The organism is Pseudomonas aphyarum (assembly GCF_028657055.1).
Classification (GTDB): domain Bacteria; phylum Pseudomonadota; class Gammaproteobacteria; order Pseudomonadales; family Pseudomonadaceae; genus Aquipseudomonas; species Aquipseudomonas aphyarum.
Map to the genome: position 1 here is coordinate 1 of NZ_JAMDGS010000017.1, position 56,292 is coordinate 56,292.

Below are 56,292 nucleotides of genomic sequence, written 5' to 3' on the forward strand. Positions count from 1 at the left end.
GGGAGCGCAGCGACCGTGCGGCGAAGCCGCATGCATCGAGAGGAGGTGCAGCGAAGCAAACCGTAGGCGATGCCCCCGGATGAATCCCGGAACGAAGGAACACCGAGCCTCAGCGAGGCGCCGAACGCAGGGGCCCAGACCTTTGGTTCCTTTGGGGCGTTTGCCAAAGGGACTCGCCGTAAGGGCGAAACCGCCAGCCGCAACACCCGCAAAAACGGATATTCACAAAAAACACCCAAAGCATGGTCGGCCCAAAGGCCGCCAATACACAAAAAAAAGGGCAACCGAAGTTGCCCAAAATGCCTTGCGTGCTCATCAAACCCGGAAGAATCAAGGCTTCTTGCGCTTGTTCGCATCCTTCCAGATAAAAAATCCAAACCCTGCAAAAAACAGAACCATCAGCCCCACAGTCAGGACCCCGGCAAACACCACGTTATCGAAAAACATGACTGGCCTCCTGGCCCCTGCTCTGCTGCGATGGAACTAAGTTAACCAATCAGGCAGGCGCAGGAATTGACCGGGATCAATGCCGGTCACCATGGGGAGGTAAGGAAGGGAAATAACTGACCTGCATCAACGGATGCAGGGGAGATCAACGCTTTTTCGGTTTGTTTTTCGGCTTTTTCTTCGGCTTACCCAAAGGCATGGCCTGCTCGAAAGCCTGGCGAACTTCATTCAGGCGCTTCTCGTTGAGGTCATGAACCCGCTTGGCGCGTTCGGTGTTGAGGTCGATCAGCTTGTCGTCTTGGCTCATGGCGTTCGGTGCATCGCTTGGACTGAATCACAACTGCCGGATCACCGACAGGACTGCGCCAATAATGCGGCCTGACGCGGGCGCTGACCAGCCACTGACCTAAACGCTCTACAACAATTCATGTACCGCCCACCGGATTTGCCCGCACAATCGGCGCCTCGCCCTGAACCCGAAGGATCTGCGCCGTGCCCCTGCATCAGGATCTGCCACCGCTGATGGCCTTGCGCGCCTTTGAGGCCGTGGCCCGCCATTTGAGTTTCATCAAGGCTGCCGATGAGCTGTCGGTGACCCAAAGCGCGATCAGCCATCAGGTGCACAAACTCGAAGAATTCCTCGATCAGCGACTGTTCGTGCGCCGCACCCGGGCGATCGATCTGACACCCGCCGGCGAACAGTATTACTGGCAAATCCAGCCGGCCCTCGCCGCGATTGCCGCCGCCACCCACGACCTGCGCGGCGAGCGCCCCACCACCCTGCGCATCGGTCTGCTCGCCTCTTTCGCCACTTTATGGCTGGCGCCGCGTCTGGCGGATTTCAACGCGAAATACCCGAACATCCATGTCGAGCTGCTGCCCGCCGTGCAACTGGCCGATGTCGACGCCGGCGAGGTGGATCTGGCGATCCGCTACGGCAAGGGCGGCTGGCCGAAAGTTCAGGCCCGCCGGTTCATGGCTGAAACCCTGACGCCAGTGTGCAGCCCGGCCTTCAAGGCCAAAGGCGTGAACAACGGGCCGTTGCTGATGGCCAAGTCGCACCAGCCGTTTGAATGGATCGACTGGCAGCAACACAGCGGCATCGATCTGGCTCATGTGCCCAGCGTCATGCTGCACGACTACAACATCGTCGTCGAAGCGGCCGTCGCCGGTCAGGGCATTGCCATGGGTCGCCAGCGAATGATCGAACGGCGGATCAAGGAAGGCGCGCTGGTGCCGGCCTTCGACACACCGGCGATGCTTGGCGAGATCGGTTATTGGCTGGTCACCCCGCAACGCCCGCCCACATCGGCGGCACAAAATTTCTGCCAATGGCTGGAGGAAACCGCGGACGCATGAGTTTTTTGGATGCTTCGGATTAAATCTATCCGTTTGTCGCCCTTCCCTCGCCACAACATGCTGAAGCCCTCACTCAGGAGGACTTCCCATGACCGATTCCCTCAGCCAACGCGTTCAACAACTCGGCCTGCGCCTGCCCGCACCGAGCCAGCCGATCGCCAATTACGTCAACCATGTGGGCAGCCAGAACCATCTGTTCATCTCCGGTCAGATTCCACTGATCGACGGCAAACCTGCGTTCATCGGGCGACTGGGCGAAGCGATCTCCGACGAAGAAGGGGTCAACGCCGCCGAACTGGCTGCCTTGGGCCTGCTCGCCCAGTTGAGCCATGCACTGGGCGATGACCTGTCGAAACTGGTGCGGATCCTGCGCCTCGGGGTTTTCGTGGCCGCCACACCGGACTTCAAGGCTCAGGGCGTCGTCGCCAACGGGGCCTCGAACCTGCTGGTCAACGCCCTCGGCGACAAGGGCCGGCATGTGCGCACCGCAGTTGGCGTGTCGAGCCTGCCTGCGGGCGTCGCGGTGGAAATCGACGCGATCTTCGAGCTCAAACCGTGAACATCGACGACATCCTGCGTCTGCGCGCAGCCACACCCGGCTGCGCTCAGGTCATCCACTTCAACCACGCCGGCGCCTCGCTGCCCAGCCAGGCCACCCTCGATGCAGTCATCGAACAGTTGCAACGCGAAGCGCTCGGCGGGCCGATGGAGGCGGCGGACAACCGGGTACAGGAACGCGCGCGCAACGCGGCCGCCGCCCTGCTCAACGCCCAGCCCGAAGACATCGCCTTCGCCAGCAGCGGCTCGGCAGCCTGGAGCCAGGCGTTCAACGCGCTGGGGCCGTGGCAGCCCGGCGAACGGATTCTGGTAGGACGCCATGAATGGGCCGGCAATCTGGCGTGCATGGCCGAAGCGGTGAAGGCTGGCGCGCGGCTCGAAGTGATTCCTTGTGACGCCTACGGTGCGGTCGACCCGCACGCCCTGGCGCAGATGATCGACGGCCAGGTACGGCTGATCGCTCTGACCTGGCTGCCGGCCAACGGCGGCCTGATCAACCCTGCCGCGCAGATCGGCAGCGTGGCGCGGCGCCACGGCATCCCCTATTTCATCGACGCCGGTCAGGCGCTGGGCCAGTTGCCTTGCGATGTTCAAGACTTGCAGTGCGATGTGCTCAAGGGTGCCGGGCGCAAGTTCCTGCGCGGGCCGCGCGGCACGGCGCTGATGTACATCCGGCCGCATTTTTTGCAACGGTTGCTCCCCGTGCAACGCGATGTATTGTCGGCGCCGTGGGATGGCAAGCGCTTTACCCTGCGCGACGACGCGCGCCGCTTTGAAACCAGTGAAGTGTCGCTGGCCCTGCTGGCCGGGCTGGCCAATGCGCTGGAAGAATACAACCGCCTCGGTGCGATCCCCGTCCGCCGGCGCATCCAACAAATGAGCAACGGATTGCGCCAACGCCTGAAGGCGATTCCCGGCCTGACGCTGCGGGATCTCGGAGCAGCCAATCAGCAATCCGGGCTGATCGCCTTCACCCTTGAAGGCTGGGACAGCGTGGCGCTGAAGCAGACGTTGGCCGAACGGCGAATCAACATCGGCGCCAATGGCGTGGCCTACACACCGCTGGACATGCAGGCGCGCGGGCTGACGAATATTGCGCGGGTGGCGGTGAGCTACTTGAACACAGAAGAAGAGATCGACGTGTTGCTGGAAAACCTGATGGAGCTGGCCGCCCGGCCTCAGATTTCGATGTCGACCCAAAGCCCCTGACGCGGCTGATCTTCCATCAACGGCGCCACCGGCACGGTGTTGTCGGCATTAAGTTCGGTGCCCGGCACGGCGAGGTGCGCTTCGGGGTCGTCGTCGGCTTCGCGGCGACGGCGATCACGTTCCTGCTGGCGGCGCTGCTCTTCGCGCAGCAGATAGCCGTCCTCTTCCGGGTCGCGCTTTTGCAGGTCGATGGTGCTTTCGTTGGAGCTTTCCTGCACCGGCACCACAGGGGGAATATCCGGTCGCTGGCGGATCGGATCCTGCTGGGAGGTGATCGGCACGGCGCTCAGGGGGAGCATCGGTGGCAGCATATGAAGGGTCTCCTGTCAGCAGGTTATCGGCGGCGCCAGGGGTGCCTTGAGCCATCGGTCGCAAACTTGTGACCGGTTTGGCACTCAAGGGTGCCGCAACATCCCTTAAAACCGATGCATGACCTAATCTTCCCTGCAATTGGCCGATTGCGGTTAAAAGCCGGGCCGAGGCTCCTTATCCTTTGGCCTCGGGCCCTCATTCCGTTAAGATAGCCCGCTTTTTCAAGGTGGGAGTCAGGCAGCATGGCGCAGCAGTATCAACCGGGGCAACGCTGGATCAGTGACAGCGAAGCAGAGCTTGGTTTAGGCACCGTTCTGGCACAGGACGGCCGCTTGTTGACCGTGCTTTACCCGGCCACTGGCGAGACTCGCCAGTACGCGCTACGGAATGCGCCCCTCACCCGCGTGCGGTTCTCGCCGGGCGATTCGATCACGCACTTCGAAGGCTGGAAGATGACTGTCCAGCAAGTCGACGACGTCGACGGCCTGATGGTCTATCACGGCCTCAACGCGCAGAACGAAGCGGTCACCCTGCCGGAAACCCAGCTGTCGAACTTCATTCAGTTCCGTCTGGCCAGCGACCGTCTGTTCGCCGGCCAGATCGACCCGCTGGCCTGGTTCTCCCTGCGCTATCACACCCTGGAACACACCAGCCGCCAGTTGCAGTCCGCGCTGTGGGGTCTGGGCGGCGTGCGCGCACAACCGATCGCCCACCAGTTGCACATTGCCCGTGAAGTCGCCGACCGTATCGCACCGCGCGTATTGCTGGCGGACGAAGTGGGTCTGGGCAAGACCATCGAAGCCGGTCTGGTGATCCATCGCCAGCTGCTGTCGGGGCGCGCCAACCGCGTGCTGATCCTGGTTCCGGAAAACCTCCAGCACCAATGGCTGGTGGAAATGCGCCGCCGTTTCAACCTGCAGGTCGCGCTGTTCGACGAAGAACGCTTCATCGAAAGCGATGCCACCAACCCGTTCGAAGACACCCAGCTGGCCCTGGTGGCGCTGGAGTGGCTGGTCGACGATGAAAAGGCGCAGGACGCACTGTTCGCTGCGGGCTGGGACCTGATGGTGGTCGACGAAGCCCACCACCTGGTGTGGCACGAAGAGAAAGTCAGCCCGGAATACTCGCTGGTTGAACAACTGGCAGAAGTCATTCCCGGCGTGCTGCTGCTCACCGCCACCCCGGAACAACTCGGTCAGGACAGCCACTTCGCCCGTCTGCGCCTGCTCGATCCGAACCGTTTCCATGACCTGGCCGCCTTCCGCGCCGAGAGCGAAAACTATCGCCCGGTGGCCGAAGCCGTTCAGGAGCTGCTGGACAAGGGTCGCCTGTCGCCGGCCGCGCACAAGACCATCCACGGTTTCCTCGGCAACGAAGGTGAAGCCCTGCTCACCGCCGTCAACGATGGCGACACCGAAGCCAGCGCCCGCCTCGTGCGTGAACTGCTCGACCGCCACGGCACCGGCCGCGTGCTGTTCCGTAACACCCGCGCCGCCGTGCAGGGGTTCCCGGAGCGCAAACTGCACCCGTACCCGCTGCCATGCCCGGACGAATACCTCGAGCTGCCGCTGGGCGAACACGCCGAGCTGTACCCGGAAGTCAGCTTCCAGGCCCAGCCGGACGCCAGCGAAGAAGAACGCTGGTGGAAATTCGACCCGCGCGTCGAGTGGCTGATCGACCAGCTGAAAATGCTCAAGCGCACCAAAGTGCTGGTGATCTGCGCCCATGCCGAAACCGCGATGGACCTGGAAGACGCCCTGCGCGTGCGCTCCGGCATCCCGGCCACGGTGTTCCACGAAGGCATGAACATCCTCGAGCGTGACCGCGCCGCCGCCTACTTCGCCGACGAAGAGTTCGGTGCACAAGTGCTGATCTGCTCGGAAATCGGCAGTGAAGGCCGCAACTTCCAGTTCGCCCACCATCTGGTGCTGTTCGATCTGCCGTCGCACCCGGACCTCCTGGAGCAGCGGATCGGTCGTCTCGACCGGATCGGCCAGAAGCACATCATCGAACTGCACGTGCCGTACCTGGAAACCAGCCCGCAAGAGCGCCTGTTCCAGTGGTACCACGAAGCCCTGAACGCGTTCCTCAACACCTGCCCGACCGGCAACGCCTTGCAGCATCAGTTCGGCCCGCGCCTGCTGCCGCTGCTCGAAGAAGCCGATGACGGCGAGTGGCAAGCGCTGATCGACGAGGCGCGCACCGAGCGCGAGCGTCTGGAAGCCGAGCTGCATACCGGTCGCGACCGTCTGCTGGAACTCAACTCCGGCGGCGCCGGCGAAGGTGAAGCGCTGGTCGAGGACATCCTCGAGCAGGACGATCAGTTCGCCCTGCCGATCTACATGGAAACCCTGTTCGACGCCTTCGGCATCGACAGCGAAGACCATTCGGAAAACGCCCTGATCCTCAAACCGAGCGAGAAGATGCTCGACGCCAGCTTCCCGCTGGGCGACGACGAAGGCGTGACCATCACCTACGACCGCAACCAGGCGCTGTCGCGCGAAGACATGCAGTTCATCACCTGGGAACACCCGATGGTGCAGGGCGGCATGGATCTGGTGCTGTCCGGCTCGATGGGCAACACCGCCGTCGCGCTGATCAAGAACAAGGCGCTCAAGCCAGGCACTGTTTTGCTGGAATTGCTCTACGTCAGCGAAGTGGTTGCCCCGCGTTCGCTGCAACTGGGCCGTTACCTGCCGCCGGCCGCCCTGCGCTGCCTGCTCGATGCCAACGGCAACGACCTGTCGTCGCGCGTGGCGTTCGAAACCCTCAACGATCAACTGGAAAGCGTGCCGCGCGCCAGCGCCAACAAGTTCATCCAGGCCCAGCGCGATCAGCTGACGCCACGGATCAACGCCGGTGAAGACAAGGTCACCCCGCGCCACGCCGAGCGCGTGGCCGAGGCCCGCCGCCGTCTGGCAGCCGACACCGACGAAGAACTGGCACGCCTGACCGCATTGCAAGCGGTCAACCCGACCGTGCGCGACAGCGAACTGGACGCCCTGCGCAAGCAGCGTGAACAAGGTCTGGCGATGCTCGACAAGGCAGCGCTGCGACTGGAAGCGATCCGGGTGCTGGTGGCGGGCTAAACCGCCCTGCTCCATCGCCAAAAATGAAAAGGCCCGCAGCGATGCGGGCCTTTTTGTTTGCCTGTCCGATCAAGCGGTAACGGCCTGACTCTGCGGCTCAACCACCGCCACCAGCCCTTCCTTCATCCGCTTCGCATCCCGCACAAAGCAGCGCGACGCGAGGAACAGGAACACCATGGTCAGGAACAGCGCCACCGGAATCAGGTACATCGCATCATGCAGGCCGACGGCCTTGAACGCTTCGGTCATTTGCTCGGCGCCCGCCGAGACCATCGCCGACTTGGCGAAGTGATCCGACAAGCCGCCCACCACCACCGGACCCAGACCGCCACCGAGCAAATACAACCCGGCAAAGAACAGCGCCATCGCCGTGGCCCGCAGGCGTGGCTCGACCACGTCCTGAATCGCCGTGTAAACGCAGGTGTAGAAGTTGTAGGCAAACAGCCAGCCAACGCTGAACACTGCGACAAACACCCCGATCTCGATGCGCCCGGCATGCAGTGCCCACGCCGTGCACAGGGTCGAGATGATCAGACTGAACGCGGCGAACAGCAGTCGCCCGTTGGCCACCCGCTGGTGAATCTTGTCGGCGATCCAGCCACCGAGGGTCAGGCCGATCAACCCGGTCACGCCGACGATCACCCCGGTCGCCACCGCTGCTTCCTGCAACGGCATCAGGAAATAACGCTGGAGCATCGGCACCAGGAACGAGTTGCAGGCGTAGGTCGCGAAGTTGAAGCACAGCCCGGCCATCACCAGCCACAGGAAGGTCGGCACGGCGAGAATCCGGCGGATCGGTTTATCGACTTTCTCCTGCGACACCTGCACGGTTTCCGCCGCGCCACGTTTGGGTTCCTTGATGAAGAACATGAACACCGCCAGCAGCAGCCCCGGTACGGCGGCGATGAAGAACGGCGCGCGCCAGCTGTCGAACGCCTTGACCATCCAGCCGATGGTGAAGAAGGCCAGCAACAGCCCCAACGGCAGACCGAGCATGAAAATACCCATGGCCCGCGCCCGGCGATGAGCCGGGAACAGGTCGCCGATCAGCGAGTTGGCGGCGGGCGCGTAACTGGCTTCACCGATGCCGATGCCCATGCGCACCAGCAGGAAACTCCAGAAACTGCCGACCAGACCGTTGACCGCCGTCAGCGCGCTCCAGGTCGCCAGGCCCCAGCCCATCAGTTTGCTGCGCGAGCCAGTGTCGGCCATGCGCCCAAGCGGCAGGCCGGCAATGGCATAAACGATGGTGAACGCAGTGCCGACAATCCCCAGCTGAAAGTCGCTGAGGTGCCACTCCATGCGGATCGGTTCGATGATGATCGCCGGGATGGTGCGGTCGAAGAAGTTGAACAGGTTGGCGAGGAACAGCAGGAACAGAATGCGCCAGGCATTCGCCGCTTGGGTCGAGTTCTGCATGGGTCCGTCTCTTTATTGTTATTGGGGCTTCACTGCCAACGCATCCGAGCCCGGAACCTGCAATCTAGTCACGCTCGTCGGGGCTGTCTGTGATCATTCGTCAGCCTGATGACGGGCCATGGCCGTGTAACGAAACGTAAGCCCTTGAAATGCTTCGAATCCCCCGAAAACCGGGGGTTTTGCGGAAAAATCCGGCAATGAAAAAATACTTTCCCCCCCCCCTTCCCAACGCCGTGGCAAAGCCTAGAATGGCCGCCGGATCCGTCCGGATCCTGCCGATCAATCCCTTTGATACCCCCGCCCATGTCCGAAGTCAGTCCGTGTCTGAATTGCGGTGCCTGCTGTTCCCATTTTCGTGTTTCTTTTTTCTGGGGTGAATGCGCATCCTCCGGCGGAACCGTGCCCGATGAGCTGGTCACCCAGATCACGCCCAGCCGGGTCGCGATGATCGGTACCGACCGCAAGGCGCCGCGTTGTACCGCGCTGGAGGGCGAAGTCGGAAAATCGGTGGCCTGCACGATCTACGACAAGCGTTCCAGCCCCTGCCGCGAGTTCGAAGCGTCGTGGGAAAACGGCGAACAGAACACCGACTGCGACAAGGCCCGTGCCCGTTTCGGCCTGCCGCCGCTGCAACCGCACTGGAACGAAGTCGCCTGAGTTCAGGCGTTTCACCACTTAGCGCCAAACGCTATGACAGTCATGCCAAAATCATTAGCGCCAATGTGCCACTACCGCTTGCACGCAAAAAACCGCCTCTATACTCCAAACATTCGCCTGCGTTGATGACGCAGTAAGGACGCACTCAGAGACGGGGCATGCTATGGAGTGGCTTGGTTTGCAATTTGTTGCCGAGCAGCCGGAGAGCGGGCAGGTCATCCTCAATTGCACTCACAATCCCCTGTTGGTGCTGGTGGCCTACCTGGTCGCCTGCGCCGCGAGTTTCGCCACCCTCGACATGGCCGAACGGGTCGCCCACGCCGAAGAACCCGGCTCGCAACGACTGTGGCGCTGGATCGGCGCAACCTGCCTGGCCGGCGGAATCTGGGCCATGCACTTCATCAGCATGCTGGCGTTTCAGGCGCCGATCGATATTCAGTACGACCTGCCCGTGACCCTGTTTTCCCTGGTGATCGCGTTACTGGCGTCCTGGCTGGCCATGCACACCCTCAGCCATCCGCAGCCGAGTCTGCTGCAATACCTCAAGACCGCCATCGTTATCGGCCTGGGCATCGCCGGCATGCACTACGTCGGCATGGCCGCCATCGAATCCGCCGCCACGGCTTACTACGAACCCACCCTGTTCGTGTCATCGATCGTGATCGCCATCGGCGCCAGCTTCGCCGCGCTGTGGGTGGCCGGTTACCTACGCGAGGGCAGCGGCCTGCACATCCAGATGCTCAAGTACCTGGCCGCGTTTATTCTCGGCGCCGGCATCCTCAGCATGCACTTCACCGGCATGGCGGCGCTGCAACTGGTGCTGTCCGAGGGGCAATTGCCGACATTGGCGTCGCAAACCGGTCACTTGCAGCTGGGCCTGACCGTCGCCCTGATCACTTTGCTGATTCTCGGCAGCGCCATCAGCGCCGCATTGGCCGACAAGAAGCTGCAGAACAAGGAGCACGATCTGCGTCGGGTCAACGCCCTGCTCAGCCAGCTCGATCAGGCACGCATGTCGCTGCAGCACGTGGCCAACTACGACGCCCTGACCAATCTGATCAACCGGCGCGGTTTCAATCAGATCTTCGCCGAAAAACTCAGCCAGAAATCCAGCGAAGGCGGGATGCTGGCGGTGATGTTTCTCGACATCGACCACTTCAAACGCATCAACGACAGCCTCGGCCATGACGCTGGCGACGAACTGCTCAAGGTCATCGCCCAACAAATCAAAAGCTCGGTGCGCAGCCATGACGACGTGGTGGCACGGTTCGGCGGCGACGAGTTTTGCATCCTCATCGGCCTGCGCGACCGCGAAGAAGCGCGCAACCTTGCCCAGCGCATCATGCTCAAGATGAAGGAGCCGATCGAACTCGCCGGACGGCGCATGGTGATGACCACCAGCATCGGCATCAGCCTGTTTCCCGAGGACGGTTCCACCTGCGATGAACTGCTCAAGCACGCGGATCTGGCGCTGTACCAATCCAAGGGCGCCGGGCGCAACGGCGTGCACTTCTTCGATTCCAACCTGAAGAACCGCGCCAGCCTCGAACTGCAACTGGAGGAAGAGCTGCGCCACGCCCTGCGTCAGGAGAACGGTCTGCTGCTGTATTACCAGCCGATCTTCGAACTCAAGACCGGCAAGGTCACCAAGCTCGAAGCGCTGATCCGCTGGCAGCACCCGGTGCACGGCCTGCTGCCTCCGGATCGCTTTATCGCCATCGCCGAAAACAACGGCCTGATCGCCGAGCTCGACAACTGGGTTCTGCGCAAGGCCTGTGAAGACCTCGGCGAACTGTCGCGCCATGGCTGCGAAGAACTGAAGATTGCCTGGAACTGCTCACCGCTGAATCTGGCCCGGGAAGAACTGGCCAATGAGATCGAGCACGCCTTGCGCAGCGCCGGGGTCGCCCCGGAACGTCTGGAACTGGAAGTCACCGAAAACGCCTTGATGGGCAACATCGCCAACACCCTGGTGCTGCTGCGGCAGATCCGCGCCCTCGGCGTGTCACTGTCAATCGATGACTTCGGCACCGGTTATTCGTCGCTGGCCTATCTCAAGCGCCTGCCGCTCAACACCCTCAAGGTCGACCGCTCTTTCATCCTCGACATTCCCAAGGCCACCGCCGACATGGAGATCGTCCAGGCGATCATCGTCATGGCGCACACCCTGCACTTGCAGGTGGTCACCGAAGGCGTCGAAAGCCTGGAGCAATACGAGTTTCTTGAGCGCTCGGGCTGCGACTTCATTCAGGGTTACCTGCTCAGCCGCCCGGTGCCACTGGCCGAACTGCGCCCGGTGCTGGAGGAAATCAATCAGCGCAAACACGCGCACACGGTCAATCCGCTGAGTCTGGCGCGCGGTACATTTGCACCAGTGTCGCTGGATCCTTCTGCAAAAAGCCTTGTGCCCCATGCAGGCGCATCAGTTGTGCGGCCAATCCGCTGATCGGCGTCGCCGAGCCGGTTTCCCGGGAAAACTTCACGGCGGTATCCAGATCCTTGAGCAGCGTGCGCACGTGCCACTTCACCGGCTCGAAACGGCTTTCGGCCATTTGCGGGGCGAGGATCTGCAACGGTCTGGAATCGGCAAAACCACCGGCCAAGGCCTCGGCGATCAGAGTTGCATCCACTCCGGCCTGTTCGGCCAGCGCCACCACTTCGGCAATTACCAAGGCGTTGCAGGCGACAATCATCTGATTGCAGGCCTTGGTCACCTGACCGGCGCCCACGCCGCCCATGTGCGTGACGCGCTGCCCGAGTTCGAGCAATACCGGTCGCACGCGATCAAGGTCCGCTGCATCACCGCCGACCATGATCGCCAGACTGCCGGCCTCGGCCCCGACCACCCCGCCGGACACCGGCGAATCGAGCCAGGCCATGCCTGTCTTGCCGGCCAGTTCGGCTGCCATCTCACGGGTAGCCGTCGGTTCGAGGCTGGAAAAATCCACCAGCAACTGACCGGGTTTCGCCCCCTCAGCCACGCCGGCCGGGCCGAACACCACCTCGCGCACCACCGCCGTGTCCGCCAGGCACAGCATCACCACGTCAGCCTGTTCACAGAGTTCAGCGGGGCTCGCCACCTGCCGGGCGCCAGCCTCGACCAGCGGCGCGCACTTGGCCGGGTTGCGGTTCCACACGGTCAGTGGATAACCGGCGGCCAGCAAGCGGCGGCACATCGGCAGGCCCATCAGGCCGATTCCGGCAAACCCCAACGAAGGTCGCGTTGACATCATTTAGCCTCCTTTTGATTAAAGATCGCCGAATAATGGCCGATTCATCATCGATCAGGAAAGGATTCCCCCGCGCGGCACTCAGGCAAAGTCCCTGACGCACGGGCAAAACACGCGCAGAAAAAAGACGCGAGATTCCCATTCCGTGAGGCTCGACGACAGCGGTCGTTGATCCAACCAGTCCAGGTATATGGCGCACAATGACTTCTAAAAACAATCCGGCCACTGCGGTATCCGATCTGACTCTGAGCCCTGCGGCGAACAGCCCTGCCCCGATGAAGCCATTGCCACCCTCGCGCCCGCTGGGCACCCAGCAATACCTGTATTTCACCGAAACCAATACTGACCGCATCCTCGACAACCTCGATGGCCTGCGTGATCTGGTGTTCCCGCGCCCGCCGCACCTGGAAGGCGACAACGAACAGCACAACGATCAGGAATTCCCGTCGGTGTGCCTGATCGGCCTCGGTCGCTGCGGCTCCAACATTGCCCTCGACGTGGCGGAGCTGGTGTACAACGCGCGCAAGTTCTACCTCAACGAATTCAACAACGAAGATCGCCCTTCGAGCGATCGTCGCCTGGCCGACAAGGGCTACAGCCCGGCCCAGTGGATCAAGACCAACCTGCGGATCGGCCCGAACAAGGGCAGCAAACCGGTGTTCCTGGTGGAACCGCTGGTGATGCTCGGCGACCTCGACAAGGACATCGCCGGCCGTATCCGTTTCTCGCGCAAGGGCGAAAAAAGCGGCTTCCTGCGCGACTACAGCAAGATGAAGATCATGGACTTGTCGGAAGTCCACGCCGGTGGCGCCGGTAACGCGCCGATCCTCGGCCAGTACCTGGCGAAGATCATCCTGAACAAGGACACCCAGCGTTTCTCCAGCCCTGACTGGAAAATGATCCACTCGTACCTGATCGACAGCTGCGGCATCAAGGCCAACCAGTCGCGCCTGTATTTCTCGATCTTCAGTGCCGGCGGCGGCACCGGTTCGGGCATGGCCTCGGAATTCGGCCTGGCCCAGCAGCACTCGTACATGAACAAGACGTTCGACACCAAGCCGATGGACGAGCACGACGGCAAGAGCGGTCATTCGTTCGTATTCGAACCGATCTTCACCAGCGGCATCTGCGTGCTGCCGAACATTTCCGACCACCGCAGCGAAATGTCCGAGGCGCTGCACATCAACGCCGGTCGTCTGCTGTGCAAATACCTCTCGGAAGAATGGGATTTCTCGTACAACTTCGCCAACGAAGACAGCAGCGAAGCCAGCGTCATGGGCCGTATCCGCCCATGGAACGCGATGATGCTGATCTCCAACGACATCATGCGTTACGCCGAAGAGAGCGATGACGGCAACATCCAGAACATTGATGTCAATGCGATGGAGAAGCACGCCAACCAGTACATCTCGCAGCAGATCTTCAACATTCTGACGGCTCAGGCGGTCACGACCGACTACGACCAGAACTATTTCCGTCGTGCCGGCATCGACATCGGCGAGACCATTCGCCTGGACGCCAACGACCTGTTCATGAGTCTGGCCGGCCCGGTGGCGATTGCGTACGCCGAATCCGTGGTGCCGGAAACCCCGCCGCCGAGCAGCGACAAGTTCAAGGTGTTCGACAAAGAACCGCAGCGCCTGAACATCGACGACCTGTTCTTCCGCTCGATCGACCTGCCGCACTTCAACAAGGTGACCCAGGCCATCGAAGGCATCAGCCTGCTGCCGATCGAGTCCAAGCGTTATCGCGCTTCGCTCGAGCAGTACAAGAATTCCGGTTACGACGCGGCTGCGTTGCATGACCTGCATTTCTTCAAGAACTGCTCATCGGTGGTCTCGATCGTTTCGCTGCCGAAAGACTACAAGCTGTCGTACATGGACCTGAACCGGTTGAAGACCCACCTCAACAGCCTGTTCCCCAACACCACGCTCAAGCGTTACGCGCTGGTGATCGGCGCCTCGGCCAACCTGTCGCTGACCACCCTGATCGCCAAGAGCCCGTGCCTGTCGGACGACTTCCTGACGCTGATCGTGGCGTTCATCAAACGTTGCTTCGCCAAAACGCCGTACCGTTTCGACGAGACCCTGGACAACTCGATCCTCGACTTCATCATCAACGAAGAATTCGACGAAGACCGCATCGACGACCTGCTCAACGAATTCGAGAACCCGGCGAAGATCCTCGATACCAACTGGTACGCGATCAAGCCGATGTACGAGAAGAAGTATCGCGAGCTGATCAACGACAAAGAGAAGTTTGTCTCGATCAACGACATTCGCCTGTCGCGCGATTGCGTGAAGAAGTCGATCAAGTACCTGCGCGAGATCTACCGTCACCGGATCGGCAAGACCAAGGTCATCTCGCTGAATAACCATACTGGCAAGTCTTACTCGGTCTGATCAAAGACCGCGTCGCCCCAATCGCTGGCAAGCCAGCTCCCACAGTTTTCGTGGTGTCCACAATATTTGTATTCACTCGGACCCTGTGGGAGCTGGCTTGCCAGCGATGAGGCCCCGAAATTCCCTGAAGATTTCAGCCTTCCCAACATCCCGAAACAATTAAGCAGCCGTTAGGCTGCTTACTAAACTGTGCCCGTTACGTTTACGTCACCGTTATGCCACCCGCGCTTGTGGCATTTCTCTACGGCAATCGGCCATCACGCTACTCCGCTACACACTTTTTACCGGCCAGCACCCGCACCAACAAGGTGCAACCCGTCAGGCCGCTGCCCTTTCCTGGACCAGGATCCACGGCCGGACCACCACCGCCCACATCTCGGGATCGCGCTCGAAAATATCCAGCGCCCGCGTTTCAGACAGCTTCGCGACCTTGTCTTCGGCCAGCCAGGCAGCGACTTTCTCGCCCTGATCCGACGCCACGGCCTCGGCGACCGCGATCAAATCCAGGCTGGCGTCGACCCACAATAGGGCACCCTGGGCGTAGAAGCGCTCCAGCTCTTTCCAGGTAATAGATGCGGTTTCACCAAGCAGCTTGGCATAGAGGGTGCTAGGTTCTTGATTCATGGGACTGTCCGGAAAAGAAATCAGCGCGAATGATAACGTCGGTGGTCCGGCAGAAAAACCCGGTTGCAAAAGGCCGTACCGAACGAAAAGAGCAGGAACGCCAAGGAATGCTGATGATTGGGGTATAAGCCCTCTGAACGTCCCGCCGCAATTCTGTCTTTTTCTTTCATTTAAGCGACACCCTCAGGTTTTGCCCCCTGGCGCCAGCTTCCCAGGCCAACAACCGGCGCTCTACACTGTACCGGTACAGTTGCCGGGGGCTTTTCCGGAGGGTATCGCCTAGATATCTGTCCCGGTTCTGCTGCTACGGCGTCAGGACTCTAAAAAAATACAACAGTAAGAGTGGAGCACTATGACTAAGGCTACTAAGCAGATTTCCAAACTGTTTGCCGCTATGGTTCTGGCCGGGGTTGCCAGCCATTCGTTCGCAGCTGACACCATCAAGATCGGTATCGCCGGCCCTAAAACCGGTCCAGTAGCCCAGTACGGCGACATGCAGTTCAGTGGCGCGAAAATGGCCATCGAGCAGATCAACGCCAAAGGCGGCGTAGACGGCAAGAAACTCGAAGCCGTTGAATACGATGACGCTTGCGATCCGAAACAAGCGGTAGCCGTAGCGAACAAGGTCGTCAACGACGGCGTCAAGTTCGTGGTCGGTCACCTGTGCTCCAGCTCCACCCAGCCTGCTTCGGACATCTACGAAGACGAAGGCGTGATCATGATCACCCCGGCCGCCACCAGCCCGGACATCACCGCTCGTGGTTACAAAATGATCTTCCGAACCATCGGTCTGGACAGCGCCCAGGGCCCTGCCGCCGGTAACTACATCGCCGATCACGTGAAGCCGAAAATTGTCGGCGTGCTGCACGACAAGCAGCAGTACGGTGAAGGCATCGCCACCGCCGTCAAATCCACCCTCGAGAAGAAAGGCACCAAGGTTGCCGTCTTCGAAGGTATCAACGCCGGCGACAAGGACTTCTCCGCGATCATCGCCAAGCTCAAGCAAGCCAACGTCGACTTCGTCTACTACGGCGGCTACCACCCGGAGCTGGGTCTGATCCTGCGTCAAGCCCAGGAAAAAGGCCTGAAAGCCAAGTTCATGGGTCCGGAAGGCGTGGGTAACGACTCGATCACCCAGATCGCCAAAGACGCTGCCGAAGGTCTGCTGGTAACCCTGCCGAAATCCTTCGACCAGGATCCTGCCAACGTTGCGCTGGCTGATGCATTCAAAGCGAAGAAAGAAGACCCGAGCGGCCCGTTCGTGTTCCCGTCCTACTCGGCTGTTGAAGTGATTGTCGGCGGTATCGCTGCTGCCAAATCCGAAGACCCTGCGAAAGTGGCTGAAGCCATTCACGCCGGTTCCTTCAAGACTCCGACTGGCGACCTGAGCTTCGACGCCAAGGGCGACCTGAAGGACTTCAAATTCGTGGTCTACGAGTGGCACAACGGCAAACCTAAAACCGAAGTGTCGCCTCAGTAAGGCGCTGCCTGACTGACTGCCAATAAAGCCCACGGCGTGCCGTGGGCTTTGTTTTACGAATGTATTGGGCCGCGCTGGCGTGATCCGCCAGTCTCCCCACCTGAAAATCTCAAAACCGTCATCAGCGGTTCGCTGGCAAAACCCGGATTCGAAGTGGATAAAGATCCACGGGACCGGGCGGGAAAATGACTCCACCAGTGAAATGCGTATCAGGTTTTTAGGAGCGCTGTAATGCCTGACATCTATCACTTCTTCCAACAGCTGGTTAACGGCTTGAACGTTGGCAGCATGTATGCCCTGATCGCCATCGGCTACACGATGGTCTACGGCATCATTGGAATGATCAACTTCGCCCACGGCGAGGTGTACATGATCGGTTCCTACGTGGCGTTCATCGCCATCGCCGGGCTGACCATGATGGGACTCGAAAGCGTCCCGCTGTTGATGACCGTGGCGTTCATCGCCAGCATCGTCGTCACCAGTTCCTACGGTTACAGCATCGAACGCATTGCTTACCGCCCGTTGCGCGGCAGCAACCGTCTGATCCCGCTGATTTCCGCGATCGGTATGTCGATCTTCCTGCAGAACACGGTTCTGCTGGCGCAAGACTCCAAGGACAAAGCAATCCCCAACCTGATTCCGGGCAACTTCGCCTTCGGCCCAGGTGGCGCACATGAAGTGCTGATTTCCTACATGCAAATCGTGGTGTTCGTGGTGACCCTGATCGCCATGCTCGGCCTCACGCTGTTCATCTCGCGCTCTCGCCTGGGCCGCGCCTGCCGCGCCTGCGCCGAAGACATCAAGATGGCCAACCTGCTGGGCATCAACACCAACAACATCATCGCCCTGACCTTCGTCATCGGTGCTGCGCTGGCGGCCGTCGCGGCCGTGCTGCTGAGCATGCAATACGGCGTGATCAACCCGAACGCCGGTTTCCTCGTCGGCCTCAAGGCCTTCACCGCCGCGGTACTGGGCGGGATCGGCAGCATCCCCGGCGCCATGCTCGGCGGGCTGGTGCTCGGGGTGGCGGAAGCCTTTGGCGCCGATATCTTCGGCGACCAGTACAAGGACGTCGTGGCTTTCGGCTTGTTGGTTCTGGTGCTGTTGTTCCGTCCGACCGGCATTCTGGGCCGTCCGGAGGTTGAGAAAGTATGACTAGGAATCTTAAACAGGCGCTGTTCAGCGCCTTGCTGGTCTGGGCCGTGGCCTATCCGGTACTGGGTCTGAAACTGACCATCGTCGGCATCAACCTGGAAGTGCACAACACCAGCCCGGCCATTCTGGCGACCATCGCCATCTGCTCGGTGCTGATGTTCCTGCGGGTGCTGTTCAACCAGCAGATCAGCAAGGCGTGGCGTTCGTCGCCGGGCATGCCGCTGATCCCGGCCAAGGCCAGCAACGTCCTGACCCTGCCGACCACCCAACGCTACTTCATCATCGCGCTGATCATCGGTGCGCTGGTGTGGCCGTTCTTCGGCTCCCGTGGCGCGGTGGACATCGCGACGCTGATCCTGATCTACGTGATGCTCGGCCTGGGCCTGAACATCGTGGTCGGTCTGGCCGGTCTGCTCGACCTGGGTTACGTCGGCTTCTACGCCGTCGGCGCCTACAGCTACGCGCTGCTGTCGCACTACTACGGCCTGAGCTTCTGGATCTGCCTGCCGATTGCCGGCCTGATGGCGGCGACGTTCGGCTTCCTGCTCGGCTTCCCGGTGTTGCGTCTGCGCGGCGACTACCTGGCGATCGTGACCCTCGGTTTCGGGGAAATCATCCGCCTGTTCCTGCGTAACCTGACCGATATCACTGGCGGCCCGAACGGCATCAGCAACATCGAGAAACCGACGTTCTTCGGCCTGACCTTCGAACGTAAAGCCGCAGAAGGGATGCAAACCTTCCACGAATATTTCGGCCTGCAATACAACTCGATCAACAAGGTGATCTTCCTCTACCTGGTTGCTCTGTTGCTGGCGCTGGCGGCGCTGTTCGTGATCAACCGCCTGCTGCGCATGCCGATCGGCCGTGCGTGGGAAGCGCTGCGTGAAGACGAAATCGCCTGCCGTGCGCTGGGTCTCAACCCGACCGTGATCAAGCTCTCGGCGTTCACCCTCGGCGCGGCATTTGCCGGTTTCGCCGGCAGCTTCTTCGCCGCCCGTCAGGGTCTGGTGACGCCGGAATCGTTCACCTTCATCGAGTCCGCCATCATCCTCGCCATCGTGGTGCTGGGCGGCATGGGCTCGCAGCTGGGCGTGATTCTCGCGGCCGTGGTGATGATCCTGCTGCCGGAAATGATGCGTGAGTTCAGTGAGTACCGCATGTTGATGTTCGGCGCCCTGATGGTGCTGATGATGATCTGGCGACCTCAAGGTCTGCTGCCCATGCAACGTCCTCACATGGAGCTGCGCAAATGAGCCGCGAGATCCTGAAAGTCGAAAATCTGAGCATGCGCTTCGGCGGCCTGCTGGCGGTCAACGGTGTGGCCCTGACCGTGAAGGAAAAACAGGTGGTTGCACTGATCGGGCCGAACGGCGCGGGCAAGACCACCGTGTTCAACTGCCTGACCGGTTTCTACCAGCCATCGGGCGGCAGCATCCTGCTGGACGGCGAGCCGATTCACGGCCTGCCGGGCCACAAGATCGCCCTCAAAGGCGTGGTGCGCACCTTCCAGAACGTGCGGTTGTTCAAGGACATGACGGCGGTCGAGAACCTGTTGATCGCCCAGCACCGTCACCTGAACACCAACTTCCTGTCCGGCCTGTTCAAGACCCCGGCGTTTCGCAAGAGCGAGCGCGAGGCCATGGAGTTCGCCGAGTACTGGCTGGAAAAGGTCAACCTGAAAGAGTTCGCCAACCGCCCCGCCGGCACCCTGGCCTACGGTCAGCAGCGTCGTCTGGAAATCGCCCGCTGCATGATGACCCGCCCGCGGATCCTCATGCTCGACGAACCGGCCGCCGGCCTGAACCCGAAGGAAACCGAAGACCTCAAGGCGCTGATCAGCGTGCTGCGTGAAGAGCACAACGTGACCGTGCTGCTGATCGAACACGACATGAAACTGGTCATGAGCATTTCCGACCATATCGTCGTGATCAATCAGGGCACGCCTCTGGCCGACGGCACGCCGGAACAGATCCGCGACAATCCTGAAGTGATCAAAGCCTACCTGGGGGAAGCGTAAATGCTGCAGTTCGAAAACGTTTCCACCTTCTACGGCAAGATCCAGGCCCTGCACAGCGTCAACGTCGAAGTCCGCCAGGGCGAGATCGTGACCCTGATCGGCGCCAACGGTGCCGGCAAGTCCACGCTGCTGATGACGCTGTGCGGTTCGCCGCAGGCCCACAGCGGCAGCATCCGCTACATGGGTGAGGAACTGGTCGGCCAGGACTCGTCGCAGATCATGCGCAAGAGCATCGCCGTAGTACCGGAAGGTCGTCGGGTGTTTGCCCGTCTGACCGTCGAAGAAAACCTGTCCATGGGCGGATTCTTCACCGACAAGGGCGACTATCAGGAACAGATGGACAAGGTTCTCGGACTTTTCCCACGCCTGAAAGAACGCTTCAACCAGCGCGGCGGCACCATGTCCGGCGGCGAACAGCAAATGCTCGCCATCGGCCGTGCGCTGATGAGCAAGCCGAAACTGCTGTTGCTCGACGAACCGTCGCTGGGCCTGGCACCGATCATCATCCAGCAGATCTTCGACATCATCGAACAGCTGCGCAAGGACGGTGTGACGGTGTTCCTGGTCGAGCAGAACGCCAACCAGGCGCTGAAAATCGCTGACCGTGCGTACGTTCTGGAGAACGGCCGGGTGGTGATGCAAGGCACCGGCGAAGCGCTGCTGACCGACCCGAAAGTGCGCGAGGCGTACCTCGGCGGTTGATCGATCGCTTCAAAAAAAAACGGCCTTCGGGCCGTTTTTTTGTGCCCGGCAAAAAAACTTTTACCGATCGCTGTAACGCATCGCCGAGTCGTTTCTCTAGTGGGGCAAGCAAGCGCAATCGCTTGTTCAAACCCAAGTTCAAACCGGAGAAACATCATGACTGCTACCACCCGCACCCTGTCCGCCACCGCCCTGGTTCTGGCCCTCGGTTCTGCTCTGAGCATCGCTGCCGTCTCCACCGCCCACGCCGCTGACGACAACATGGAAAAATGCTTCGGCGTGGCCATGAAAGGCAAGAATGATTGCGCCGCAGGCGCGGGCACCACCTGTGCCGGCACCGCGAAAATGGATCATCAGGCCAACGCCTGGAAACTGGTTCCGAAAGGCACCTGCGCCACCACCGAAAGCAAAACCTCGCCGACCGGTTTCGGTCAGCTCGAAGCCTTCAAAGCCAAGTCCTGATCCGGGAGCCGCCCGAGTGTCGATCATGATCACATCCTGCGACCATGCCTTGCACCGCACTCGGGCAGCCCTCACCGGGCTCTCGTCCCGTGCCGGGCTGGGGCTCAAGAGCGAGCACTTCAGCGAAGTGCTCGATTCACGTCCGGACATCGGTTTCTTCGAAGTCCACGCCGAAAACTACATGGTGGCCGGCGGCCCGTTTCATCATTTTCTGGGTTTGATCCGCGAGGCGTATCCGCTGTCGCTGCATGGCGTCGGGCTGTCCATCGGTGCTGAAGGCCCGCTGGATGTTCAGCACCTCAAGCGCCTGATTACGTTGATCGAGCGTTATCAACCCCACTCCTTTTCCGAACACCTGGCCTGGTCGAGCCACGGCCCGGTGTTCCTCAATGACTTGCTGCCCCTGGCGTACGACCCGCCGACGCTGAACCGCGTCTGCGACCACATCGACCAGGTACAGAACACCCTCAAACGTCCGATGCTGCTGGAGAACCCGGCGACCTATCTGGCGTTCCAGCGCTCGACCATCGACGAAGCCGATTTCATCCGTGAGGTCATCCGGCGCACTGGCTGCGGTCTGTTGCTGGACGTGAACAATGTCTACGTCTCGTGCATCAACCATCAGCGCGATCCCCTGGCCTATCTCGACGCACTGCCACTGCACGCGGTGGGCGAGATTCATCTGGCCGGGTTTGCCGAAGATGCCGACAGCCTTGGTGATCGCTTGCTGATCGACGATCACGGCGCGCCGATCGATCAAGCGGTCTGGTCGTTGTACCGGCAGACGCTGGAACGCGTCGGCCCGGTGGCGACGTTGATCGAGCGTGACAATCAGGTGCCGGCCTTCAACGTGCTGTTGGCGGAAGCGCAGCAGGCCGATGAGCTGTTGCTGTGTGCGGGAGGTCGGCCGTGAGCACTCAATCTGCGTTCAGCGCCGCGTTGCTCGATATCGACCTGCCCTGCCCCGACGGTTTGTGCAGTGCCAACGGCGCCGATCCGGTCAGCCGTTTCGCGGTGTACCGCAACAATGTTCAAAGCTCGTTGATCAACGCACTGGCCGACGGTTATCCCGTGGTGATGCAGTTGGTGGGGGACGAATTCTTCCGGGCGATGGCCGGAATTTTCCTGCAAAGCCATCCACCACACAGTCCGTTGATGAGTGACTACGGCGGTGAGCTGGCGGACTTCATCAGCGGCTTCGAACCTGCCGCGAGCGTTCCCTATCTGGCCGATGTCGCGAGCCTGGAACGCTTGCGCACGCAGGCCTATCACGCTGCCGATGCGTTGCCTCTGAGTCAGGAGCGGATCGCTGCTGTATTCGCCGATGCCGATGCGCTCAACGAACTGTGTATCGGCCTGCACCCTTCGCTGCATCTGCTCGATTCTAACTTCGCCGTAGTCGACATCTGGGCGGCGCATCAGCAGGACGCGACGCTGGCCGGGATCGATCTTCATAACGCCCAACACGCGCTAATCCTGCGTAATGGACTGGAAGTCGAGGTGTTCACCGTGGATCGTGGTGCCAGCCAGTTCATTCGCCAGCTCAAGGCCGGCCAGTCACTCACGCAGGCGCTGGAATCCGCCGAGGCCTTCGATCTCAGCCAGACCCTTGCCCTGCTCATCAGTCGCCAAGTCATCACTCATTTGCACCCAAAGGTGTCGTCATGAACAGTCTCATTGCCCGCGCCATCGCGCTGCTGGAAAAAATCCCTCACAGCCTGATCGCTTTCATCGCGCGTTTTTCCATCGCGGCGGTGTTCTGGAAATCCGGGCAGACCAAGGTCGAAGGGCTGGCCGTCGACCTGATCGATGGCACCTTCGAGTTCGGCTGGCCGCGTCTGGCGGACTCGACGATTCCGCTGTTCAAGAGCGAGTACCACGTGCCGCTGCTGTCGCCGGAAATCGCCGCGCATCTGGCGGCGTTTGCGGAGCACTTCTTCCCGATCCTGATCCTGATTGGCTTCGCCACGCGTTTTTCAGCGCTGGCATTGCTGGGCATGACCCTGACCATTCAGCTGTTCGTGTACCCGGATGCCTACCCGACCCACGGCACTTGGATGGCGGTGCTGCTGTATCTGATGGCGACCGGACCGGGCAAAGTGTCGATCGATCACCTGATCGCCCGGCACTACAACCGGTCCAGCGCCTCGCCGCTGAGCTTGAACCAGCCGATCAGGTAATCCGCCAGCACCTGGGTGCGTTTCGGTAACCCGCCCTGATAAGGATGCACCAGGTACATCGGCATGCGCCGGGTCTGAAAATCGCGCAGGAGCCAGCGCAATCGGCCGTCAGCCAATTCCGCCTGCAACAGATAGGACGGCAAACGCGCGATGCCGGCGCCGGCCAGTGCGGCTTTCTTCAACAGGTTGTAGTGATTGCTGGCGAACGGCCCCGACACCCGCACCCGCAGCAGTTCGTGTTGCTGGTGATAGAGCCATTCCTCGCGACCGCTGTAATGACTGTTGAGCAGGCAACGGTGCTCGGCCAGTGCCTGCGGCGTCAGCGGTTCGCCAAAGCGCTCCAGATATTCAGGGCTGGCACAGGTCATTTCCTGCCAGGCCAGCAGTGGCTTGGCCACCAGTCGCTCGTCATTGGCCACTTCGGTGCGGATCGCCAGATCGAAGCCGTCGCGGGACAGGTCGCGGTAGCTGTTGTTCAGCTCCAGTTCGATCTGCACTTCGGGGTATTTCTGCGAGAAGTCCAGCAACAGGCCGTCGAAGAAGGTTTCCCCCAGCGACACCGGAACCGTCATACGCACCGGGCCGGCCATGTCGTCCTTCAATCGCGCCAATGCCTGACGCGCTCTTTCAACCTGGACTACAAGTGCCTGCGCCTGCGGCAACAACGCTGCACCGGCCGCCGTCAGGCTCAGCCGACGTGTGGTGCGCTGAAGCAACACCACTGAAAACCGCGCCTCAAGCTGACTGATGCGCTTGGACAACTGCCCCTTGCTGCAACCCAATTGCTGCGCCGCCAGGGTAAAGCTGCCCGCCTCGATCAACACCGCGAACGCCGCCAGATCATCCATCTCGCTCATGGATTGTTTCCATTTGAAAACCAAAGGTTGCCCATTAGCGCGCTTATCCGCAGAAAAAACCACTCTAGACTGAAACCTCGTTCAATCACTTGAGGCAATCACGATGAAAATTCTGTTGATCGGCGCGGGCGGCACCATCGGTTCGGCCGTGGACAAAGAACTGTCGCAGCGTCATGAAGTCATTCGTATCGGTCGCAGCAGCGGCGATTTCCAGGTGGATATCAGCGACAGCGCATCGATCCGCAAGCTGTTCGAACAGACCGGCAAATTCGACGCCCTGGTCTGCGCCGCTGGCAACGTGACCTTCGCCCCGCTGGGTGAAATGACCGAAGACAGCTTCGCCCTCGGCCTGAAAGACAAGTTGATGGGTCAGGTCAATCTGCTGCTGATCGGCCGCGAATTCGCCAACGACGGCGCATCGTTTACCTTCACCACCGGCGTGCTCAGCCACGATCCGATCCGCAGCGGTGCATCGGCTGCACTGGTCAACGGCGCGCTGGACAGCTTCGTCCGCGCCGCGGCCATCGAGCTGCCACGCGGCCTGCGCGTGAATTCGATCAGCCCGACCGTGCTGGTCGAAGCCATGGGCAGCTACGCCCCGTACTTCCGTGGCTACAAACCGGTTCCTGCGGCGGATGTGGCATTGGCCTACGCCAAAAGTGTCGAAGGCTTGCAGACAGGTCAGACATTTCACGTGGGCTAAACCCTTGTGATGAACGGTCAGCCTGCGTAACGTGGCGGCACTTGTCTGGAGAGCCAAAGATGCGTGTTGCCCGTTCCCTGATCGTTATTGCCCTGCTCCCGTTGTTTGCCGCGTGCCAGTTGTTCGATGGTGCGCGGGAAAGCGCCTCCCACGTCGGCCAGACGCGGATGCAGGGGCAACTGACCGCTGCCGACGGCAAACTGGTGTTCCAGGCCTGCGGCGAGCAGCGCCAGTACGTGGTCAATGACATCGGCGGTACCAGCGTCCTGCAAGAGGCCGCCACGCTGGCCGATCAACAGGGCAAGCTGTTCGCCGACGTGCGTGGGAAGATCGCCGGCGACCGCCTCGACCTGACCCAGCTTTATCGCGTCGAACGCTCCGGCACCGCCTGCGACGACCCCAACTTCAAACAGCTGATCCTGCGCGCCGCCGGCCATGGCCCGGAGTGGAACGTAAAGGTCAGCGGCAAGGGCTTGGTCATCGACCGCGAAGGCCAGCCACCACTCGCTGTGCCCTACGTCGAAGAGCAGCTGGGCGACGGTCGTTTCAACCTCAGCAGCGAAGCCAACAACCAGCGCATCGAGCTGTGGGTGGCGCCGCAGCGCTGCGTCGACAGCAGCACCGGCAGCGTGCAGCACATGAGCGCCGAGCTGCGTATCGACGGCAAGGTACAGCGTGGTTGCGGGTATTTCGGCGGTTCGCGTAACGACTGATCGTTTTACCCTCACGGGATCCGGCCGATGCGGCTTATAATCGCCGCCTTCAAACGCCCTGGCGCAGTTGTGCGCCCCGCGAACCGGATCCTGTCATGTTACGAATCACTGAACTCAAGCTGCCGATCGACCATCCCGACGAAGACCTGCGCGCTGCCATCGTGCAACGCCTGGGCATTGCCAGCGATGACCTGCTCGATTTCACCTTGTTCAAGCGCAGCTACGATGCGCGCAAAAAGTCCTCCGAACTGTGCTTCATCTACACCATTGACCTCGAGGTACGCGACGAGGCCAAGGTGCTGAGCAAGTTCGCCGACGACCGTAACGTCAACGTGGCGCCGGATGTCAGCTACAAATTCGTCGGCCAGGCACCAAGCGACCTGAGCCAGCGCCCGATCGTGGTCGGTTTCGGCCCGTGCGGGATCTTCGCCGGCCTGCTGCTGGCGCAGATGGGCTTCAAGCCGATCATCCTCGAACGCGGCACCGAAGTGCGCCAGCGCACCAAGGACACCTGGGGCCTGTGGCGCAAAAGCGTGCTCAACCCCGAGTCCAACGTGCAGTTCGGCGAAGGCGGCGCGGGCACGTTCTCCGACGGCAAGCTGTACAGCCAGATCAAGGATCCGAAATTCCTCGGCCGCAAGGTTCTGCACGAGTTCGTCAAGGCTGGTGCACCGGAAGAAATCCTCTACGTCAGCAAGCCGCACATCGGTACGTTCCGTCTGACCGGCATGGTCGAGACCATGCGCGAAGAAATCCGCGCTCTGGGCGGCGAAGTGCGCTTCCAGGAGCGCGTCACCGACGTGCTGATCGAAGACGGCCAACTGGTCGGCGTCGAACTGGCCAGTGGCGAAACCCTGCATTCGAAACACGTGGTCCTGGCCCTCGGCCACAGTGCCCGCGACACCTTCCGCATGCTCCACAGCCGTGGCGTGTTCATGGAAGCCAAGCCGTTCTCGGTGGGCTTCCGGATCGAGCACCCGCAATCGCTGATCGACCGCGCGCGGCTGGGCAAGTACGCCGGTCACCCCAAGTTGGGAGCCGCCGACTACAAACTGGTGCACCACGCCAAGAACGGCCGTTCGGTCTACAGCTTCTGCATGTGCCCGGGCGGTACCGTGGTGGCGGCGACTTCCGAGCCGAACCGCGTGGTCACCAACGGCATGAGCCAGTACTCGCGTAACGAGCGCAACGCCAACTCCGGCATCGTCGTCGGCATCACCCCGGAAGTCGACTATCCGGGCGGCCCGCTGGCGGGGATCGAGTTGCAGGAACGTCTGGAATCCCACGCTTTCATCCTCGGCGGCAGCGACTACAAGGCGCCGGCGCAACTGGTCGGCGACTTCATCAACGACATTCCTTCGACCGAGCTGGGCGAAGTCGAGCCGTCGTACAAACCGGGCGTGGCACTGGGCGATCTGGCCCTGGCCCTGCCGGACTTCGCCATCGAAGCGATCCGCGAAGCGTTGCCGGCGTTCGAGAAGCAGATTCGCGGTTATTCGCTGCACGATGCGGTGCTGACCGGGATCGAGACCCGCACCTCGTCGCCGCTGCGCATTACGCGTAACGAGGCGCTGCAGAGCATGAACGTCAAAGGTCTGTTCCCGGCCGGTGAAGGCGCGGGTTATGCGGGCGGGATTCTGTCGGCGGGTGTTGACGGGATTCGGATTGCTGAAGCGGTGGCGCGTGACATTCTCGGTCTGAAAGACTGATCTGCACGACCTGAAACACTGCAAAAAACTGTGGGAGCGAATTCGCTCCCACAGTCGTTTTCGGCGTCAGATATTGGCGCGCAGAACCGAGGCCGGCAGCGCCTCCCCCCGTTCGGCACTCGCCGCTACGGCCGCTATCAATCCATCCAGTTCATAGCCCTGCGCCTTGAGCCACGCCTGATCGTAGTAGGTGTCCGCATAGCGCTCGCCGCCATCGCACAGTATCGCCACGATCGAGCCCGACTCCCCCGCCGCTTTCATCTGCTGCGCCGCCATCAGCGCGCCGATCAGGTTGGTGCCGCTCGAACCGCCCACATGCCGGCCCAGACGTTGCGCCAGGTAATGCATGGCCGCCAGCGACAACGCATCCGGCACCTTGACCATCGCATCGATCACCTTGGGCAGGAACGACGCTTCTACCCGTGGCCGGCCGATGCCTTCGATCCGCGAACCGTGGTCCAGGCGCAGGCTGGCGTCGCCGGTCTGGTAGAAGTCGAAGAACACCGAACGCTCGGCATCGGCACACAGCACGCGGGTGCAGTGCTGGCGATAGCGCACGTAACGACCGAGGGTCGCGGTGGTGCCGCCGGTGCCGGGGCTGGAAATCAGCCAGGCCGGGCATGGATGCTGCTCGTAACGCATCTGCTGGAAGATCGACTCGGCGATGTTGTTGTTCGCCCGCCAGTCGGTGGCGCGCTCGGCGTAGGTGAACTGGTCGATGAAATGACCGTCGTGCTCGCGGGCCAGGCGTTCGGATTCGGCGTAGATCTGGGTCGGATCGTCCACCAGATGACTCTGGCCTCCGTAAAACGCGATCTGCGCAATCTTTTCCTTGGAAGTGGTCGCTGGCATCACCGCAATGAACGGCAGGCCGAGCATCCGCGCAAAATACGCTTCGGAAATCGCCGTCGAACCACTGGACGCCTCGATCACCGGCGCGCCGGGTTTGAGCCAGCCGTTACACAACGCGTAGAGAAACAGCGAACGGGCCAGCCGATGCTTGAGGCTGCCGGTCGGATGGCTGGACTCGTCCTTGAAGTACAACTCGATGCCCGGGAACCCTGGCAGCGGCAAGGGGATCAGGTGGGTGTCGGCGCTGCGCTGGAAGTCCGCTTCGATGATCCGGATGGCTTCGCGGGCCCACTGTCGGTTGTCGCTCATGGCTGTCGTTCTCGTTGAATCGGGCAGAAGTGCCTTTACAGGCTCAGCCCCCAAGCTTAGGAAAAATCCCACGGCACCGACAGATACAGCTGAGCTTCAATCCCTTGGGCAACTGCTAGGCTCTGCTGCACGTCGGCCTGGCGCGCTGTAACCGCATATAACAAAAAAGAATATAACTTTTGTTTTAACAACTAACGGTACGGGTTAGGGTGTGCCACCTTTTGACTTTATCGATGGAGAGCGACCTTGCCTCTGCGTAGCACTTTCACGCGTTTCTTTCAGTTGGAAGCTGCCAGCGGTCTGTTACTGATCGCCGCGGCCATCCTGGCTCTAATCATCAACAACTCGCCGCTGTCGTGGTTGTACAGCGGCCTGCTCGACACCCCGGTGGTGGCGCAGATCGGCGCGTTGAAGATCGCCAAACCCCTGCTGCTGTGGATCAACGACGGCCTGATGGCGCTGTTCTTCCTGCTGATCGGCCTGGAAGTGAAGCGCGAAGTCCTCGACGGTCAGCTGTCGAAACCGTCGCAGATCGTCCTGCCCGGCGCGGCGGCCATCGGCGGCATGCTGGTGCCGGCGCTGATCTACTGGTTCCTCAACCGCGACAATCCGGCCGCCCTCGACGGCTGGGCGATTCCGACCGCCACCGACATCGCCTTTGCCCTCGGCGTGCTGGCCTTGCTCGGCAAGCGCGTGCCGGTGTCGCTGAAGCTGTTCCTGATGACCCTGGCGATCATCGATGACCTCGGCGCCATCGTGATCATTGCGATCTTCTATTCCGGCGAACTCTCGACCCTGTCGCTGGGCCTTGCGGCCGCGTGCATCGCGGCGCTGGTGGCGATGAACCGGCTCGGGGTGGTCAAGCTCGGGCCGTACATGATCATTGGTTTGATCCTCTGGGTCTGCGTGCTCAAGAGCGGTGTCCACGCGACGCTGGCCGGTGTGACCCTGGCGTTCTGCATCCCGCTTCGCACCAAAAACGCCGAGCCTTCGCCGCTGCTGACCCTCGAACACGCGCTGCACCCGTGGGTCGCCTACGGCATCCTGCCGCTGTTCGCCTTCGCCAACGCCGGCCTGTCGCTGACCGGCGTAACCGCCGAAAGCTTCACCCACCACGTCCCGATGGGCATCGCCGTCGGCCTGCTGCTGGGCAAGACCATCGGCGTGTTCGGCCTGACCTGGCTCGCCGTCAAAACCGGCATCGCCGCCCTGCCCCAAGGCGCCAACTGGGGCCAAGTGTTGGGCGTGGCGATCCTCTGCGGGATCGGCTTCACCATGAGCCTGTTTGTCGGCTCCCTCGCCTTCGTGCCGGGCGCCAGTGAATACGCCGGGATGGACCGGATGGGCATTCTCACAGGTTCAGTGTTTGCGGCATTGATCGGTTATGCGGTGACGTTGGCGGCGAGCAGAAAGAACACCGCGCTGCCTTCCTGATACTCCGTGGATCGCTGTAGCGAACAATCCTCACGTCTTTAGAGACGCGTCCTGCAGCCACGATTTTCCTGCTTCGTTAATGCCGCAAACCAACAAAAAACCCCGACCAGTCACCTGATCGGGGTTTTCTTTTACCGCTCGTTTGCGCTTAGTGCGAAACGCGGCTGGTTCCGCCAACAGTCGAAATCCGTACCCGCTCACCCACGCGGAACACTTCATTCTCCTGCACTTGCTGCACATAGGCGCGCATGCTGCCGTCGTCTTCGCGCACGGTGATTTCAACGCCCTGGGTGCGGGTCAGGCCTTCTTCAGTGGCCGAACCGATCAGGCCGCCGGCCACGGCACCGATAACGGCTGCAACGATGCTGCCTTTACCGCCGCCGATGGCGCTGCCGCCGACACCGCCCACCGCTGCACCGGCGAGGCCGCCGATCGGGGTCTTGGTGCCTTCGATTTTCACCGGGCGCAGGGATTCGATGGTGCCCATGCGAATCGTCTGCACGCGACGCGCTTCGTCACGGGAGTAGGAGTCACCGGTCAGGCTCGACTGGCAGCCGGTCAGCAACATCGCCATCGTGGAAAAGGAAGCAACCAGCAGAACAGACTTACGCATAGCATCAACTCCAAAGGACAGGTATTCATTAAACTCCGCAGCTTGACGCCTGTCACGGCGTCGCCCGGATAAAGTTGCTTTCATTCAGGCCCGGTACAGGCACCCGCGAACTCACCCAACAGTAGCGCCAAAATCCGTTTCCTGCGCCGCCGACCCAAGGATTTCCATGGATTACTTCATCATTGTCGTTACCACTGCCGCCGGTCTGTACTTCCACTGGTGGCTGTATGTGCGGATCAAACGCTGGATGGATCGCGACCTGGCCCTGTCACTGGCCGGCAAGGATGAAGGCAAACGCGCCTTCATGCTCGAACGGCTGAAGCAGGCTCAGGCGCAGAAGATCAAGCGCCAGGACCTGCCGAAGTGGCTCGAGGCCGCTGCGGCAGGCTATCCCGCTCGGTAGACTGCTCAGGGTGCCAGACGTTCAAGAATCCAGTCGGCGCCCTGCACACGGTAGTTGAGGCGATCGTGCAGTCGGCTGGCGCGGCCCTGCCAGAATTCGATGCGCTCAGGGAGCAAGCGGTAGCCACCCCAGTGTTCCGGGCAATCGGGCTGGGTGTCGGTGAAACGTTGCTCGGTAGCCTTGAGCAAGTCTTCCAGTTCACCCCGGCCGTTGATCACCCGGCTCTGCGGTGAGGCCCAGGCGCCGAGTCGGCTGCCCAGCGGTCGCACCTGATAGTAAGCGTCGGACTCTTCAGGCGAGACCTTCACCACCCGCCCTTCGATCCGTACCTGGCGCTCCAGGGTCGGCCAGAAGAACGTCATGGCAGCGAACGGGTTCGCCGCCAGATGCTGGCCCTTGGCACTTTCGTAGTTGGTGAAGAAGGTGAAGCCCTGCTCGTCCAGCCCCTTGAGCAGCAGAATGCGGCAATGCGGACGGCCGTCCGCATCCACCGTGGCCAGGGTCATCGCGTTGGCTTCCACTGGCGCCTGTTCGGTTTTCACCGCCTCGGCAAACCACTGGTGAAACAACGCAAAGGGCTCGGCCGGGGCTTGCGCCTCGGTCAGGCCGTCCCGGGTGTAATCACGACGCATATCTGCCAGAGACTGGGTCACGGCGCATTCCTTTTCGTTAGCGGATCACTTTTTGGTGGTATCGGTCGCAGCGACTTTCTTGTCGGTTGCGGCGGCTTTGGCAGGCGCGGTCTTTTTCGCCGGAGCCTTGGCCGGGGCCTTCTTCGCTGGAGCCTTGGCAGCAGCTTTCTTGGCCGGGGCCTTTTTGGTGGCCGGTACGGTGGCCTTCTTCGCAGCCGGCGCCGGAGTTACCGGTTTGGCGGCAGGCTTGACGTCCTGAGCGGCGACCATCGTCACTGGCTTAGGTGCAGGCATGTTGTATTTGCTCAGCAGCGCGACCATGGTGTTCTGCGGGGTCACCAGCAGTTCGACACGACGGTTCAGGGCACGGCCTTCAACGCTGTCGTTGGCGGCACGCGGCGCTTCGGAACCCATGCCGCGCAGCATCAGGCGATCACGCTGCAGACCGCTGAGGCGGAAAATCGCCGCCACGGCCTGGGCGCGTTCCTGGCTCAACTTGACGTTGGCCGGAGCGGCACCGGTGGTGTCACTGTGACCGAGCACCAGTACGGCGGTTTTCGGGTCGGCTTCAAGGATTTTCGCAACGCGGGTGAATGGGCCGAGGGTGACAGGCAACAGCATCGCTGGGCGATCCGGGTTGAACGAGCCTTCCACCGGCGCGGTCACGACCAGCACGTTTTCACGGCGTTCGAGTTGCAGGTTGCTGTCCTTGATCGCGGTGCGCAGGCGCGGCTCGTAGTCATCCAGCCAGGCCTGAGTCACTTTCGGATCAGGCATCGGCACGACTTTGGCGATGTCCTGCTCCTTGCCGCCAAACGGCCACCACCATTTGCCACCCTTGTCGGCCTCAGCCTTGGCGACTTCGACCGGCTTGGCTTCGGGTTTGGCTTCAGCTTTCACTTCAGACTTGGCCGCCGAGTCGTCGGAGCCAAACGGCCAGTACCACGGACTGCTGCTCTCAGCCTTGGCCACGGGCGCGGTAGCGACCGGTTTCAACGGCGCAGGTGCCGGAACCGGCTCCTTGGCTGCGACTTTGTCGGAAGAACCGAACGGCCACCAGCTGCCGCCATCGGCGTCGTTCTTCGGAGTCTGTGCACAACCGGTGATTGCGAAACACAGGGCCAGGGCGAGAGTTTGTTTGGACGACATTGGAAACCCACAAAAAGAAGTAGTGAACAATCAGAGGACTTTCGCCCGGATAAACAGACGCTTTGAAACGAAATTCGCCATGAGGTTCCGGCCCTGGAGCCTCGGGCGACGCTTTACAGACAAGTGGCTAGTACCCGCGCCAGCTTCTGCGCGCGCGGATCCATCAAGACGTACGGCCCCAGGGTATTTGTCACAAATCCGAAGGCCACATCGTGCTCCGGATCAGCAAAACCGATGGAACCGCCCGCACCCGGATGGCCGAATGCACGCGGGCCGAGGCCGTAAGTGGCGTTCGGCACGTCGGGTTGATCGAGCATGCAACCGAGACCGAAACGGGTGCGGGTCAGCAAGGTCTTGTCCTCGCCGAGGCTGTGTTCACGTGTCAGTTCTTCGAGCATTTCGCTTTCCAGCAGGCTGCCGTCGAGCAGACCGGCGTAGAACCCGGCCAGGCTGCGTGCATTGCCGTGGCCGTTGGCCGCCGGTTGCTGCATGCGGCGCCATTCCGGCTTGTTGGTGCTGGTGAGCACCGACGGTGGATTGGTGAAGGCCCGGGTGGTCATCGCCGTTGGTTCGCGCATGGTCACCTGCAGCAGGCGTTGGGCGGCGGCGTCGCCAGTGTTGCCCTTGCCCCGTGCGATGTGCGCCACGCGATGGAATTCCTCGTCGGCCAGACCGACATGGAAATCCAGCCCCAACGGTTTGGCGACCCGCGCGACGATCGATTCCCCTGGCCCGCGACCATCAGCGCGCCGCAGCAATTCGCCGATCAGCCAGCCGTAGGTGATCGCGGCATAGCCGTGACCGGTGCCCGGCGTCCACCAAGGTGCTTCGGCCGCGAGGGCGTCGACCATGGTTTGCCAGTCATACAGTGCTTCCGGCGCCAGCAGTTCGCGCAGGGCCGGCAGACCGGCCTGATGGCAAAGCAGTTGGCGCAGGGTCACGGATTCCTTGCCGGCAGCGGCGAATTCCGGCCAGTAACGGGCGACCGGCGCATCGAGCTGCAACTTGCCTTCGGCGACCAGTTGGAGCGCAGTGACGGCGGTAAAGGTCTTGGTGCAGGAGAACAGATTGGCGATGGTGTCGCTGTGCCAGGCCTCGGCGCCGTCCTTGTCGGCGGTGCCGGACCAGAGGTCGAGGACGGTTTCCCCGCCGACCCGGATGCACAACGCGGCGCCGCGTTCCTGGGGATCGTCGAACAGTGCGGCAAAGGCTTCGCGCACCGCTTCGAATTGAAGCTCGTAATGTCCCTGAATCTGCACCCGCAACTCCCCCGCGAAAACGCTCTACAAAGTGGCCCGCATTGTTCCAGCCCGTGAGGGTTTTGGGAACCGCTGCGGGCCGGGCGGTCTTCAGGTTTCGTATCGATCAGTGACCGTTACCGGAATGCCCGCCGGTGTGGCCAGCCCCCTGCCCCGGGCCTTTGCCGGCGTCTGCCTTGCGGCCGCCTTCGGCTTCGTGGCCGGCCTTGTCCGCTGCAGCGGCCGCTTTCTGCGCCTCTTTGTTCAACTGATCGACGGTCGCCAGATTGCTCTTGCGCACAGTGTCGACAAAACCCTGGAACGGCAGATCGGTGACGCCAACCAGACCAAAGTGACCGTTCTCGCCATCAAGCAGGCGCCCGGTCACCGGCTGATCCAGATACTGGAACCAGTGCACGCCGACAATCGACGGCTCGCTAAGCGCCTGTTTGAGGAAGTTGGCGTAGGCCGGGCCGCGGTCTTCTTCCTTGCTCAACGGGGTCACGCCGCCCCAGAACGGGCCACGGTCGGTGGAGCCGAAGTTGAATTCGGTGATCAGCACCGGTTTGTCGAGGCTGCGCAGTGCGGCGAAGTCATAACCGTCCTGCGGTTGCAGGGTGTACATGTTGAAGCTCAGCACGTCGCAATACTGGGCGCAGGACGCCACGGCTTCCGGAGTGCTGGTGGCAAAACGGCCGCCGAGCAGCAACTGGTTCGGCGCGTGCCATTTCAGCGAGTCGGAAATGGTCTTGAAGTAGGTGTCGGCAAAAACCTTCTGAAAATATTTGAAGTCGGCCTCGATTTCCGGATGCTCCGGATTCGGCAGCGGCGCCTCGAAACCCGGGTCTTCCATCAATTCCCACGCCGGCAGATCAATGCCCCAGGCCTTCGACAGCCCCGCCTGATTGCGGTACTTGTCGCGCAACTGCTTGAGGAACGCGCGTTTGGCCGGAACGTCGGTGGTCATTTTCAAGGTGCCGTAGGCCAGCGCGTAACGGGATTTCGGATCATCACCGGGGCCGGCCCAGGCCAGCTCGTTGTCGGCGAAGTAGCCGATCAGCCACGGATCATCGCGATGATCGCGGGCGGCAATCGCCACGGCGCGTTCCGTGGCCATGGCAAAACGCGGATCGAACGGGTCAGGCATGCCGCCCCACCAGTCGGTGCCGGTGCTGATGCTGGTGTAATCGCCGACGATCGATAGCGGCAAGGTATACGGCATGCGCTCGGCGTCACCGAGAGCGGGGGCGCTCCAGTTGCCGACGGTGTTGAAGCCCCAGGCTTGCAGGCGATCAAGGGTGTGGCTGGCCCACTTTTGCTCGTCGACCGTGTTTTTGCACGGCGCCGCAACGCTTTGCCCGCTGGTGGCTGCCGACTCGGCGACCCCGGCTTTCGGCTGTTCGGAGGCGGCTACCGGTGCACTGGCGTTGGTCGCGGCTTCTTCGGCGGCCCCGGCCTTGGCGGCTTCGGCCACTCCGGCCTTGTTGCCGCTGTCCGGGGTGCATGGCTCGCCATACAGGCGCTGAAGGTTGGCGCCGTAGAAGTCGTACCAGCGCCCGAAATTGTAGCCACGGCCCTGATCGACACCGTTGCCGCCACGGTTGTCGCCTTCGCCGAAATGGCTGGCCAGCGGCTCTTCCGGTTTTGGCAGGGATTCGAACATGTATTCGCGGCCAGCCACGTAGGTCTGGTTGACCTCCGGGCTGACGGTGTTCACGCCCAGGGAATAGAACGGATGGCCCTCGGGCGTCACCAGATACCAGCGGCCGTCACGTTTTTCGGTGCGGAAGAAACCACTGGCCTTGAACGCTGGGCCTTTGCTCCAGCCACCGAACTTGTCCAGCGACGACTTTTCGCGCTCGGCCAGCCAGGTGTTCAGTTGTTGCTGTTCTTTGGCGGCGGCGGATTTCAGTTGTTCGTCATTGGCGACTTTCTCCGGCCACTTGCCGCGAGTCGACTGGCCATAGGCATCCACCAGATTGCCATAGGCGGATTTGATCACTTCGCCCTCGTCCTGCACGCCAAAGCGCTCAAGCAGCAGACTTTGCGCGGCTTTCGGCTGATCCATCGACAGGCTGACCGACACCACCTGGCTGCGATCCAGCTCACCGCTGCTGCTCGCCAGCAGGATGCGCTGCCCGTCGATCGTCATCGGCATCACCGGCCCGGCTTTCATGCCCTGGCTGAGTGGCGAGGTCGCAGTCAACGGCACGAGCAAGGTCTGCGCCGGGCCGGCCGGCAGGTCGACGCGGCTGACCAGGGTCTTGCCGTCGTTGCTCTGGATTTGTACGTAGACGGTCACGGCCCAGTTCATCGCGCTCTGGATTCGCAGGCTCATCATCCCGGACTGCGACCAGTCCCACGCACCGGTCTGCGGGGACAGACGCAAGGTCGGGCGGGCCGTCGGGTTGAACGTCACCCGGCGCAGCACTTCGCCTTCGGGGGTCTGCTCGGCGTTGGCTTGTGGCAGGTCAGCGTTTTCGGTCGCCACTTTCACCACATCGGCGGGGCGGACAAAGTTGAACAGGGTCTGCTGGCCGGCAGGTGCCGCCAGCAAGGGGCCAGCGAAAACCAGGGCAAAAAAGGCAGGCAACGAACGACGAATCATGAGAACGGATTTCTCCCTAACGACCCACGAGGGCCAATGGAAAAGCAATAGCAGAGAGATAGACAGCGCGGCGGGCAAAACTGCCCACCGATGTCTCAGGATATTTCACGACGGAAAGGAGGCAACGCATTGAGGATCGCCTTGCCGTAGCGCTGGGTGACCAGCCGCCGATCCAGCAAGGTGATGGTGCCGCGGTCTTCTTCGGTGCGCAGCAGACGACCGCAGGCCTGGACCAGCTTCAGCGAGGCATCGGGCACCGAGATTTCCATGAACGGATTACCGCCCCGGGCTTCGATCCATTCCGACAGTGCGGCTTCGACCGGATCGTCCGGCACCGAGAACGGGATCTTGGCGATCACCACGTGCTCGCAGTAGGCGCCCGGCAAGTCCACGCCTTCAGCAAAACTGGCGAGGCCGAACAGCACGCTGGAATCGCCGCCATCGACCCGCGCCTTGTGCTTGTTCAGGGTTTCCTGTTTCGACAGGTTGCCTTGAATGAACACTTGCTTGCGCCAGTCGCGGTCGAGGCCGTCGAACACGTCCTGCATCTGTTTGCGCGACGAGAACAGCACCAGACTGCCGCGCGAGCCTTCGACCAGTTCCGGCAGATCACGGATGATCGCGGCAGTGTGGGCGGCGGCATCGCGTGGGTCGGCCTTCAGGTCCGGCACTCGCAACACGCCGGCATCGGCGTGATGGAACGGGCTCGGCACCACGGCAGTGACGGCTTTTTTCGGCAGGCCGGCACGCATGCGGAAGCGGTCGAACGTGCCGAGGGCGGTCAAGGTCGCCGAGGTCACCAGACAGCCGTAGGCCACGTTCCACAGGCTGCGGCGCAGGGTTTCGGCGGCGAGGATCGGGCTGGCGTTGACCTCGATGTCGAACAGCGAACCGCTTTCGGCCAGGGTCAGCCAGCGGGCCATCGGCGGGTTGTCTTCCGGGTCTTCGGCGGTGAACGCGGTCCACAGTTCCCAGTTGCCGGAGGCACGGGACAACAGGCTGCCGAACAGTGGATACCATTCTTCGGCCTGATTGCTGGCGATGCCGATGTTGACCTCGCCGTCCATGCCTTCCTTGAGCAAATCGGTCAGGCGGGTGAACAGGTCATTGAGGCGGGCGAAGCCTTTTTTCAGCTCGATGCCCATCTCACGCATGTGTTCCGGAATCACCCCGCCGATGAAGCGATGACGCGGACGCTCGCGGCCTTCGACATCTTCGCCGGGCTTGAAGTCGGCGATCTGTTCGCAAGCGGTGAACATGAACTGCTGCTGGGTCTTGATCTCCCGCGCCAGCTCCGGCACCTGCTCGATCAGCTTGCCGAGGTCGCCCGGCAACGGGTGCTGGGCCAGCAGCTTGGTGAGGTTCTTGGCGGTGGTTTCCAGCCAGTCGGCGGTGGAGCGCAGGCGCGTGTAATGGGCGAAGTGGCCGATGGCCTTGTCCGGCAGGTGGTGTCCTTCGTCGAACACATAAATGGTGTCGCGCGGATCGGGCAAGACTGCCCCGCCGCCCAGTGCCAGGTCGGCCAGCACCATGTCGTGGTTGGTGACGATCACGTCGACCTTGCCCATGCCTTCGCGGGCCTTGTAGAAGGCGCACTGGCCGAAGTTCGGGCAATGACGGTTGGTGCACTGGCTGTGATCGGTGGTCAGGCGCGCCCAGTCGGCGTCTTCCAGCGCGTTGGGCCAGCTGTCGCGGTCGCCGTCCCATTTATTGCCGGCGAGCTTCTCGATCATGCTGGTGAACAGCTTCTGGCTGGCCTCATCGACCTCGATCTTGAAGCCTTCTTCTTCGAACAGCTGCGCGGTGGCGGTCTGCGCATGGCCTTCCTGCAACAGCATGTCGAGCTTGGAAAGGCACATGTAGCGGCCACGGCCCTTGGCCAGGGCGAAGCTGAAGTTCAGCCCGCTGTTGCGCATCAGGTCGGGCAAATCCTTGTAGACGATCTGCTCTTGCAGGGCGACGGTGGCGGTGGCGATCACCAGGCGTTTGCCGGCCAGTTTGGCCGTCGGGATCGCCGCCAGGCTGTAGGCCACGGTCTTGCCGGTACCGGTGCCGGCTTCCACCGCGACAATCGCGGGGTCGCCACTGCGCCGGCCTTCGTCGTCGGTGTCGATATCCCCGAGGACCTTGGCGACTTCAGCGATCATCAGGCGCTGGCCGTAACGCGGTTTGAGGCTCTTGGCCTCTAGAAAACGCGAATAAGCGCCCTGGATCGTGGTTTTGAGTTCAGTGCTGATCATTGAGTGTCGGGCGCAAAAAACGCTGGATAAATTTTCAGTGGTTCGGATCGGCCGCTATCATACCCCGCTAATCAATCCTGCGCAGATCGGAGTACCCCAATGACACCTTTTAGCCTCGTTTACCCCATCCATGTACTGGCCGCGCTGGTGTGGGTCGGCGGTATGTTTTTCGCCTGGATGGTGCTGCGCCCCGCGGCGATGAAGGCACTGGACGGTCCCGGGCGCCTGACGCTCTGGGTGGAAGTGTTTCAAGGTTTTTTTCGTTGGGTGTGGGGGGCGGTGATTCTGCTGCCGGTCACCGGGGTGGGCATGCTGCATCTGCAACACATCGCCTTCGACAACGCGCCGCGTTATGTGCAGGTGATGATGGGGTTGTATGTGGTGATGACCGCGCTGTTCATCCGGATTCAGGCGTTGATGCTGCCGGAACTGCGTACGGCGGTGCAGGCGAAGGACTGGCCGGCGGGTGCGGCAGTGCTGGGGCGGATTCGCAAGGTGGTGGGGTTCAATCTGCTGGTCGGGGTGGTGCTGGTGGCGGTGGCTGCTGCGCGGCCGATGATTTGAGCGTGTTCGCTCCCGCGCACCGCGCGGGAGCGATCAGGTGACAGATTACAACCGCTGTACGGTGACAGAACCCGCCGCACCCGCAGGCCCCGGCTGTCCGTCGGCGCCCGGCTTGCCGCTCTTGCCGCCATCGGCGCGATAGACCAGGCAGCCCTTGGACTTGCCACCCGCCCCCGGCTTGCCGCCAGGACCGGCCGGGCCACCGGCACCGCCGGCGACTTCAACCTTGATCAGCTCGGCTGGAAACTCGCGCGGCACTTCAAGACGCACCAGTGCGCCCGGTGCACCCGGCTGGCCATCGCTGCCGTTGCTGCCATCAAAACCGTGTCCCGCCTGACCCCAGGTGCAACCCGGCTCCTGACCGTTGGCGCCATCAAGACCGACAAAACCCGGCGCACCGGTGCCGCCACGGGCATCGACCACCAGTTTCGGCGCATTCAACGCCTTGAACTGCAAATTCAGATTGCGTCCGGCGCGGGCGGCTTTTTCATACGTTCCAGGCGCGCCACGGGCGGTGATCCGGCTGCCTTCGGCAAGCTCGGCGCGGATGACTTTCAGATTCAGCGCCTGTTCGCCCGGCACGATGGCGATACGCGCTTCGTGGCCGAGCTGCAATTCGCCGACACTCAGCTCGGTCACGTTCGAAGGAATCAGCAAAGTGCCGTAATCGGCGACCACCAGTTTCTCCAGTTGCAGAGTGCTGGCGGTGTTCGGCAGACGCATCAGCGAGTTGGTTTCGACGCTGACCACCTGGGCGCAGGCCAGGGGACTGATGAATGCAGCGAGCAGGCAGAGTTTACGCATGGGAAGCCTCCGGAGCGGCCGGGGCCGGGATGGTTTGCAGGTGGAATACGCCGAACAACAGGATGCGGCCACGATCACGCCAGGGGTGCGGACGGCCCTTGAGGCTGCGGTTGCACAGCAGCACTTCGAGCACGTGGATCGCCAGCAACAGACCGCCGGCCAGATTGACCAGCAAGTGCAGCGGATGAACAAACGGCACCAGCTGATTGGCCAGCACCACGCAGCAGAACAGCAGGGTCAACAATCGCCCCAGCCCACAGAACACCTTCATACGCTCCCCCGTGTTGCGAATTATTCTTTGGGCGCACAGTAACGGCTTCTGCAGGGGATAAGCCAGAGGGGAAAATGAAAAAAACCGGACCGCCGCCGGATGGCTGCCGGTTCGACGACCGACAGCTCTAGCCTGCGGACTACAGACTCATCCTAACGATTGATGTGCAGTTCCACCCGACGGTTCTGCGCACGCCCCTCGTCCGTGTTGTTATCGGCGACCGGTTCACTTTCGCCGCGCCCTTCACTGGTGAGTTTGCTCGGCGCCAGGCCCTGGCTCAGCAAATACTCCGCCACGCTGCTGGCGCGACGTTCAGAGAGCGCCTGATTGTAGGCATCCGAACCTTTGCTGTCGGTGTGGCCGATGACCTTGATGCTCACCACATCGGCATTGCGCAGTTTGTCCATCAACGTATCCAGCTGGCTTTTCGCGGCCGGTTTCAGATCGGACTTGTCGAAGTCGAACAGCACGTTACCGGCGTCGTTAAGGGTGATGACTTCAGTTTGCGGGGCCGGTTCGGCGGGTTTCTCGGTAGCCGGATATTGCGGCAGCGGACAGCCACGGTGGTCGACCGGGGTGTTGGCCGGGGTATCGGGGCAACGGTCGCGGCGGTCGAACACGCCGTCGTCGTCTTCATCGCCATCCTGGGCATAGCAGATCAATCCGCCGGTGAGGATCCCCAGCGCAGCGCCGCCGCCGGCCCAGCCGCCACTTTCGAGCGCGCCGAGACCGCCGCCGACCAGTCCGCCAATAAGGCTGCAGATCGGCCAGGTACGTTGATTGAGGGGAGCGGTGCCATCGCTGTGGGTGGCGCAACCGGTCAACAGGCTGCCCAGCAGCAGAACCGGCAAGACGGACCTTGTAAGAACACTCATCGTTAAAGCTCCTGTGTCACCGGCCCATACCGGTTACACAGGAGTAAAGACCCGCATCCGCGACTGCACAAGCCGCGGATGCGAGGGGGCTAGCGGTTGATTTTGATTTCGGTACGACGGTTCAGCGCGCGACCGTCCGCAGTTTTGTTGTCTGCCACCGGCTGGCTTTCACCGGCACCGGTCACCGACACGAAGCTGCTTTGCGGTACGCCGCTTTCGACCAGGTACTTGACCACCGAGTGCGCGCGGCGATCCGACAGTTTCTGGTTGTAGGCATCGCTGCCGACGCTGTCGGTGTGGCCGGTCACGGTCAGTTGAGCGGTACTGGTTTCCTGTTTCAGGCGCGTGGCAACTTTATCCAGGACCAGTTTGTCGGCCGGGGTCAGCGTGGCCTTGTCGAACTGGAAGTGAACATCGCGGATGACAATGGTTTCTTCCTTGACCACTACAGCTTCTTCGACCACTGGCGCAGGGGCTGGTGGAGGGCAGCCGTCAGCATCGACCTGTACGCCTTTAGGCGTGCCCGGGCACTTGTCGCGACTGTCCGGCACACCATCGCCGTCTTCATCGCCATCACCGTGAACCCAGCAATAGGCTGCTGCCGTACCGCCGACGAGTAACGCGCCATACCCCGCCCATGCGGAGCTTTCGGTTGCACCGAGACCCGCACCGACGACACCACCGACTGCCGCACAGGTCGGCCAGTCGGTTTTCTGCAAACCTGCGCAACCAGTCAACACACTGGTTAGCAGAACCAAGGGTAATGCTGTCCGAACTATGCTCATCTAGTTTTCTCCTGAGGGATCGGCTTAGAACCGATTCAGGGAGTAAAGACCGGAGTTTTAATCTCCGCCAGCAATAGGCCATTGCTGTTTGTGCGCCTGTTCACGGGACTTCGACGAATTTGCCGAAAACCCGCGAGACAGAGATCTAGGCCTTGGCGTCCGGGCAGGCTAGTCTTGGCGCTCTGATTGAGGAGCTTCGATGAACGTCGCCATTTCTTCCCGCACGCCGCAGCAGGCACTGGCCGCCCTGCTCGACCGCTATGCCCCGGCACGTCTGCTGCTGATCGGCGCCAGTGAGTTCCCGGCGCTGGCTGCCTTTAAGGAAGCGCACCCGGACACCTGCGTCGCGCACGCCGCGCCCGGTGCGTTGCCGGCGGAACTGGCGGCGCGCCGTTTCGACCTGGCGCTGGTGGTCGACTGCCTGGAACATTTGCCCAAGCGCGACGGCCTGAATCTGCTGGGCGGGATCCGCAACCTCAACGCCAGCCGCATCGCCGTATTGGCGGATTTGCCGGCCAGCGGCTGGCAGGAAACCGATTTTTATTCCCTGGCCCTGCAAGCCAGCGAACGCTTCGCCCGGGACGAGCAGGTGCTGACCCTGTTCACCTACGATCTGCTTGACTACAAACAAGTCCCCGACTGGCTCAACTCGCGGTTCTGGGCCAATCCGGAAAACTTCGGGAAATACTGGTGGTAATGCAATGAGTACAGCCATTTGCCCTTGCGGCAGCGGCAACCTGCTGGATGCCTGCTGCGGTCACTATCACGCCGGCCACCCGGCCCCGTGCGCCGAGGCCTTGATGCGCTCGCGCTACAGCGCCTATGTGCTGGGTCTGATCGATTATCTGGTGGCCACGACCCTGCCCGCTCAGCAAGCGGGGCTGGATCGCCAGTCGATCAGCGACTGGAGCGCTTCGAGCACGTGGCTCGGTCTGGACGTGGAAAGTTCGGAAGTGCTCGGCGGCCAGCCGGAGCACGCGTTCGTCACGTTCACCGCGCGCTGGCATGACGGTCAGGGCGAGCACAGCCACCGCGAGCGCTCCTCGTTCGTGCAGAACACCGGGCGCTGGTACTTCATCGACCCGACCGTGCAACTGAAGCTGGGCCGCAACGACGCCTGCCCGTGCGCCAGCGGCCAGAAGTTCAAGAAATGCTGCGCGGGGTATTTCGGCAGCTGAAGCTAGACTGGGCAGCAAAGGGAGTTAAACCATGCTCGGTCATTGGCGCGCATTTCAGGTCTTTTCACTGCTCGTGTTTCTGGGGCTCGGCGGCTGTGCGTCGTGGTTCAGCGACGACTCTCTCGATCCCGCCGTGCACCTGGTGAAAGTCGAAGTGGTGCGCGCCAAGTTGCTGGAACAGAAATTCATCCTGCACTTTCGCATCGACAACCCCAACGACAGCGACCTGACCGTGCGCGGGCTGGAATACCGCATACATCTTGCCGATATGCTGCTGGCCGAAGGCGAGCACGAACACTGGATCACGGTGAACCCCAAAAGCAGCGCGTTTTACAACGTGCCGATCCGTACCAACCTGTGGCCGAAGGTGAAAGACGTGGTGAAAATGCTGAAAAACCCGCACCAGCAGATTCCCTACCGACTGGAGGGCGAGATGGAAACCGGTTTATTCATCGCTCACTACGTGCACCTGGCGCGCAATGGCGTGATAATCCCCGCCGATTTGATTACGGAGTGACCCCGATGACCCAGCAACCTCATGTCCATGGCCCAGACTGCAACCACGATCATGACCATCACCACCATGATCACGACCATGGCCATGTCCACGGCCCGAACTGCGGCCACGCCCACCAGGAACCGGTGCGCAACGCCCTGAAAGACGTTGGCCGCAACGACCCTTGCCCATGCGGCAACGGCAAGAAATTCAAGAAGTGCCACGGCGCTTGATCTTTCAGGCAATTATCTTCTTTGCCTGACACACCGCCATCGCGAGCAAGCTCGCTCCCACAAGGGATCGCGCTCCATCAGGAGCAACTCGGTCGAATGTGGGAGCTGGCTTGCCAGCGATGAGGCCGGCGCATTCCCCGATCAGTATCAGGCTGCCCCGAGAATCTCGGCACTGCTGACCACCGTCGCATACTCCCCGTGCAAGTTCCCCAGCGACATCGCATGCACCTCCTCTGCCGAACGCAACGTGCCGAAATAATCGGCCTTGTCGAAGGTAAAGCACGCATCCTCCGCCACCCACGCGTCAAACCCCAGATTGCCCGCCGTGCGTGCCGTGGATTCCACCGAGTTGTTGGTGGCCACGCCGACAATGATCAACTGCCCGATCCCCGACTCACGCAACTTCGCCTCAAGCCCTGTCGCACAAAACGCATCCGGTACCTGCTTCTGGATCAGCCACTCGCCTTCCTGCGGCAAAAACCTTTCCTGAAAATCCACCCCTGACTGCTCTGGCCAGAACACTGATTCCGGCGAGCGCGAGAGGTGCTGCACGTGGATCACCGGCCGCCCGCTGCGCCGCCAGAAGCCCAGCAAATCAAGAATCCGCTCCTCGGCCGACGGATTATTCCGCCGCCCCAGACGCGGTTCCAGAATGCCTTTTTGCTGGTCGATGATGATCAGTGCAGCGTTGGCCTTGAGCTCCATGGCGATTTTTCTCACGCGGGGTTATTGAATTTTCCGTACTTGAGCATCACCTCCTGTGACTAAGCAAGCTATCGAACGCACACAGGACAACCTGAAGCCGGCGTTTGCTGTCCGCACGTAAGCCATTTTCCTGATTTGGAGCTTTCCATGATCGACCTGTATTACTGGACCACGCCCAACGGCCACAAGATTTCCCTGTTCCTCGAAGAAGCGGGCCTGCGCTACGACGTGCACCCGATCAATATCAGCCAGGGCGAGCAGTTCCAGCCGCACTTTCTGAAAATCGCACCGAACAACCGCATCCCGGCCATCGTCGATCATGAGCCGGCCGATGGCGGCGAGCCGTTGTCGCTGTTCGAATCTGGGGCGATCCTGCTGTACCTCGCGGAAAAGACCGGCAAGTTCCTGCCCAAGGATCTGCGTGGCCGCCAGGTGGCGCTGCAATGGTTGTTCTGGCAAATGGGCGGGCTGGGGCCGATGGCCGGGCAGAACCATCATTTCAGCCAGTTCGCGCCGGAAAAAATCCCCTACGCGATCAAGCGCTACATCGATGAAACCGCGCGTCTGTACGGGGTGCTGGACAAGCAACTGGCCAACAACGAGTTCGTCGCCGGCAGCGAATACAGCATCGCCGACATGGCGATCTACCCGTGGATCGTCTCGCACAAGTGGCAGAGCCAGAACCTGGAAGACTTCCCGAACGTGCAGCGCTGGTTCAACCGCATCAAGGATCGCCCGGCGACCGTGAAGGCCTACGCGCTGGTGCAGAAGATCAATCCGCCGAAGGCTTGAGTCACCCGGCCTGATCGTTCCCGTGCGCGGGAACGATCAACGGGAAGAAATAACCGCTCGCCCCGCTTGCGCGGCCCCCTCCTGCTCACTAACGTAGCGGCTTTATTGCGCCCCCAGCCTCTACACCCCCGCAGGAGCTTTGCCATGGCCTCGCCAGCCCTTTCACATTTTCTTCCCCGGTTCGGCGTTGCCGCAGCAGTGGCCGGTGTTCTGAGCCTGACCGGTTGTCAGACCTGGAACGCCCAGGACACCCTCCCGCCGACCTCGGGTGTGCAGCCGCTCAAGGGCCTGGCGCAGAACGTTTCGGTACGCCGCAATGCCATGGGCATGCCGCTGATCGAAAGCAACAGCTTCCACGACGCACTGTTCGCCCTCGGTTACGTGCACGCCAGCGACCGGATCAATCAGATGGTCACCCTGCGCCTGCTGGCTCAGGGCCGTCTGGCGGAAATGTCCGGTTCGTCGATGCTCGACGCCGACCGCTACATGCGCGCCGTCAACCTGAAGAAAAGCGCCGGCGAGCTGTACAAGGCTTCGTCGCCACGGCTCAAACGCTTCTTCGAGGTCTATGCCCGGGGCGTCAACGCCTACCTGTTCCGCTACGCCGACAAACTGCCGGGGGATCTCGCCTCCAGCGGCTACAAGCCTGAATACTGGAAACCGGAAGATTCGGCGCTGATCTTCTGCCTGCTGAACTTCAGCCAGTCGGCCAACCTGCCGGAAGAAATCGCTTCGCTGGTGCTGGCGCAGACCGTGACCAACGACAAACTGGCGTGGCTGACTCCGTCCGCTCCCGACGAAAACCTGCCGCTGGCCGAAGCCGACAAGCTGCAAGGCATCAAGCTCAACGGGCAGATTCCGGGGCTGACGGAGCTGAGCAACGCCAGCGAACAACTGGCCGCACTCAACCTGCTGGGCACTCAGTCGTCGAACAACTGGGCCATCGCCCCGCAACGCAGCCGTAGCGGCAAAAGCCTGCTGGCCAGCGACAGCCATGGCCCGCTGGCCGCGCCGTCGCTGTGGAGTTTCGTGCAGATCCGCGCGCCGAAATACCAGGCCGCCGGCGTGACCGTGGCCGGTCTGCCGATGGTGCTCGGCGGTTTCAACGGAAAGGTGGCGTGGAGCCTGACCAGTGTGCTCGGCGATAACCAGGACCTGTTCCTGGAAAAAATCCGTCGTCAGGGCAGCAGCCTGACCTACGAGGTCAACGGCAAGTGGCAACCGGTTGCGGTGCGCAACGAAACCTACTTCGTCAAAGGCCAGCGGCCGATTCGCGAAGCGGTGTACGAAACCCGCCATGGCGCGCTGCTCAACAGCACCCAGGCTGCCGCTCAGGGCGCAGGCTTCGGCCTGGCCTTGCAGACGCCGAGCTTCACCGACGACAAATCCCTCGATGCGTTTTTCGATCTGAGCCGCGCCCAGAATGTTGAACGCGCCTCGGACGCCAGCCGGGAAATCCGTGCCATCGCGCTGAATCTGGTGTTTGCCGACGCCAGCAACATTGGCTGGCAAGTCACCGGGCGTTTCCCGAACCGCCGTGAAGGTGAAGGCCTGCTGCCGTCGCCGGGCTGGGAAGGTCGATACGATTGGGACGGTTACGCAGACCCGATGCTGCACCCCTACGATCAGGACCCGGCCCAGGGCTGGCTCGGCACCGCCAACCAGCGGGTCATCCCCCATGGCTACGGCATGCAACTGTCCAATTCCTGGGCAGCGCCGGAGCGTGGCGAGCGCCTGGCCGAACTGGCCGGCAGCGGCAAACATGACGGTCGCAGCGTGATCGCCATGCAGTACGACCAGACCACCACCTTCGCCGCCAAACTGAAGAAAATGTTTGAAGCGCCGGGCATGGCGCAGCCGCTGAAACAGGCGATCGACGCCTTGCCGGAAGCCGAGCGCAGCAAGGCGCGCGAGGCCTATACCCGCTTGATGGCCTTCGACGGCAAGCTCAGCCCGACTTCCGCCGATGCGGCGATCTACGAGCTGTTCCTGCAGGAAAGCATGAAGCAGATCTTCCTCGACGAGCTCGGCCCGCAAGGCAGCCCGGCGTGGAAAGCGTTTATCGCCAACGGCGATCTGTCCTACGCCGCCCAGGCCGATCACTTGCTGGGCCGCGAAGACAGCCCGTTCTGGGACGACGCCCGCACCTCGCAAAAAGAAGACAAACCGGCGATCCTCGCCCGCAGTCTGGCGGCAGCGATCAGCGCCGGCGACAGTCAGCTGGGCGGCGACCGTCGGGCCTGGCAGTGGGGCAAACTGCACCGTTACGAGTGGAAGAATGCCAACGGCCAGACCGTTCGCGGCCTGATCGCGGCGGGCGGTGACCACACCACCCTCAACACGGCGGCGTTTGCCTGGGGCCAGGACTTCAACACCACGCGTGCGCCGTCGATGCGCTTTATCGTCGACTTCGGTCAGAGCGAACCGCTGATGGGGCAGAACGGGACGGGACAATCCGGGAATCCGGTGAGCCCGAACTACCTGAACGGCATCGATCCTTGGCTGAAGGGCCAGTACATCGGCTTGCCGATGCAGCCGCAGAACTTTGACCGGGTGTATGGCAAGACGCGGTTGACGCTGACTCCCGGGAAATAGGCGCTACTCCCCAAAAGATCAAAAGCCCCCTCACCCTAACCCTCTCCCTTAGGGAGAGGGGACTGATCGGGGGATGCTTCAGCCTTACATCGACCTGATAGTGCGTCACCGAATCCATAATCGACTCGATTTCACAGGTCGATGTACCTCGCCAGACACCTCCGTAGGCTCCCTCTCCCCCCGGGAGAGGGCTGGGGTGAGGGCTGGATTTTCCCGCCAGCCAAATTCTTCGCTCCCAGCGCAAAATCAATAGAACTTCTGACTTCGCGCCAACCTCATAGCTAACAAGTCCCTCCATTCCGGTAACGCCATGGACCTTGTTATCGCCCGCCCCGAAGGCCTCTACTGCCCCGCCGGGGATTTCTACATTGACCCGTGGCGGCCCGTCGAGCGCTCGGTGATCACCCATGCCCACGGCGATCATGCCCGTGGCGGCAACCAGCATTACCTGGCCGCCAGCGCCGGCGAAGGAATTCTGCGCGCGCGTCTGGGCCAGGACATCAACCTGCAAACCCTCGACTACGGCCAGCGCCTGACCCATCACGGTGTGACCTTAAGTTTTCATCCCGCCGGCCATGTGCTCGGCTCGGCTCAGGTGCGGCTGGAATACGGCGGCGAAGTCTGGGTCGCGTCCGGCGATTACAAGATCGAACCCGACGGCACCTGCGCGCCGTTCGAACCGGTGCGCTGCCACACCTTCATCACCGAATCGACCTTCGGCCTGCCGATCTACCGCTGGCAGCCGCAGGCGCAGGTGTTCGCCGAGATCAATCAGTGGTGGCAGGGCAACATCGAGGCCGGCAAGGCCAGCGTGCTGTTCTGCTATTCGTTCGGCAAGGCCCAGCGAATTCTCCACGGCATCGACGAAACCCTCGGGCCGATCCTCAGCCACGGTGCGGTCGAGCCGCTGAACCGGGTCTACCGCGAGGCCGGCGTCTACCTGCCGCCAACCCTCTACGCCGGCGATGTGAAGAAGAACGACCCGATGATGCGCCAGGCGCTGGTCATCGCCCCGCCTTCGGCCGGCGGCAGCAGCTGGATGCGCCGGTTCGGCGATTACAGCGACAGCTTCGCCAGCGGCTGGATGCGCTTGCGTGGCACCCGTCGGCGGCGCGGGGTCGATCGCGGTTTCGTACTTTCGGATCACGCCGACTGGCCCGGCCTGTTGTGGGCCATCGAACAGACCGGCGCTGAACGGGTGATGGTTACCCACGGCTCGATTGGCGTGCTGGTGCGCCATCTGCGCGAAAAAGGGCTGGACGCACAAGGTTTCAACACCGAATACGGTGACGATGAAGAAGAGCTTTCCAGCGCCACGCCTGCGATGGCCGAGGTGCAACCATGAAAGACTTCGCCGGGTTGTACGCCGAACTCGACGCCACCACCTCCAGCAACGCCAAACTGGCGGCCATGCAAACCTATTTCGCCCAGGCGCAACCGCAGGATGCCGCGTGGGCGGTGTACTTTTTGTCCGGTGGCCGGCCTCGGCAACTGGTGCCGGTGCGGATTCTGCGGGATCTGGCGGTAGAAGTGTCCGGGCTGGCACCGTGGCTGTTCGAGGAGAGCTATCAAGCGGTCGGCGATCTGGCGGAAACCATCTCGCTGGTGCTGCCGGAACACCCGCACACCTCAGAGGCCGGGCTCGCCGAATGGATCGAAGACAAACTGCTGCCCCTTCGCGGTGAAACCCCGGAATACCTCGCCCATCAGTTACCCGCATTGTGGGCGCAACTGGATCGGCCGAGCCTGATGCTGTGCATCAAACTGATCACCGGCAGTTTCCGGGTCGGCGTGTCCAAACTGCTGGTGACCCGCGCCCTGGCTTCCATGGCCGGGCTCGACAGCAAACGCGTGGCGCAACGATTGGTGGGTTATACCGACCTGTCCAACCGGCCGAACGCCGCCAGTTACCTGAAACTGATCGCCCCTGAATCCAGCGACGAGCACGCCCAGCGCGGCGGCCAGCCCTACCCGTTCTTCCTCGCCCACGCGTTGGCGCAGCCGGTGGAAACCTTCGACGCGCTGCTCGGGCCTGCAAGCAACTGGCAGGTGGAATGGAAGTGGGATGGCATTCGCGCGCAAGTGGTCAAGCGCGACGGGAAACTGTGGATCTGGTCCCGGGGCGAAGAACTGGTCACCGAACGTTTTCCCGAACTCGACACGCTGGTGCACGGATTGCCCGACGGCACGGTGATCGACGGCGAGATCGTGGTGTGGAAAAACCAGCGCCCGGTCACCGAAGACGCGTTCGATCCGCAGTCGACAGAAGCCCCGGCGGTGCAACCGTTCGCGCTGTTGCAGCAACGGATCGGTCGCAAGTCGCTGGACCGGAAAATCCTTGAAGACGCGCCGGTGGTGGTACTCGCCTACGACTTGCTGGAATGGCAGGGCGAAGACTGGCGCAACCAGCCCCAAGCCAAGCGTCGTGAACAACTGGAACACGTCATCGCCCGCTGCAACAACCCGGTGCTGTTGCCTTCGCCGGTTCTGACGGGTGACGACTGGTTCGACCTCGCCCGCCAGCGCGAAGCCTCCAGGCGCCTCGGGGTCGAAGGCATGATGCTCAAGGCCCGGGACGCGATGTACGGCGTCGGTCGGACCAAGGACATGGGCGTGTGGTGGAAATGGAAGGTCGACCCGTTCAGTGTCGACGCGGTGTTGATCTACGCCCAGCGCGGGCATGGTCGCCGCGCCAGCCTTTACAGCGATTACACCTTTGCGGTGTGGGACGGCCCGCCCGGTTCCAGTGCGCGGGCGCTGGTGCCCTTCGCCAAAGCCTATTCCGGACTGACCGACGCGGAAATGCGCGAAGTCGACAGCATCGTGCGCAAGACCACCGTGGAAAAATTCGGCCCGGTCAGCAGCGTGACCCCCAGCCTGGTATTCGAACTGGGCTTCGAAGGCATCGCCCTCTCCCGTCGGCACAAGAGCGGCATCGCCGTGCGCTTCCCGCGCATGCTGCGCTGGCGCCAGGACAAGACCGTGGACGAGGCCGACAGCCTGGCGACCTTGCAAAACCTGTTGGTCTGATCCCCTTCCCCTGACGCCCGGAAATCCCTGCACCGAACCAACCTGGTGCAGCATTTCCGGCGCGCCCGTTTTCGTGCACTGACGGGCCCCGGCATGCACTTCCTACACCTTTTAAAACACTTGTTCGGGACTCTGGTTCGGAAATTGCTACTTTCTATAAGTCGTAAGCGCTCCAGTAACAATCATTCCGCGCCACAAGCGCTCATATTGGTTCTTAGGGATTGAATAATGAAAAAAGCATTGCTGACCCTTTCTGCACTGGCGTTGTGCATGGCCGCCGGCTCCGCGCTGGCCAAGGAATACAAAGAACTGCGGTTTGGCGTTGACCCTTCCTACGCACCGTTCGAGTCGAAAGCGGCAGACGGCAGCCTGGTTGGCTTCGACATCGATCTGGGCAACGCGATCTGCGCCGAGCTGAAGGTCAAGTGCAAATGGGTCGAAAGTGACTTCGACGGTATGATTCCGGGCCTCAAGGCCAATAAATTCGACGGCGTGATCTCGTCGATGACCGTTACCGAAGCCCGCGAAAAAGTCATCGACTTCTCCAGCGAGCTGTTCTCCGGCCCGACTGCATACGTGTCGAAAAAAGGTTCGGGCATCACCGACGACGTCGCCTCGCTGAAAGGCAAAACCGTCGGTTACGAGCAAGGCACCATCCAGGAAGCCTATGCCAAAGCCGTGCTGGACAAGGCCGGCGTGAAAACCCAGGCCTATCAGAATCAGGACCAGGTGTATTCCGACCTGACCTCTGGCCGTCTCGATGCGGGCATTCAGGACATGTTGCAGGCCGAACTGGGCTTTTTGAAGTCGCCACAGGGCGCCGACTATGCCGTCAGCGAACCGGTCGACAACCACTTGCTGCCAGCCAAGACCGCTGTCGGTATTAAGAAAGGTAACACCGAGCTGAAAGCGCTTTTGGATAAAGGTATCAAAGCGTTACACGATGATGGCAAATACGCCGAGATTCAAAAGAAACACTTTGGCGATCTGAATCTGTACAGCGGCAAATAATGCCCCGGCGCCCATCCTCGATGGGCGCCTTTTTCATTCAGTCAGGTTGCTGATTTATGTTCGAAAACCTCTTACAAAATCTGGGGCTCTCCGCCTTCAGCCTCAAGGGTTTTGGCCCTTTGCTGTTGGAAGGCACCTGGATGACCATCAAATTGTCGGCGTTGTCGCTGCTGGTGGCCGTGTTGCTCGGCCTGCTCGGCGCCAGTGCCAAGCTGTCAAAAGTCAAACTGCTGCGCCTGCCCGCCCAGCTCTACACCACGCTGATTCGCGGGGTGCCGGACCTGGTGCTGATGCTGCTGATCTTCTACAGCCTGCAAACCTGGCTGACGACGCTCACCGATTACCTGGAATGGGAATACATCGAGATCGACCCGTTCAGCGCCGGGGTCCTGACCCTGGGCTTCATTTATGGCGCGTACTTCACTGAAACCTTTCGCGGGGCGATTCTCGCCGTGCCGCGCGGTCAGGTAGAAGCCGCCACTGCCTATGGCCTCAAGCGCGGCCAGCGCTTTCGTTTCGTGGTGTTCCCGCAAATGATGCGCTTCGCACTGCCAGGCATCGGCAACAACTGGATGGTGATGCTCAAGGCCACCGCGCTGGTTTCGATCATCGGACTGGCCGATCTGGTCAAGGCCGCGCAGGACGCCGGTAAAAGCACCTATCAACTGTTCTACTTCCTGGTTCTCGCCGCGCTGATTTACCTGCTGATCACCAGTGCCTCGAACATCATCCTGCGCTGGCTCGAACGCCGCTACGCCGCCGGTGCCCGGGAGGCCGTACGATGATCGAACTCCTGCAGGAATACTGGAAAGCCTTCCTTTATACCGACGGCCAGAACATCACTGGCCTTGCGATGACGATGTGGCTGCTCAGCGCCTCGATCTTCTTCGGTTTCCTCGTGTCGATTCCGCTGTCGATCGCCCGGGTCTCGCCGCACTTCTACATTCGCTGGCCGGTGCAGTTCTACACCTACCTGTTCCGTGGCACGCCGCTCTATATCCAGTTGCTGATCTGCTACACCGGGATCTACAGCCTGGCCGCCGTGCGCGCGCAACCGGTGCTCGACAGTTTCTTCCGCGATGCGATGAACTGCACGATCCTGGCCTTCGCCCTCAACACCTGCGCCTACACCACGGAGATTTTCGCCGGGGCGATCCGCAGCATGAACCACGGTGAAGTCGAAGCGGCCAAGGCCTACGGCCTGACCGGCTGGAAGCTGTATGCCTACGTGATCATGCCGTCGGCGCTGCGTCGTTCGTTGCCGTACTACAGCAACGAAGTGATCCTGATGCTGCACTCGACCACCGTGGCTTTCACCGCGACCATCCCCGACATCCTGAAAGTCGCGCGGGACGCCAACTCGGCGACCTTCCTGACCTTCCAGTCGTTCGGCATCGCCGCGCTGATCTACCTGACGATAACCTTTGCGCTGGTCGGCCTGTTCCGCCTTGCCGAACGCCGATGGCTGGCCTTCCTTGGCCCGACCCACTAGGACCCTTTTGAGATGCGCCACCAGATACACGACCTGCGCGCCCCGCTGCCGGGGACCGCACGACAGATCCACAGCTTTCACTTCGGCCCGGACAAGGCCCAGGGCAAGATCTACATCCAGTCCTCGCTGCACGCCGACGAACTGCCCGGCATGCTCGTGGCCTGGCACCTCAAGCAGCGCCTGGCGGAGCTGGAAGCCGCCGGGCGCCTGCGCAGCGAAATCGTGCTGGTGCCGGTGGCCAACCCGGTCGGCCTCGAACAGGTGCTGATGGACGTGCCGCTGGGCCGCTACGAACTGGAGAGCGGGCAGAACTTCAACCGCTGGTTCGTCGACCTCAGCGAAGAAATCGGCAACGAAATCGAAGCGCAGCTGTGCGACGACCCGCAGCGCAACCTTGAGCTGATCCGGTCCAGCCTGCGCAACGCCCTCGCCCGCCACACTGCCACGACTCAGCTGCAATCCCAGCGCCTGACCCTGCAACGGCTGGCCTGCGATGCGGACATGGTGCTCGACCTGCATTGCGATTTCGAATCCGTGGTTCACCTCTACACCACGCCCGAGGCCTGGCCGCAGGTCGAGCCGCTGGCGCGTTATATCGAATCCCAGGCGAGCCTGTTGGCAACCGATTCCGGCGGCCAGTCGTTCGACGAGTGCTTCACCCTGCTGTGGTGGCAATTGAAGGAGCGCTTCGGCGAACACTTCGACATTCCGCTCGGCAGTTTCTCGGTCACCGTCGAGTTGCGTGGCCAGGGGGATGTCACCCATCCGCTGGCCAGTCGCGATTGTCAGGCGCTGATCGATTACCTGATCCATTTCGGCGCGATCGTCGGCGAACCCAAAGCCTTGCCGGCCCTGCCACATCCCGCCACACCGCTGGCCGGCGTGGAACCTGTGGCTACTCCCGTCGGCGGGCTGCTGGTGTACAGCGCCACGCCCGGCCAGTGGCTGGAAGCCGGGCAGAAAATCGCCGAAATCATCGACCCGATCAGCGACCGGGTCACGCCAGTCCATTGCACCGCTTCCGGTCTGCTCTATGCCCGCTCGCTGCGGCGCATGGCCACCGCCGGGATGGTGATCGCCCACGTCGCGGGCGCCGAAGCCTATCGCAGCGGCTATCTACTTTCGCCTTGAGGATGCCTGTCCCATGTACAAATTGACCGTTGAAGGCCTGCACAAAAGCTATGGCGACCATCAGGTGCTCAAAGGCGTCTCGCTCAAGGCCAAGACCGGCGACGTGATCAGCCTGATCGGCGCCAGCGGCTCGGGTAAAAGCACCTTTTTGCGCTGCATCAACTTTCTCGAACAACCCAACGACGGCGCGATGAGCCTCGACGGCCAGGCGATCCGCATGGTCACCGACCGCCACGGCATGCACGTGGCCGACGCCGATGAACTGCAACGCCTGCGCACCCGGCTGGCGATGGTGTTCCAGCACTTCAACCTGTGGAGCCACATGACCGTGCTGGAAAACATCACCATGGCCCCGCGCCGGGTGCTGGGTTGCAGCAAGCAGGAAGCCGACGACCGCGCCCGACGCTATCTGGAAAAGGTCGGTTTGCCGGCGCGGGTGGCGGATCAGTACCCGGCGTTCCTCTCCGGCGGCCAGCAACAGCGGGTGGCGATTGCCCGGGCCTTGGCCATGGAGCCGGAAGTCATGCTGTTCGACGAACCGACTTCAGCGCTCGACCCGGAGCTGGTCGGTGAAGTGCTCAAGGTGATTCAGGGCCTGGCCGAGGAAGGCCGGACCATGATCATGGTCACCCACGAAATGAGCTTTGCGCGCAAGGTCTCGAGCCAGGTGCTGTTCCTGCATCAGGGGCTGGTGGAAGAAGAAGGTGCGCCGGAGGAAGTGCTGGGCAATCCGAAAAGCGAACGCCTGAAGCAATTCCTCAGCGGCAATCTCAAGTAAAACTATTGCCCGGCCGGCGCGGTCACTGAAGGAACACCTTCAGAGCACACGTCGCCGGCATGGGCACTTCCACCGACTTCGCCAAACACTGGTTCAGCGCCCGCGACTGGAAGCCGTTCGCCTTTCAGAAACAAGTGTGGGCGGCAGTCAAACGTGGCGAATCCGGCCTGCTGCACGCCAGCACTGGTGCCGGTAAAACGTATGCTGTGTGGTTTGCCGCGCTCAATCGCTTTGCCCGCTCCGGGCCTGTTGCTGCAACCACTCGCAAACGCCCACCACCCGCCGAACCGCTGACCGTCTTGTGGATCACGCCGATGCGGGCGCTGGCCGCCGACACTGCGCGCGCCCTGCAAGCGCCGCTGGACGATCTGCAGATTCCCTGGAGCGTCGGCCTGCGCACCGGCGACACCGGCAGCAGCGAGCGCGCCCGGCAGAACAGGCGCCTGCCGACTACGCTGATCACCACCCCGGAAAGCCTGACCCTGATGCTCGCCCGCGCCGACGCGCAAACGGCGCTGTCGACGTTGCGCATGGTCGTGGTGGATGAATGGCACGAATTGCTCGGCAACAAACGCGGCGTGCAATTGCAACTGGCCCTCGCCCGGTTGCGCCGCTGGCAGCCGGGGCTGATCGTCTGGGGCGTTTCCGCGACGCTCGGCAATCAGTCCCACGCCGAACAGGTCCTGATCCCACAGGGCGGTGGCGTCAGTATTCAGGGGCAAAGCGAAAAGTCGCTCAAGGTCGACACCCTGCTCCCTCCGGCGATCGAACGCTTTCCCTGGGCCGGACA

General features: G+C 61.9%; 55 protein-coding genes (1 of these 55 only partly in view). 36 read left to right on the top strand and 19 right to left on the bottom strand.

Translation table 11 applies throughout. The features are described 5' to 3' along the window. Positions 1-330: 330 nt before the first annotated feature. Both ccoM and M5G18_RS25165 read right to left on the bottom strand, forming a co-directional pair. Positions 331-447, bottom strand: a complete 117-nt coding sequence (ccoM, locus tag M5G18_RS28915) for a cytochrome c oxidase subunit CcoM (RefSeq protein ID WP_007959205.1) — start codon at positions 445-447, stop codon at positions 331-333. A gap of 145 nt (positions 448-592) precedes the next feature. After that, positions 593-754: a hypothetical protein gene (locus M5G18_RS25165; RefSeq protein ID WP_007959203.1), complete on the bottom strand. Its 162-nt coding sequence runs from the start codon at positions 752-754 to the stop codon at positions 593-595. A gap of 185 nt (positions 755-939) precedes the next feature. On the opposite strand from M5G18_RS25165, the gene M5G18_RS25170 reads away from it, so the two are divergent. The 3 genes from M5G18_RS25170 (at position 940) to M5G18_RS25180 (ending at position 3,573) form a co-directional block, all read left to right on the top strand. Beyond that, positions 940-1,806 carry a LysR substrate-binding domain-containing protein gene (locus M5G18_RS25170; protein ID WP_273896476.1) on the top strand — a complete coding sequence of 289 codons (867 nt, stop codon included), beginning with the start codon at positions 940-942 and terminating at the stop codon, positions 1,804-1,806. A gap of 88 nt (positions 1,807-1,894) precedes the next feature. Beyond that, on the top strand, positions 1,895-2,365 hold the full coding sequence (locus tag M5G18_RS25175) for a RidA family protein (RefSeq protein ID WP_273896475.1): 471 nt from the start codon (positions 1,895-1,897) through the stop codon (positions 2,363-2,365). Further along, entirely contained in the window at positions 2,362-3,573 is a 1,212-nt protein-coding gene (locus M5G18_RS25180; RefSeq protein WP_273896474.1) for an aminotransferase class V-fold PLP-dependent enzyme, read from the top strand. Before M5G18_RS25175 ends, M5G18_RS25180 begins: the two co-directional genes overlap by 4 nt. Here M5G18_RS25180 and M5G18_RS25185 read toward each other — a convergent pair. After that, a complete protein-coding gene (locus M5G18_RS25185) occupies positions 3,543-3,884 on the bottom strand; it encodes a hypothetical protein (RefSeq protein WP_007959194.1) in 342 nt (113 codons plus the stop codon). The two genes, M5G18_RS25180 and M5G18_RS25185, sit on opposite strands and share 31 nt — an antisense overlap. Before the next feature lie 243 nt (positions 3,885-4,127). Between M5G18_RS25185 and rapA the strand changes: the two genes are divergently transcribed. Next, positions 4,128-6,974: an RNA polymerase-associated protein RapA gene (gene rapA, locus M5G18_RS25190; RefSeq protein ID WP_102686611.1), complete on the top strand. Its 2,847-nt coding sequence runs from the start codon at positions 4,128-4,130 to the stop codon at positions 6,972-6,974. Between the two features lie 69 nt (positions 6,975-7,043). Here rapA and M5G18_RS25195 read toward each other — a convergent pair whose 3' ends face one another. After that, the gene (locus tag M5G18_RS25195) at positions 7,044-8,393 is read right to left on the bottom strand and encodes a spinster family MFS transporter (RefSeq protein WP_240870896.1); all 1,350 of its coding nucleotides are present in this window, start codon (positions 8,391-8,393) and stop codon (positions 7,044-7,046) included. Between the two features lie 303 nt (positions 8,394-8,696). On the opposite strand from M5G18_RS25195, the gene M5G18_RS25200 reads away from it, so the two are divergent. Next, positions 8,697-9,050, top strand: a complete 354-nt coding sequence (locus tag M5G18_RS25200; protein WP_007959180.1) for a YkgJ family cysteine cluster protein — start codon at positions 8,697-8,699, stop codon at positions 9,048-9,050. A 163-nt stretch (positions 9,051-9,213) separates the two neighbouring features. Beyond that, positions 9,214-11,496 (top strand): putative bifunctional diguanylate cyclase/phosphodiesterase, encoded by a 2,283-nt coding sequence (locus M5G18_RS25205; protein ID WP_273896473.1) that lies wholly within the window; start codon positions 9,214-9,216, stop codon positions 11,494-11,496. On the opposite strand, the gene M5G18_RS25210 is transcribed toward M5G18_RS25205, so the two are convergent. Further along, positions 11,387-12,283, bottom strand: a complete 897-nt coding sequence (locus M5G18_RS25210) for an NAD(P)-dependent oxidoreductase (RefSeq protein ID WP_273896472.1) — start codon at positions 12,281-12,283, stop codon at positions 11,387-11,389. The genes M5G18_RS25205 and M5G18_RS25210 overlap by 110 nt on opposite strands. A gap of 197 nt (positions 12,284-12,480) precedes the next feature. On the opposite strand from M5G18_RS25210, the gene M5G18_RS25215 reads away from it, so the two are divergent. Next, the gene (locus tag M5G18_RS25215) at positions 12,481-14,682 is read left to right on the top strand and encodes a hypothetical protein (protein ID WP_085605382.1); all 2,202 of its coding nucleotides are present in this window, start codon (positions 12,481-12,483) and stop codon (positions 14,680-14,682) included. Between the two features lie 318 nt (positions 14,683-15,000). On the opposite strand, the gene M5G18_RS25220 is transcribed toward M5G18_RS25215, so the two are convergent. Beyond that, positions 15,001-15,306, bottom strand: coding sequence for a DUF2288 domain-containing protein (locus tag M5G18_RS25220; RefSeq protein WP_007959169.1), 306 nt, complete (start codon positions 15,304-15,306; stop codon positions 15,001-15,003). A gap of 352 nt (positions 15,307-15,658) precedes the next feature. On the opposite strand from M5G18_RS25220, the gene M5G18_RS25225 reads away from it, so the two are divergent. From M5G18_RS25225 to M5G18_RS25265, 9 genes are all read left to right on the top strand, one after another. After that, entirely contained in the window at positions 15,659-16,786 is a 1,128-nt protein-coding gene (locus M5G18_RS25225; protein WP_273896471.1) for a branched-chain amino acid ABC transporter substrate-binding protein, read from the top strand. 231 nt (positions 16,787-17,017) lie between these two features. Next, on the top strand, positions 17,018-17,941 hold the full coding sequence (gene livH, locus M5G18_RS25230) for a high-affinity branched-chain amino acid ABC transporter permease LivH (RefSeq protein WP_007959165.1): 924 nt from the start codon (positions 17,018-17,020) through the stop codon (positions 17,939-17,941). Beyond that, positions 17,938-19,194, top strand: coding sequence for a high-affinity branched-chain amino acid ABC transporter permease LivM (locus M5G18_RS25235; protein WP_273896470.1), 1,257 nt, complete (start codon positions 17,938-17,940; stop codon positions 19,192-19,194). The genes livH and M5G18_RS25235 overlap by 4 nt, the downstream gene beginning before the upstream one ends. Further along, positions 19,191-19,958: a high-affinity branched-chain amino acid ABC transporter ATP-binding protein LivG gene (gene livG, locus M5G18_RS25240; protein WP_007959160.1), complete on the top strand. Its 768-nt coding sequence runs from the start codon at positions 19,191-19,193 to the stop codon at positions 19,956-19,958. The genes M5G18_RS25235 and livG overlap by 4 nt, the downstream gene beginning before the upstream one ends. Further along, the gene (locus M5G18_RS25245; protein WP_003222380.1) at positions 19,959-20,660 is read left to right on the top strand and encodes an ABC transporter ATP-binding protein; all 702 of its coding nucleotides are present in this window, start codon (positions 19,959-19,961) and stop codon (positions 20,658-20,660) included. It abuts the gene before it with no gap. Positions 20,661-20,816: 156 nt separating this feature from the next. Then, complete coding sequence (locus M5G18_RS25250; RefSeq protein WP_007959157.1) at positions 20,817-21,122, top strand: BufA1 family periplasmic bufferin-type metallophore; 306 nt, start codon at positions 20,817-20,819, stop codon at positions 21,120-21,122. Between the two features lie 25 nt (positions 21,123-21,147). Then, entirely contained in the window at positions 21,148-22,035 is an 888-nt protein-coding gene (gene bufB, locus M5G18_RS25255; protein WP_273896469.1) for an MNIO family bufferin maturase, read from the top strand. Continuing rightward, entirely contained in the window at positions 22,032-22,790 is a 759-nt protein-coding gene (locus M5G18_RS25260; protein WP_273896468.1) for an HvfC/BufC N-terminal domain-containing protein, read from the top strand. The genes bufB and M5G18_RS25260 overlap by 4 nt, the downstream gene beginning before the upstream one ends. Continuing rightward, positions 22,787-23,302, top strand: coding sequence for a DoxX family protein (locus M5G18_RS25265; RefSeq protein WP_085612367.1), 516 nt, complete (start codon positions 22,787-22,789; stop codon positions 23,300-23,302). The genes M5G18_RS25260 and M5G18_RS25265 overlap by 4 nt, the downstream gene beginning before the upstream one ends. Here M5G18_RS25265 and M5G18_RS25270 read toward each other — a convergent pair. Next, the gene (locus M5G18_RS25270) at positions 23,251-24,159 is read right to left on the bottom strand and encodes a LysR family transcriptional regulator (RefSeq protein ID WP_179692434.1); all 909 of its coding nucleotides are present in this window, start codon (positions 24,157-24,159) and stop codon (positions 23,251-23,253) included. The genes M5G18_RS25265 and M5G18_RS25270 overlap by 52 nt on opposite strands. 103 nt (positions 24,160-24,262) lie before the next feature. Here M5G18_RS25270 and M5G18_RS25275 point away from each other — a divergent pair, with 103 nt between their 5' ends. The 3 genes from M5G18_RS25275 (at position 24,263) to M5G18_RS25285 (ending at position 27,284) form a co-directional block, all read left to right on the top strand. Then, positions 24,263-24,862: a short chain dehydrogenase gene (locus tag M5G18_RS25275; protein WP_007959150.1), complete on the top strand. Its 600-nt coding sequence runs from the start codon at positions 24,263-24,265 to the stop codon at positions 24,860-24,862. Between the two features lie 59 nt (positions 24,863-24,921). Next, positions 24,922-25,575: a COG3650 family protein gene (locus M5G18_RS25280; protein ID WP_273896467.1), complete on the top strand. Its 654-nt coding sequence runs from the start codon at positions 24,922-24,924 to the stop codon at positions 25,573-25,575. Between the two features lie 95 nt (positions 25,576-25,670). Beyond that, positions 25,671-27,284, top strand: a complete 1,614-nt coding sequence (locus tag M5G18_RS25285) for an NAD(P)/FAD-dependent oxidoreductase (RefSeq protein WP_273896466.1) — start codon at positions 25,671-25,673, stop codon at positions 27,282-27,284. 66 nt (positions 27,285-27,350) lie between these two features. On the opposite strand, the gene M5G18_RS25290 is transcribed toward M5G18_RS25285, so the two are convergent. Beyond that, a complete protein-coding gene (locus M5G18_RS25290; protein ID WP_007959145.1) occupies positions 27,351-28,445 on the bottom strand; it encodes a PLP-dependent cysteine synthase family protein in 1,095 nt (364 codons plus the stop codon). 246 nt (positions 28,446-28,691) lie between these two features. On the opposite strand from M5G18_RS25290, the gene nhaA reads away from it, so the two are divergent. Then, positions 28,692-29,879: a Na+/H+ antiporter NhaA gene (nhaA, locus tag M5G18_RS25295; protein ID WP_273896465.1), complete on the top strand. Its 1,188-nt coding sequence runs from the start codon at positions 28,692-28,694 to the stop codon at positions 29,877-29,879. A gap of 148 nt (positions 29,880-30,027) precedes the next feature. Here the strand turns inward: nhaA and M5G18_RS25300 are convergent, their stop codons facing one another. Then, positions 30,028-30,492, bottom strand: coding sequence for an outer membrane lipoprotein (locus M5G18_RS25300; protein ID WP_007918566.1), 465 nt, complete (start codon positions 30,490-30,492; stop codon positions 30,028-30,030). A gap of 166 nt (positions 30,493-30,658) precedes the next feature. Here M5G18_RS25300 and M5G18_RS25305 point away from each other — a divergent pair, with 166 nt between their 5' ends. Continuing rightward, positions 30,659-30,895, top strand: a complete 237-nt coding sequence (locus tag M5G18_RS25305; RefSeq protein ID WP_273896464.1) for a hypothetical protein — start codon at positions 30,659-30,661, stop codon at positions 30,893-30,895. 5 nt (positions 30,896-30,900) lie between these two features. Here the strand turns inward: M5G18_RS25305 and pdxH are convergent, their stop codons facing one another. The 5 genes from pdxH to dinG all read right to left on the bottom strand — a co-directional run bounded on the left by pdxH (position 30,901) and on the right by dinG (position 38,762). Beyond that, the gene (pdxH, locus tag M5G18_RS25310) at positions 30,901-31,548 is read right to left on the bottom strand and encodes a pyridoxamine 5'-phosphate oxidase (protein WP_007959142.1); all 648 of its coding nucleotides are present in this window, start codon (positions 31,546-31,548) and stop codon (positions 30,901-30,903) included. Between the two features lie 24 nt (positions 31,549-31,572). Further along, a complete protein-coding gene (locus M5G18_RS25315) occupies positions 31,573-32,676 on the bottom strand; it encodes an OmpA family protein (RefSeq protein WP_273896463.1) in 1,104 nt (367 codons plus the stop codon). Between the two features lie 113 nt (positions 32,677-32,789). Continuing rightward, positions 32,790-33,935, bottom strand: coding sequence for an EstA family serine hydrolase (locus M5G18_RS25320; RefSeq protein WP_007959136.1), 1,146 nt, complete (start codon positions 33,933-33,935; stop codon positions 32,790-32,792). 106 nt (positions 33,936-34,041) lie between these two features. After that, positions 34,042-36,522, bottom strand: a complete 2,481-nt coding sequence (locus tag M5G18_RS25325) for a beta-galactosidase (RefSeq protein WP_273896462.1) — start codon at positions 36,520-36,522, stop codon at positions 34,042-34,044. A 95-nt stretch (positions 36,523-36,617) separates the two neighbouring features. After that, complete coding sequence (gene dinG / locus M5G18_RS25330; protein ID WP_007952008.1) at positions 36,618-38,762, bottom strand: ATP-dependent DNA helicase DinG; 2,145 nt, start codon at positions 38,760-38,762, stop codon at positions 36,618-36,620. Between the two features lie 99 nt (positions 38,763-38,861). Between dinG and M5G18_RS25335 the strand changes: the two genes are divergently transcribed. Continuing rightward, positions 38,862-39,326: a CopD family protein gene (locus M5G18_RS25335; RefSeq protein WP_007952006.1), complete on the top strand. Its 465-nt coding sequence runs from the start codon at positions 38,862-38,864 to the stop codon at positions 39,324-39,326. A gap of 45 nt (positions 39,327-39,371) precedes the next feature. Here M5G18_RS25335 and M5G18_RS25340 read toward each other — a convergent pair whose 3' ends face one another. The 4 genes from M5G18_RS25340 to M5G18_RS25355 form a co-directional block, all read right to left on the bottom strand. Continuing rightward, a complete protein-coding gene (locus M5G18_RS25340; protein WP_273896461.1) occupies positions 39,372-40,130 on the bottom strand; it encodes a collagen-like protein in 759 nt (252 codons plus the stop codon). Continuing rightward, entirely contained in the window at positions 40,123-40,401 is a 279-nt protein-coding gene (locus M5G18_RS25345) for a DUF1145 domain-containing protein (protein WP_039771353.1), read from the bottom strand. Before M5G18_RS25345 ends, M5G18_RS25340 begins: the two co-directional genes overlap by 8 nt. Positions 40,402-40,553: 152 nt before the next feature. After that, positions 40,554-41,276, bottom strand: a complete 723-nt coding sequence (locus tag M5G18_RS25350) for a PA1041 family peptidoglycan-binding anchor lipoprotein (RefSeq protein ID WP_273896460.1) — start codon at positions 41,274-41,276, stop codon at positions 40,554-40,556. Positions 41,277-41,365: 89 nt separating this feature from the next. Then, the gene (locus M5G18_RS25355) at positions 41,366-42,061 is read right to left on the bottom strand and encodes a PA1041 family peptidoglycan-binding anchor lipoprotein (protein ID WP_007951999.1); all 696 of its coding nucleotides are present in this window, start codon (positions 42,059-42,061) and stop codon (positions 41,366-41,368) included. A 199-nt stretch (positions 42,062-42,260) separates the two neighbouring features. On the opposite strand from M5G18_RS25355, the gene M5G18_RS25360 reads away from it, so the two are divergent. From M5G18_RS25360 to M5G18_RS25375, 4 genes are read left to right on the top strand one after another with little or no spacing between them, the layout of a single operon-like run. Beyond that, positions 42,261-42,758, top strand: a complete 498-nt coding sequence (locus M5G18_RS25360; protein WP_011332778.1) for a DUF6231 family protein — start codon at positions 42,261-42,263, stop codon at positions 42,756-42,758. A gap of 4 nt (positions 42,759-42,762) precedes the next feature. After that, positions 42,763-43,239 carry a YchJ family protein gene (locus M5G18_RS25365; protein ID WP_273896459.1) on the top strand — a complete coding sequence of 159 codons (477 nt, stop codon included), beginning with the start codon at positions 42,763-42,765 and terminating at the stop codon, positions 43,237-43,239. A gap of 31 nt (positions 43,240-43,270) precedes the next feature. Next, entirely contained in the window at positions 43,271-43,756 is a 486-nt protein-coding gene (locus M5G18_RS25370; protein WP_273896458.1) for an LEA/WHy family protein, read from the top strand. A gap of 5 nt (positions 43,757-43,761) precedes the next feature. Continuing rightward, the gene (locus M5G18_RS25375) at positions 43,762-43,968 is read left to right on the top strand and encodes an SEC-C metal-binding domain-containing protein (RefSeq protein WP_007955014.1); all 207 of its coding nucleotides are present in this window, start codon (positions 43,762-43,764) and stop codon (positions 43,966-43,968) included. Between the two features lie 147 nt (positions 43,969-44,115). On the opposite strand, the gene M5G18_RS25380 is transcribed toward M5G18_RS25375, so the two are convergent. Beyond that, positions 44,116-44,673 (bottom strand): cysteine hydrolase family protein, encoded by a 558-nt coding sequence (locus tag M5G18_RS25380; protein ID WP_273896457.1) that lies wholly within the window; start codon positions 44,671-44,673, stop codon positions 44,116-44,118. 147 nt (positions 44,674-44,820) lie between these two features. Here M5G18_RS25380 and M5G18_RS25385 point away from each other — a divergent pair, with 147 nt between their 5' ends. The 10 genes from M5G18_RS25385 to M5G18_RS25430 all read left to right on the top strand — a co-directional run. After that, entirely contained in the window at positions 44,821-45,465 is a 645-nt protein-coding gene (locus M5G18_RS25385; RefSeq protein WP_273896456.1) for a glutathione binding-like protein, read from the top strand. A 144-nt stretch (positions 45,466-45,609) separates the two neighbouring features. Beyond that, a complete protein-coding gene (locus M5G18_RS25390; protein ID WP_273896455.1) occupies positions 45,610-48,060 on the top strand; it encodes a penicillin acylase family protein in 2,451 nt (816 codons plus the stop codon). 310 nt (positions 48,061-48,370) lie between these two features. Then, entirely contained in the window at positions 48,371-49,405 is a 1,035-nt protein-coding gene (locus M5G18_RS25395) for a ligase-associated DNA damage response exonuclease (RefSeq protein WP_273896454.1), read from the top strand. Continuing rightward, a complete protein-coding gene (locus M5G18_RS25400) occupies positions 49,402-51,090 on the top strand; it encodes an ATP-dependent DNA ligase (protein WP_273896453.1) in 1,689 nt (562 codons plus the stop codon). The genes M5G18_RS25395 and M5G18_RS25400 overlap by 4 nt, the downstream gene beginning before the upstream one ends. A 228-nt stretch (positions 51,091-51,318) precedes the next feature. Beyond that, complete coding sequence (locus M5G18_RS25405) at positions 51,319-52,101, top strand: transporter substrate-binding domain-containing protein (RefSeq protein WP_007955002.1); 783 nt, start codon at positions 51,319-51,321, stop codon at positions 52,099-52,101. A 56-nt stretch (positions 52,102-52,157) separates the two neighbouring features. Next, positions 52,158-52,886 (top strand): ABC transporter permease, encoded by a 729-nt coding sequence (locus M5G18_RS25410; protein WP_007955000.1) that lies wholly within the window; start codon positions 52,158-52,160, stop codon positions 52,884-52,886. Then, positions 52,883-53,593, top strand: coding sequence for an ABC transporter permease (locus tag M5G18_RS25415; RefSeq protein ID WP_007954996.1), 711 nt, complete (start codon positions 52,883-52,885; stop codon positions 53,591-53,593). The genes M5G18_RS25410 and M5G18_RS25415 overlap by 4 nt, the downstream gene beginning before the upstream one ends. 12 nt (positions 53,594-53,605) lie before the next feature. Further along, positions 53,606-54,724, top strand: a complete 1,119-nt coding sequence (locus M5G18_RS25420; protein WP_273896452.1) for a succinylglutamate desuccinylase/aspartoacylase family protein — start codon at positions 53,606-53,608, stop codon at positions 54,722-54,724. Positions 54,725-54,737: 13 nt separating this feature from the next. Next, positions 54,738-55,502: an ABC transporter ATP-binding protein gene (locus M5G18_RS25425; RefSeq protein ID WP_007954993.1), complete on the top strand. Its 765-nt coding sequence runs from the start codon at positions 54,738-54,740 to the stop codon at positions 55,500-55,502. Positions 55,503-55,561: 59 nt separating this feature from the next. Next, positions 55,562-56,292: the beginning of a ligase-associated DNA damage response DEXH box helicase gene (locus M5G18_RS25430; RefSeq protein ID WP_273896451.1), read on the top strand. 1,756 nt of this gene lie beyond the right edge of the window; 731 of the gene's 2,487 nt are visible here — the first part of the coding sequence; the start codon lies at positions 55,562-55,564; its stop codon lies beyond the right edge, outside the window.

Bases quoted from the DNA above. Each gene is read 5' to 3' on its own strand.
- M5G18_RS25185 (WP_007959194.1), bottom strand. From the start codon at position 3,884: ATGCTGCCACCGATGCTCCCCCTGAGCGCCGTGCCGATCACCTCCCAG.
- M5G18_RS25265 (WP_085612367.1), top strand. From the start codon at position 22,787: ATGAACAGTCTCATTGCCCGCGCCATCGCGCTGCTGGAAAAAATCCCT.
- M5G18_RS25345 (WP_039771353.1), bottom strand. From the start codon at position 40,401: ATGAAGGTGTTCTGTGGGCTGGGGCGATTGTTGACCCTGCTGTTCTGC.
- M5G18_RS25245 (WP_003222380.1), top strand. From the start codon at position 19,959: ATGCTGCAGTTCGAAAACGTTTCCACCTTCTACGGCAAGATCCAGGCC.
- M5G18_RS25175 (WP_273896475.1), top strand. From the start codon at position 1,895: ATGACCGATTCCCTCAGCCAACGCGTTCAACAACTCGGCCTGCGCCTG.
- M5G18_RS25415 (WP_007954996.1), top strand. From the start codon at position 52,883: ATGATCGAACTCCTGCAGGAATACTGGAAAGCCTTCCTTTATACCGAC.
- bufB (WP_273896469.1), top strand. From the start codon at position 21,148: ATGATCACATCCTGCGACCATGCCTTGCACCGCACTCGGGCAGCCCTC.
- M5G18_RS25425 (WP_007954993.1), top strand. From the start codon at position 54,738: ATGTACAAATTGACCGTTGAAGGCCTGCACAAAAGCTATGGCGACCAT.
- M5G18_RS25305 (WP_273896464.1), top strand. From the start codon at position 30,659: ATGGATTACTTCATCATTGTCGTTACCACTGCCGCCGGTCTGTACTTC.
- M5G18_RS25290 (WP_007959145.1), bottom strand. From the start codon at position 28,445: ATGAGCGACAACCGACAGTGGGCCCGCGAAGCCATCCGGATCATCGAA.
- M5G18_RS25270 (WP_179692434.1), bottom strand. From the start codon at position 24,159: ATGAGCGAGATGGATGATCTGGCGGCGTTCGCGGTGTTGATCGAGGCG.
- M5G18_RS25165 (WP_007959203.1), bottom strand. From the start codon at position 754: ATGAGCCAAGACGACAAGCTGATCGACCTCAACACCGAACGCGCCAAG.
- M5G18_RS25350 (WP_273896460.1), bottom strand. From the start codon at position 41,276: ATGAGTGTTCTTACAAGGTCCGTCTTGCCGGTTCTGCTGCTGGGCAGC.
- livG (WP_007959160.1), top strand. From the start codon at position 19,191: ATGAGCCGCGAGATCCTGAAAGTCGAAAATCTGAGCATGCGCTTCGGC.
- M5G18_RS25200 (WP_007959180.1), top strand. From the start codon at position 8,697: ATGTCCGAAGTCAGTCCGTGTCTGAATTGCGGTGCCTGCTGTTCCCAT.
- M5G18_RS25355 (WP_007951999.1), bottom strand. From the start codon at position 42,061: ATGAGCATAGTTCGGACAGCATTACCCTTGGTTCTGCTAACCAGTGTG.
- M5G18_RS25205 (WP_273896473.1), top strand. From the start codon at position 9,214: ATGGAGTGGCTTGGTTTGCAATTTGTTGCCGAGCAGCCGGAGAGCGGG.
- M5G18_RS25395 (WP_273896454.1), top strand. From the start codon at position 48,371: ATGGACCTTGTTATCGCCCGCCCCGAAGGCCTCTACTGCCCCGCCGGG.
- M5G18_RS25220 (WP_007959169.1), bottom strand. From the start codon at position 15,306: ATGAATCAAGAACCTAGCACCCTCTATGCCAAGCTGCTTGGTGAAACC.
- M5G18_RS25210 (WP_273896472.1), bottom strand. From the start codon at position 12,283: ATGATGTCAACGCGACCTTCGTTGGGGTTTGCCGGAATCGGCCTGATG.
- M5G18_RS25405 (WP_007955002.1), top strand. From the start codon at position 51,319: ATGAAAAAAGCATTGCTGACCCTTTCTGCACTGGCGTTGTGCATGGCC.
- M5G18_RS25365 (WP_273896459.1), top strand. From the start codon at position 42,763: ATGAGTACAGCCATTTGCCCTTGCGGCAGCGGCAACCTGCTGGATGCC.
- ccoM (WP_007959205.1), bottom strand. From the start codon at position 447: ATGTTTTTCGATAACGTGGTGTTTGCCGGGGTCCTGACTGTGGGGCTG.
- M5G18_RS25390 (WP_273896455.1), top strand. From the start codon at position 45,610: ATGGCCTCGCCAGCCCTTTCACATTTTCTTCCCCGGTTCGGCGTTGCC.
- M5G18_RS25285 (WP_273896466.1), top strand. From the start codon at position 25,671: ATGTTACGAATCACTGAACTCAAGCTGCCGATCGACCATCCCGACGAA.
- M5G18_RS25360 (WP_011332778.1), top strand. From the start codon at position 42,261: ATGAACGTCGCCATTTCTTCCCGCACGCCGCAGCAGGCACTGGCCGCC.
- M5G18_RS25420 (WP_273896452.1), top strand. From the start codon at position 53,606: ATGCGCCACCAGATACACGACCTGCGCGCCCCGCTGCCGGGGACCGCA.
- M5G18_RS25325 (WP_273896462.1), bottom strand. From the start codon at position 36,522: ATGATTCGTCGTTCGTTGCCTGCCTTTTTTGCCCTGGTTTTCGCTGGC.
- M5G18_RS25225 (WP_273896471.1), top strand. From the start codon at position 15,659: ATGACTAAGGCTACTAAGCAGATTTCCAAACTGTTTGCCGCTATGGTT.
- M5G18_RS25380 (WP_273896457.1), bottom strand. From the start codon at position 44,673: ATGGAGCTCAAGGCCAACGCTGCACTGATCATCATCGACCAGCAAAAA.
- M5G18_RS25400 (WP_273896453.1), top strand. From the start codon at position 49,402: ATGAAAGACTTCGCCGGGTTGTACGCCGAACTCGACGCCACCACCTCC.
- M5G18_RS25280 (WP_273896467.1), top strand. From the start codon at position 24,922: ATGCGTGTTGCCCGTTCCCTGATCGTTATTGCCCTGCTCCCGTTGTTT.
- livH (WP_007959165.1), top strand. From the start codon at position 17,018: ATGCCTGACATCTATCACTTCTTCCAACAGCTGGTTAACGGCTTGAAC.
- M5G18_RS25275 (WP_007959150.1), top strand. From the start codon at position 24,263: ATGAAAATTCTGTTGATCGGCGCGGGCGGCACCATCGGTTCGGCCGTG.
- M5G18_RS25300 (WP_007918566.1), bottom strand. From the start codon at position 30,492: ATGCGTAAGTCTGTTCTGCTGGTTGCTTCCTTTTCCACGATGGCGATG.
- M5G18_RS25250 (WP_007959157.1), top strand. From the start codon at position 20,817: ATGACTGCTACCACCCGCACCCTGTCCGCCACCGCCCTGGTTCTGGCC.
- dinG (WP_007952008.1), bottom strand. From the start codon at position 38,762: ATGATCAGCACTGAACTCAAAACCACGATCCAGGGCGCTTATTCGCGT.
- M5G18_RS25315 (WP_273896463.1), bottom strand. From the start codon at position 32,676: ATGTCGTCCAAACAAACTCTCGCCCTGGCCCTGTGTTTCGCAATCACC.
- M5G18_RS25215 (WP_085605382.1), top strand. From the start codon at position 12,481: ATGACTTCTAAAAACAATCCGGCCACTGCGGTATCCGATCTGACTCTG.
- M5G18_RS25195 (WP_240870896.1), bottom strand. From the start codon at position 8,393: ATGCAGAACTCGACCCAAGCGGCGAATGCCTGGCGCATTCTGTTCCTG.
- M5G18_RS25235 (WP_273896470.1), top strand. From the start codon at position 17,938: ATGACTAGGAATCTTAAACAGGCGCTGTTCAGCGCCTTGCTGGTCTGG.
- rapA (WP_102686611.1), top strand. From the start codon at position 4,128: ATGGCGCAGCAGTATCAACCGGGGCAACGCTGGATCAGTGACAGCGAA.
- M5G18_RS25340 (WP_273896461.1), bottom strand. From the start codon at position 40,130: ATGCGTAAACTCTGCCTGCTCGCTGCATTCATCAGTCCCCTGGCCTGC.
- M5G18_RS25335 (WP_007952006.1), top strand. From the start codon at position 38,862: ATGACACCTTTTAGCCTCGTTTACCCCATCCATGTACTGGCCGCGCTG.
- M5G18_RS25370 (WP_273896458.1), top strand. From the start codon at position 43,271: ATGCTCGGTCATTGGCGCGCATTTCAGGTCTTTTCACTGCTCGTGTTT.
- M5G18_RS25410 (WP_007955000.1), top strand. From the start codon at position 52,158: ATGTTCGAAAACCTCTTACAAAATCTGGGGCTCTCCGCCTTCAGCCTC.
- M5G18_RS25385 (WP_273896456.1), top strand. From the start codon at position 44,821: ATGATCGACCTGTATTACTGGACCACGCCCAACGGCCACAAGATTTCC.
- M5G18_RS25375 (WP_007955014.1), top strand. From the start codon at position 43,762: ATGACCCAGCAACCTCATGTCCATGGCCCAGACTGCAACCACGATCAT.